General features: G+C 68.9%; 56 protein-coding genes and 1 tRNA gene (2 of these 57 cut by a window edge). 32 read left to right on the plus strand and 25 right to left on the minus strand.

Annotated features, from left to right (window positions below):
* Positions 1–388, plus strand: the 3' portion of a protein-coding gene (locus QRN67_RS25730; protein WP_106936799.1) for a hypothetical protein. The gene continues 95 nt to the left of window position 1, outside the view; only the last 388 of its 483 coding nucleotides appear in the window; its start codon lies beyond the left edge, outside the window; it ends in the stop codon at positions 386–388.
* 31 nt (positions 389–419) lie between these two features.
* On the opposite strand, the gene purH is transcribed toward QRN67_RS25730, so the two are convergent.
* Genes purH through dusB form a run of 3 tightly spaced genes read right to left on the minus strand, consistent with a single transcriptional unit; the run spans position 420 to position 3,358 of the window.
* Positions 420–2,027: a bifunctional phosphoribosylaminoimidazolecarboxamide formyltransferase/IMP cyclohydrolase gene (purH, locus tag QRN67_RS25735; protein ID WP_285414139.1), complete on the minus strand. Its 1,608-nt coding sequence runs from the start codon at positions 2,025–2,027 to the stop codon at positions 420–422.
* A gap of 15 nt (positions 2,028–2,042) precedes the next feature.
* Positions 2,043–2,279, minus strand: a complete 237-nt coding sequence (locus QRN67_RS25740) for a Fis family transcriptional regulator (protein WP_007838304.1) — start codon at positions 2,277–2,279, stop codon at positions 2,043–2,045.
* A 17-nt stretch (positions 2,280–2,296) separates the two neighbouring features.
* The gene (dusB, locus tag QRN67_RS25745; protein ID WP_081271096.1) at positions 2,297–3,358 is read right to left on the minus strand and encodes a tRNA dihydrouridine synthase DusB; all 1,062 of its coding nucleotides are present in this window, start codon (positions 3,356–3,358) and stop codon (positions 2,297–2,299) included.
* Between the two features lie 172 nt (positions 3,359–3,530).
* On the opposite strand from dusB, the gene QRN67_RS25750 reads away from it, so the two are divergent.
* Complete coding sequence (locus QRN67_RS25750) at positions 3,531–3,995, plus strand: YqaA family protein (RefSeq protein WP_081271097.1); 465 nt, start codon at positions 3,531–3,533, stop codon at positions 3,993–3,995.
* A gap of 31 nt (positions 3,996–4,026) precedes the next feature.
* On the opposite strand, the gene QRN67_RS25755 is transcribed toward QRN67_RS25750, so the two are convergent.
* The 4 genes from QRN67_RS25755 to ychF are packed head-to-tail and all read right to left on the minus strand — an operon-like array spanning position 4,027 to position 6,575.
* The gene (locus QRN67_RS25755) at positions 4,027–4,701 is read right to left on the minus strand and encodes a glutathione S-transferase (protein ID WP_285414140.1); all 675 of its coding nucleotides are present in this window, start codon (positions 4,699–4,701) and stop codon (positions 4,027–4,029) included.
* Between the two features lie 53 nt (positions 4,702–4,754).
* Complete coding sequence (locus QRN67_RS25760) at positions 4,755–4,940, minus strand: hypothetical protein (RefSeq protein ID WP_081271099.1); 186 nt, start codon at positions 4,938–4,940, stop codon at positions 4,755–4,757.
* Positions 4,937–5,458, minus strand: a complete 522-nt coding sequence (locus QRN67_RS25765) for an ATPase (protein WP_285414141.1) — start codon at positions 5,456–5,458, stop codon at positions 4,937–4,939. Before QRN67_RS25765 ends, QRN67_RS25760 begins: the two co-directional genes overlap by 4 nt.
* A 25-nt stretch (positions 5,459–5,483) precedes the next feature.
* Complete coding sequence (gene ychF, locus QRN67_RS25770) at positions 5,484–6,575, minus strand: redox-regulated ATPase YchF (RefSeq protein WP_081271101.1); 1,092 nt, start codon at positions 6,573–6,575, stop codon at positions 5,484–5,486.
* 222 nt (positions 6,576–6,797) lie between these two features.
* Between ychF and QRN67_RS25775 the strand changes: the two genes are divergently transcribed.
* From QRN67_RS25775 to rbsD, 6 genes are read left to right on the plus strand one after another with little or no spacing between them, the layout of a single operon-like run.
* A complete protein-coding gene (locus QRN67_RS25775; RefSeq protein ID WP_285414142.1) occupies positions 6,798–7,751 on the plus strand; it encodes a sugar ABC transporter substrate-binding protein in 954 nt (317 codons plus the stop codon).
* 51 nt (positions 7,752–7,802) lie between these two features.
* Positions 7,803–9,398 carry a sugar ABC transporter ATP-binding protein gene (locus tag QRN67_RS25780; protein ID WP_081271135.1) on the plus strand — a complete coding sequence of 532 codons (1,596 nt, stop codon included), beginning with the start codon at positions 7,803–7,805 and terminating at the stop codon, positions 9,396–9,398.
* Positions 9,395–10,390 carry an ABC transporter permease gene (locus QRN67_RS25785; RefSeq protein ID WP_285414143.1) on the plus strand — a complete coding sequence of 332 codons (996 nt, stop codon included), beginning with the start codon at positions 9,395–9,397 and terminating at the stop codon, positions 10,388–10,390. The genes QRN67_RS25780 and QRN67_RS25785 overlap by 4 nt, the downstream gene beginning before the upstream one ends.
* 33 nt (positions 10,391–10,423) lie before the next feature.
* A complete protein-coding gene (locus QRN67_RS25790; protein ID WP_081271104.1) occupies positions 10,424–11,515 on the plus strand; it encodes a LacI family DNA-binding transcriptional regulator in 1,092 nt (363 codons plus the stop codon).
* Positions 11,512–12,477 (plus strand): ribokinase, encoded by a 966-nt coding sequence (gene rbsK / locus QRN67_RS25795; protein ID WP_285414145.1) that lies wholly within the window; start codon positions 11,512–11,514, stop codon positions 12,475–12,477. Before QRN67_RS25790 ends, rbsK begins: the two co-directional genes overlap by 4 nt.
* Positions 12,474–12,866, plus strand: coding sequence for a D-ribose pyranase (gene rbsD / locus QRN67_RS25800; RefSeq protein WP_285414146.1), 393 nt, complete (start codon positions 12,474–12,476; stop codon positions 12,864–12,866). Before rbsK ends, rbsD begins: the two co-directional genes overlap by 4 nt.
* 25 nt (positions 12,867–12,891) lie before the next feature.
* Here rbsD and QRN67_RS25805 read toward each other — a convergent pair whose 3' ends face one another.
* A complete protein-coding gene (locus QRN67_RS25805) occupies positions 12,892–13,773 on the minus strand; it encodes an MOSC domain-containing protein (RefSeq protein WP_285414148.1) in 882 nt (293 codons plus the stop codon).
* A gap of 146 nt (positions 13,774–13,919) precedes the next feature.
* On the opposite strand from QRN67_RS25805, the gene QRN67_RS25810 reads away from it, so the two are divergent.
* Genes QRN67_RS25810 through QRN67_RS25820 form a run of 3 tightly spaced genes read left to right on the plus strand, consistent with a single transcriptional unit; the run spans position 13,920 to position 17,658 of the window.
* Entirely contained in the window at positions 13,920–15,047 is a 1,128-nt protein-coding gene (locus QRN67_RS25810) for an FAD-dependent monooxygenase (protein ID WP_285414150.1), read from the plus strand.
* A 38-nt stretch (positions 15,048–15,085) separates the two neighbouring features.
* Positions 15,086–15,808, plus strand: coding sequence for a DsbC family protein (locus tag QRN67_RS25815; protein ID WP_081271109.1), 723 nt, complete (start codon positions 15,086–15,088; stop codon positions 15,806–15,808).
* Positions 15,808–17,658, plus strand: a complete 1,851-nt coding sequence (locus QRN67_RS25820; RefSeq protein WP_285414152.1) for a M61 family metallopeptidase — start codon at positions 15,808–15,810, stop codon at positions 17,656–17,658. Before QRN67_RS25815 ends, QRN67_RS25820 begins: the two co-directional genes overlap by 1 nt.
* On the opposite strand, the gene QRN67_RS25825 is transcribed toward QRN67_RS25820, so the two are convergent.
* The gene (locus QRN67_RS25825; RefSeq protein WP_285414154.1) at positions 17,659–18,243 is read right to left on the minus strand and encodes a DUF2325 domain-containing protein; all 585 of its coding nucleotides are present in this window, start codon (positions 18,241–18,243) and stop codon (positions 17,659–17,661) included. It lies immediately after the preceding gene.
* 61 nt (positions 18,244–18,304) lie between these two features.
* Positions 18,305–18,640 carry an SMR family transporter gene (locus QRN67_RS25830; RefSeq protein WP_093130430.1) on the minus strand — a complete coding sequence of 112 codons (336 nt, stop codon included), beginning with the start codon at positions 18,638–18,640 and terminating at the stop codon, positions 18,305–18,307.
* Positions 18,641–18,737: 97 nt separating this feature from the next.
* Here QRN67_RS25830 and QRN67_RS25835 point away from each other — a divergent pair, with 97 nt between their 5' ends.
* On the plus strand, positions 18,738–19,517 hold the full coding sequence (locus tag QRN67_RS25835; protein ID WP_285414158.1) for an enoyl-CoA hydratase: 780 nt from the start codon (positions 18,738–18,740) through the stop codon (positions 19,515–19,517).
* A gap of 31 nt (positions 19,518–19,548) precedes the next feature.
* Here QRN67_RS25835 and QRN67_RS25840 read toward each other — a convergent pair whose 3' ends face one another.
* The gene (locus QRN67_RS25840) at positions 19,549–20,751 is read right to left on the minus strand and encodes a hypothetical protein (RefSeq protein WP_285414159.1); all 1,203 of its coding nucleotides are present in this window, start codon (positions 20,749–20,751) and stop codon (positions 19,549–19,551) included.
* Entirely contained in the window at positions 20,748–21,413 is a 666-nt protein-coding gene (locus tag QRN67_RS25845; RefSeq protein ID WP_081271113.1) for a sigma-70 family RNA polymerase sigma factor, read from the minus strand. The genes QRN67_RS25840 and QRN67_RS25845 overlap by 4 nt, the downstream gene beginning before the upstream one ends.
* A gap of 146 nt (positions 21,414–21,559) precedes the next feature.
* Here QRN67_RS25845 and QRN67_RS25850 point away from each other — a divergent pair.
* The 5 genes from QRN67_RS25850 (at position 21,560) to QRN67_RS25870 (ending at position 24,040) form a co-directional block, all read left to right on the plus strand.
* A tRNA-Met gene (locus QRN67_RS25850) sits at positions 21,560–21,636 on the plus strand.
* A gap of 66 nt (positions 21,637–21,702) precedes the next feature.
* Positions 21,703–22,104: a DUF2946 family protein gene (locus QRN67_RS25855; RefSeq protein ID WP_285414160.1), complete on the plus strand. Its 402-nt coding sequence runs from the start codon at positions 21,703–21,705 to the stop codon at positions 22,102–22,104.
* Between the two features lie 125 nt (positions 22,105–22,229).
* Positions 22,230–22,841, plus strand: a complete 612-nt coding sequence (locus QRN67_RS25860) for an SCO family protein (protein WP_285414162.1) — start codon at positions 22,230–22,232, stop codon at positions 22,839–22,841.
* 41 nt (positions 22,842–22,882) lie between these two features.
* Complete coding sequence (locus QRN67_RS25865) at positions 22,883–23,368, plus strand: copper chaperone PCu(A)C (protein WP_081271115.1); 486 nt, start codon at positions 22,883–22,885, stop codon at positions 23,366–23,368.
* Between the two features lie 186 nt (positions 23,369–23,554).
* Complete coding sequence (locus QRN67_RS25870; protein WP_285414163.1) at positions 23,555–24,040, plus strand: hypothetical protein; 486 nt, start codon at positions 23,555–23,557, stop codon at positions 24,038–24,040.
* A gap of 184 nt (positions 24,041–24,224) precedes the next feature.
* On the opposite strand, the gene QRN67_RS25875 is transcribed toward QRN67_RS25870, so the two are convergent.
* Complete coding sequence (locus QRN67_RS25875) at positions 24,225–25,865, minus strand: 3-(methylthio)propionyl-CoA ligase (RefSeq protein WP_106936784.1); 1,641 nt, start codon at positions 25,863–25,865, stop codon at positions 24,225–24,227.
* 123 nt (positions 25,866–25,988) lie between these two features.
* Here QRN67_RS25875 and QRN67_RS25880 point away from each other — a divergent pair, with 123 nt between their 5' ends.
* Positions 25,989–26,660, plus strand: a complete 672-nt coding sequence (locus QRN67_RS25880) for a nitroreductase (RefSeq protein WP_285414165.1) — start codon at positions 25,989–25,991, stop codon at positions 26,658–26,660.
* Positions 26,661–26,710: 50 nt separating this feature from the next.
* Positions 26,711–27,508, plus strand: coding sequence for a phosphodiesterase (locus tag QRN67_RS25885; protein ID WP_285414166.1), 798 nt, complete (start codon positions 26,711–26,713; stop codon positions 27,506–27,508).
* Between the two features lie 46 nt (positions 27,509–27,554).
* Here QRN67_RS25885 and QRN67_RS25890 read toward each other — a convergent pair whose 3' ends face one another.
* From QRN67_RS25890 to QRN67_RS25900, 3 genes are all read right to left on the minus strand, one after another.
* Positions 27,555–28,715, minus strand: a complete 1,161-nt coding sequence (locus QRN67_RS25890; RefSeq protein WP_285414167.1) for a GGDEF domain-containing protein — start codon at positions 28,713–28,715, stop codon at positions 27,555–27,557.
* 66 nt (positions 28,716–28,781) lie between these two features.
* On the minus strand, positions 28,782–29,960 hold the full coding sequence (locus QRN67_RS25895) for an acetyl-CoA C-acetyltransferase (protein ID WP_285414168.1): 1,179 nt from the start codon (positions 29,958–29,960) through the stop codon (positions 28,782–28,784).
* Positions 29,961–29,992: 32 nt separating this feature from the next.
* Positions 29,993–30,775, minus strand: coding sequence for an SDR family NAD(P)-dependent oxidoreductase (locus tag QRN67_RS25900; protein WP_285414169.1), 783 nt, complete (start codon positions 30,773–30,775; stop codon positions 29,993–29,995).
* A 138-nt stretch (positions 30,776–30,913) separates the two neighbouring features.
* On the opposite strand from QRN67_RS25900, the gene QRN67_RS25905 reads away from it, so the two are divergent.
* From QRN67_RS25905 to QRN67_RS25920, 4 genes are all read left to right on the plus strand, one after another.
* On the plus strand, positions 30,914–33,613 hold the full coding sequence (locus tag QRN67_RS25905) for a winged helix-turn-helix domain-containing protein (RefSeq protein ID WP_285414170.1): 2,700 nt from the start codon (positions 30,914–30,916) through the stop codon (positions 33,611–33,613).
* A gap of 209 nt (positions 33,614–33,822) precedes the next feature.
* Positions 33,823–34,674 (plus strand): AP2 domain-containing protein, encoded by an 852-nt coding sequence (locus tag QRN67_RS25910; RefSeq protein WP_081271140.1) that lies wholly within the window; start codon positions 33,823–33,825, stop codon positions 34,672–34,674.
* A gap of 152 nt (positions 34,675–34,826) precedes the next feature.
* Positions 34,827–35,558 carry an AP2/ERF family transcription factor gene (locus QRN67_RS25915; protein ID WP_285414172.1) on the plus strand — a complete coding sequence of 244 codons (732 nt, stop codon included), beginning with the start codon at positions 34,827–34,829 and terminating at the stop codon, positions 35,556–35,558.
* 58 nt (positions 35,559–35,616) lie between these two features.
* Positions 35,617–35,994: a hypothetical protein gene (locus QRN67_RS25920; protein ID WP_081271123.1), complete on the plus strand. Its 378-nt coding sequence runs from the start codon at positions 35,617–35,619 to the stop codon at positions 35,992–35,994.
* Between the two features lie 14 nt (positions 35,995–36,008).
* On the opposite strand, the gene QRN67_RS25925 is transcribed toward QRN67_RS25920, so the two are convergent.
* From QRN67_RS25925 to QRN67_RS25950, 6 genes are all read right to left on the minus strand, one after another.
* Positions 36,009–37,157: an acyl-CoA dehydrogenase family protein gene (locus tag QRN67_RS25925; RefSeq protein ID WP_285414175.1), complete on the minus strand. Its 1,149-nt coding sequence runs from the start codon at positions 37,155–37,157 to the stop codon at positions 36,009–36,011.
* Positions 37,158–37,184: 27 nt separating this feature from the next.
* Positions 37,185–38,744: a long-chain-fatty-acid--CoA ligase gene (locus QRN67_RS25930; RefSeq protein WP_285414177.1), complete on the minus strand. Its 1,560-nt coding sequence runs from the start codon at positions 38,742–38,744 to the stop codon at positions 37,185–37,187.
* 26 nt (positions 38,745–38,770) lie between these two features.
* On the minus strand, positions 38,771–39,883 hold the full coding sequence (locus QRN67_RS25935) for a CaiB/BaiF CoA transferase family protein (RefSeq protein WP_285414179.1): 1,113 nt from the start codon (positions 39,881–39,883) through the stop codon (positions 38,771–38,773).
* 91 nt (positions 39,884–39,974) lie between these two features.
* Complete coding sequence (locus QRN67_RS25940) at positions 39,975–41,126, minus strand: acyl-CoA dehydrogenase family protein (RefSeq protein ID WP_285414181.1); 1,152 nt, start codon at positions 41,124–41,126, stop codon at positions 39,975–39,977.
* A 10-nt stretch (positions 41,127–41,136) separates the two neighbouring features.
* Complete coding sequence (locus tag QRN67_RS25945; protein WP_106936769.1) at positions 41,137–42,345, minus strand: acyl-CoA dehydrogenase family protein; 1,209 nt, start codon at positions 42,343–42,345, stop codon at positions 41,137–41,139.
* Positions 42,346–42,439: 94 nt separating this feature from the next.
* A complete protein-coding gene (locus QRN67_RS25950; protein ID WP_285414182.1) occupies positions 42,440–43,309 on the minus strand; it encodes a UDP-2,3-diacylglucosamine diphosphatase in 870 nt (289 codons plus the stop codon).
* A gap of 94 nt (positions 43,310–43,403) precedes the next feature.
* On the opposite strand from QRN67_RS25950, the gene QRN67_RS25955 reads away from it, so the two are divergent.
* The gene (locus tag QRN67_RS25955; protein WP_285414184.1) at positions 43,404–45,146 is read left to right on the plus strand and encodes a lysoplasmalogenase family protein; all 1,743 of its coding nucleotides are present in this window, start codon (positions 43,404–43,406) and stop codon (positions 45,144–45,146) included.
* A 122-nt stretch (positions 45,147–45,268) separates the two neighbouring features.
* On the opposite strand, the gene dmeF is transcribed toward QRN67_RS25955, so the two are convergent.
* Both dmeF and ruvB read right to left on the minus strand, forming a co-directional pair.
* On the minus strand, positions 45,269–46,255 hold the full coding sequence (dmeF, locus tag QRN67_RS25960) for a CDF family Co(II)/Ni(II) efflux transporter DmeF (RefSeq protein WP_285414185.1): 987 nt from the start codon (positions 46,253–46,255) through the stop codon (positions 45,269–45,271).
* A gap of 7 nt (positions 46,256–46,262) precedes the next feature.
* Positions 46,263–47,327, minus strand: coding sequence for a Holliday junction branch migration DNA helicase RuvB (gene ruvB, locus QRN67_RS25965; RefSeq protein ID WP_106936765.1), 1,065 nt, complete (start codon positions 47,325–47,327; stop codon positions 46,263–46,265).
* A gap of 84 nt (positions 47,328–47,411) precedes the next feature.
* On the opposite strand from ruvB, the gene QRN67_RS25970 reads away from it, so the two are divergent.
* The 7 genes from QRN67_RS25970 to QRN67_RS26000 are packed head-to-tail and all read left to right on the plus strand — an operon-like array spanning position 47,412 to position 53,890.
* Complete coding sequence (locus tag QRN67_RS25970; protein WP_285414186.1) at positions 47,412–48,035, plus strand: CDP-alcohol phosphatidyltransferase family protein; 624 nt, start codon at positions 47,412–47,414, stop codon at positions 48,033–48,035.
* 26 nt (positions 48,036–48,061) lie between these two features.
* Complete coding sequence (locus QRN67_RS25975) at positions 48,062–49,828, plus strand: bifunctional alpha/beta hydrolase/class I SAM-dependent methyltransferase (protein WP_285414187.1); 1,767 nt, start codon at positions 48,062–48,064, stop codon at positions 49,826–49,828.
* Complete coding sequence (locus tag QRN67_RS25980) at positions 49,825–51,171, plus strand: phosphatase PAP2/dual specificity phosphatase family protein (RefSeq protein ID WP_285414188.1); 1,347 nt, start codon at positions 49,825–49,827, stop codon at positions 51,169–51,171. Before QRN67_RS25975 ends, QRN67_RS25980 begins: the two co-directional genes overlap by 4 nt.
* Entirely contained in the window at positions 51,164–51,610 is a 447-nt protein-coding gene (locus tag QRN67_RS25985) for a hypothetical protein (RefSeq protein ID WP_285414189.1), read from the plus strand. The genes QRN67_RS25980 and QRN67_RS25985 overlap by 8 nt, the downstream gene beginning before the upstream one ends.
* A 50-nt stretch (positions 51,611–51,660) precedes the next feature.
* Entirely contained in the window at positions 51,661–52,341 is a 681-nt protein-coding gene (locus QRN67_RS25990) for a lysophospholipid acyltransferase family protein (RefSeq protein WP_106937665.1), read from the plus strand.
* Positions 52,338–53,291: a phosphatidate cytidylyltransferase gene (locus QRN67_RS25995; protein ID WP_285414190.1), complete on the plus strand. Its 954-nt coding sequence runs from the start codon at positions 52,338–52,340 to the stop codon at positions 53,289–53,291. Before QRN67_RS25990 ends, QRN67_RS25995 begins: the two co-directional genes overlap by 4 nt.
* Positions 53,288–53,890: a YdeI/OmpD-associated family protein gene (locus QRN67_RS26000; RefSeq protein ID WP_285414191.1), complete on the plus strand. Its 603-nt coding sequence runs from the start codon at positions 53,288–53,290 to the stop codon at positions 53,888–53,890. The genes QRN67_RS25995 and QRN67_RS26000 overlap by 4 nt, the downstream gene beginning before the upstream one ends.
* Positions 53,891–53,899: 9 nt before the next feature.
* Here the strand turns inward: QRN67_RS26000 and QRN67_RS26005 are convergent, their stop codons facing one another.
* Positions 53,900–54,529, minus strand: a complete 630-nt coding sequence (locus QRN67_RS26005; RefSeq protein ID WP_285414192.1) for a Crp/Fnr family transcriptional regulator — start codon at positions 54,527–54,529, stop codon at positions 53,900–53,902.
* 273 nt (positions 54,530–54,802) lie between these two features.
* Here QRN67_RS26005 and QRN67_RS26010 point away from each other — a divergent pair, with 273 nt between their 5' ends.
* A protein-coding gene (locus QRN67_RS26010; protein ID WP_285414194.1) for a porin crosses the window boundary here: on the plus strand, positions 54,803–54,827 show its start. The gene runs 1,040 nt beyond the window's last position; the window shows 25 of its 1,065 coding nt (coding positions 1–25); the start codon lies at positions 54,803–54,805; its stop codon lies off the right edge, out of view.

The following is a 54,827-nucleotide window of genomic DNA, read 5'->3' on the forward strand; positions in this document are numbered from 1 at the left end:
GATCAACCCGGGCTTCTACTCGGCGCACTTCGACGGCGGCAAGGGCTTGGAAAACGTCAACCAGGGCCTGGGCTTCGAGTACCCGCTGAACGACACGTACCGTGTCACGGCGGGCACCTTCCGCAACAGCGACCGCCGGCAGTCGAACTACCTCGGGCTGTATGTGCTGCCCATCGAGTTCTACGGCGTGAAGTTCGGCGCCGTGGTCGGCGGCTTCGACGGCTACCCCAACTACCGCAACGGCAACTGGTTCCCGGCCATCCTGCCGGTGGCAGCCATCGAAGGCAAGAACTGGGGCCTGAACATCGCGTACGTGCCCACCATCAAGAACCGGCTGTATGGCGCCGTCACTTTTCAATTGAAGTACCGGTTCGGCAACCACGAGTAAACCGCGGTCGCCGAACCTCGGCTTCCGCCGATCAGTGCCTGAAGTGGCGCACGCCTGACAGCACCATCACCACGCCGCGCTCGTCGGCTGCGTCGATCACTTCCTGGTCGCGCATCGAGCCGCCCGGCTGGATGACGCAGCTCGCGCCCGCGTCCACCACCACATCCAGGCCGTCGCGGAACGGGAAGAAGGCGTCGCTGGCCACTGCGGTGTCCTTCAGCGACAGGCCGGCGTGCTCGGCCTTGATGCTGGCGATGCGCGCGGAGTCGAGGCGGCTCATCTGGCCGGCGCCCACGCCCATCGTCATGCCGTTGGCGCAGAAGACGATCGCGTTGCTCTTCACGTACTTCGCGACCTTCCATGCGAACAGCAGGTCCTGCAGCTGCTGCGGCGTGGGTTGCTTCTTGCTGACCACCTTCAGGTCGTTGATCGACAGCTCGTGGTTGTCGGCGGTCTGGATCAGCAGGCCCGAGCCGACGCGCTTGACGTCCATCGCGTTGCGGCCGTTGTCCCAGTCGGTGGTTCCCCCCTTGGGCAGCGCGATTTCGAGCACGCGCACGTTGAGCTTGGCCTTGGTGGCCTGGAACACTTCGAGCGCCTCGGGGGTGTAGCCCGGCGCCATCAGCACTTCGACGAACTGCTTGGCAATTTCTTGCGCGGTGGCGCCGTCGACCGGGCGGTTGAAGGCGATGATGCCGCCGAAGGCCGAGGTGGGGTCGGTCTTGAAGGCCTTGCCGTAGGCTTCGGCCGCGTCCTTGCCCAGCGCCACGCCGCAGGGGTTGGCGTGCTTCACGATCACGCAGGCCGGCACGTCGAAACTCTTCACGCATTCCCACGCCGCATCGGCGTCGGCGATGTTGTTGTAGCTGAGTTCCTTGCCCTGCAGCTGCTTCGCCGACACCAGCGAGCCGGGCGCCGGATGCAGGTCGCGGTAGAAGGCGGCCTGCTGGTGCGGGTTCTCGCCGTAGCGCAGGTCCTGCACCTTCACGAAGCGGCCGTTGCTCTGCGCGGGGAACAGCGAGCGCTTGGGCGCGCCCTGGCCGATGCTGGCGTCGAAGTCGATGGCCGAGAGGTAGTCGCTGATGGCACCGTCGTAGTCGGCGATGCGGTTGAACGCGGCCACCGAGAACGCGAACTTGGTCTTGTCGCTGAGCTTGCCGTCGGCCTTCAGCTCGGCCAGCGCCACGGCGTATTGCGATGCGTCGGTCAGCACGCCGACGTCCTTCCAGTTCTTGGCCGCGCTGCGCACCATGGCCGGGCCGCCGATGTCGATGTTCTCGATCGCGTCCTCGAGCGTGCAGCCGGGCTTGGCCACGGTGGCTTCGAACGGATAGAGGTTGACGATCAGCAGGTCGATGGTGTCGATGCCGTGTTCCTTGATGGCCGCCACGTGCGCCGGCAGGTCGCGGCGCGCCAGCAGGCCGCCGTGGATCTTCGGGTGCAGCGTCTTCACCCGGCCGTCGAGCATTTCGGGAAAGCCGGTGTGGTCGGCGACTTCGGTCACCGGCAGGCCGGCGTCGGCCAGCAGCTTGGCGGTGCCGCCGGTGGACAGCAGCTTGATGCCCAGCGCATGCAGCGCCTGTGCGAATTCGAGGATGCCGGTCTTGTCGGATACGGAGATGAGTGCAGTCTGAGCCATGGATATGCCGTGGAGTTATTTCAAAAGTTTGTGCTCGACCAATTTCTTGCGGAGCGTGTTTCTGTTCAGGCCGAGCCATTGCGCGGCCTTCGACTGGTTGCCCTCGGCGCGCGTCATCACGACATCGAGCAGGGGTTTCTCGACCACGCGCACGAGCATTTCGTACATGCCGTCGGGTTCGGTGCCGCGCAGATCGCGAAAGTAGCTGTCCAGACTGGTGCGCACGCAGTCCTCGATGTGTTTCTTGCTCATTGCTTCTTCTCTTCTTCTCAATCGACGGCGCAAGCCGCCTCCTCTTCACCAGACAGCTCGCTGTCTGCCTCGTGCTGCACGGGCATGCGTTCCATGCGGTCCGCCAGCCCGTCGAAATAGTCGCCGACCGCGCGCAGCTGCTCGCCGCAGTCCTCGATGGTGTTCATGCGCGCGCGAAACGCCTCGCCCTCGGGCAGGGTGCGCACGTACCAGCCGATGTGCTTGCGCGCCGTGCGCACGCCGCTGTAGTCGCCGTACAGCGCATAGTGCTCCACGAGGTGGTCGAGCAGCAAGCGGCGCACTTCCGCCACCAGCGGCGGCGCGCGGTGCGTGCCGGTTTCCAGGAAGTGCGCGATCTCGCGGAAGATCCACGGCCGGCCCTGCGCGGCGCGGCCGACCATCACCGCGTCGGCGCCGGTGGCCGCGAGCACGTCGCGCGCCTTCTCGGGCGAACGGATGTCGCCGTTGGCCACCACCGGCACGCGCACCGCGGCCTTCACGGCGGCGATGGTGTCGTATTCGGCGTGGCCCTTGTAGCCCTGCTCACGCGTGCGGCCGTGCACCGTGAGCATCTGCACGCCGGCCGACTCGAAGTCGCGCGCCAGCTTCACGGCGTTGCGGTGGTCGTGGCTCCAGCCGGTGCGCATCTTCAGCGTGACCGGCACATTGAAGGGCCGCGCTGCATCGACCACCGCCTGCACGATCTCCAGCGCCAGCGGCTCGTCGCGCATCAGCGCCGAGCCCGCCCATTTGTTGCAGACCTTCTTGGCCGGGCAACCCATGTTGATGTCGATGATCTGCGCGCCGCGCTCGATGTTGTAGACCGTGGCCTCGGCCATCATGTCGGCGTCGGTGCCTGCGATCTGCACCGCAATGGGGCCCGGCTCGCCGTCGTGGTTGGCGCGCCGTGATGTCTTGAGCGTGCCCCACAGCTCCTTGCGCGAGGTGACCATCTCGCTGACCGCGTAGCCCGCGCCCAGCGCGCGGCACAACATGCGGAAGGGCCGGTCCGTCACGCCGGCCATGGGCGCAACGAACAGGCGGTTTTCCAGCGTGTGGTTGCCGATCTGCAAGGTCATTTGGGAGGAAGCGGTGCGCGTTCGGCTGCTGAAAAATGAGGCACGATTGTAGCCACGTGGCATTTCAGCGACTGAAACGATTTGCGCCTGGGTACCCGTGAAAACACGGGTGCGTGCCGGGGCCTTATCCCACGCGGGCGCGACGTGAGCGCTGCCTATACTGCGCGACCTTATGCAAGCCTGGCTCGACTCCCTCTTGGCGCTGATGGCGCTGCCGCAGTACGGTCTCTCGACACTGTTCGTCGCAGCGTTCGTCTCGGCGACCCTTCTGCCGGTGGGCTCCGAGCCCGTGCTCTTCGGCCTGCTCAAGCTCAACCCGGACATGTTCTGGCCGGCCATCGCGGTCGCGACGGTGGGCAACACGCTGGGGGGCGCGGTCGACTGGTGGATGGGCTACGGCGCGCACAAGGTGGCCGACAAATACTCGCACTCGAAACACCATGTGCGGGTTTTGGGCTGGCTGGAGAAGCTCGGCCCCAAGGCCTGCCTGCTGAGCTGGCTGCCGCTGGTGGGCGACCCGCTGTGCGCGGTGGCGGGCTGGCTCAAGCTGCCGTTCTGGCCCTGCTTGGCCTACATGGCCATCGGCAAGTTCCTGCGCTACGTCACCATGACGGTGGCGCTGCTGCAGATCTTCTGATCGGCTTCGCGCCACCCTGCCCCGCCCGGTTTCAGCTCAGCAGGCCGTAGGGGCCGCCGCGCTCGAGCGCTCTCTTGTACGCCGGGCGCGCGTGGATGCGCTCCAGGTAGGCCATGAGCTTCGGCCGCTTCGCGTCGAGTCCGCCGCGCGCCTGCGCTGCCTCCACCGGGAAGCTCATCTGGATGTCGGCACCGGTGAAAGCGTCGCCGGCGAACCACTCGCTCCTGCCGAGCTCGGCCTCCATGAAATTCAGGTGGCTCACGATGTTCGGATTGATGAACGCCGACTTCGTCTTGCTCGCGATGGCCTTGGCGATCGGCTTCGCGAAGAACGGCATCTTCGTGGTCTCGATGCGGTCGAACACCAGCTTGAGCAACAGGGGCGACATCGCCGAGCCTTCGGCGAAATGCAGCCAATAGCGATAGCGCACCGCATCCGGCGTGCCCGGCGCGGGCGCGAGGCGGCCGTTGCCGAAACGCTCGATGAGCGTCTCCACGATCGCCCCCGACTCCGCGAGCGTGAGCCCGTCATCCGTCGTAACCACCGGTGACTTGCCCAGCGGGTGCACGGCCCGCAGCGAAGCGGGCGCCAACATGGTCTGCGGATCACGCTGGTAGTGAACGATCTCGTAGGGCAGCTCGAGCTCTTCGAGCAGCCAGAGCACGCGCTGCGAGCGCGAGTTGTTGAGGTGGTGGACGGTGAGCATTGGGGCGGGGCTTGTGGAGATATTCAGGGCGCGCGAAGTCTACCGAACAACGCCTATTTCACGCCCGCCTTGCGCAATTCCTCTGCAGTGATGCGGACCGGCTTCTGATCGCGCTGCACAACGATGGCGGTGTCCGTGCGAACGGCCGCCTCCCGCGCCGCCCGGGCCGCCCGCCGAATCGCTATCAGTGAAGCGGCCAGATCCTTGTCCTTGGCCTGCATGAGCTGTTCACGGGTCATGGTGCTTCTCCCCATTCGATGAGATCCGGCTCTTCGCCAGCGTTGTCGTAGAGCGCCCAGGCATCCACCGCAGCGCGGTACCGGTCGTCGAAATTCCGGCGCCCTGCCTCGAAACGGCGGCGAATCACATCTTCAGGAATGTGATGGCCTCCCTGCCGCACGCGTTCCGCCACCCGAGCAATCGCAAACTCCGCCGTCGGAAGCGCCAGAAAGAACAGGCTCACGTGATAGCCCAACTTCCTCCAGGCGCCAATATGGCGCAGATAACCCAGCCCCGACAACGTGGTCTCGAACGCAAAGCTCTCCCGGCGACGCACGCACTGGGCAATCTCCTCGAGCATCAGGCGCCCGGCCTTGATGGCCTCCGCCTCGGGCGCAAAGGGCGACAGCCCGGCCGCGATCAGGTCAGCATTGATGAAACGGGAAATCCGAGCTTCCTGCGGAAGGAAAGCGCGGGCGAAGGTTGTCTTGCCTGCGCCGTTCGGCCCCGCGATGATGACGATCTTCGAATGGCTCATCGGCGGGACATCTGCGCCCGGGGTATCAGGAGCTGAACAGGAAATTCATCACGTCGCCATCCTTCACGACGTATTCCTTGCCTTCCGAACGCATCTTCCCCGCGTCCTTGGCGCCCTGCTCGCCCTTGAAGGCGATGTAGTCCTCGAATGCGATGGTCTGGGCGCGGATGTAGCCCTTCTCGAAGTCGCCGTGGATCACGCCGGCGGCCTGCGGGCCGGTGTCGCCGATGTGGATGGTCCAGGCGCGCACTTCCTTCACGCCGGCGGTGAAGTAGGTCTGCAGGCCCAGCAGCTTGAATGCCGCGCGGATCAGGCGGTTCAAGCCCGGCTCTTCCTGGCCGATCTCTGCGAGGAACATCTTCTTGTCTTCGTCGTCCATCTCGGCCAGGTCGGCTTCGATCTTGGCGCAGATGGCGACCACTGGCGCGCCCTGCCTGGCGGCGTATTCGCGCAGGCGGTCGAGATACGGGTTGTTCTCGAAGCCGTCTTCCGACACGTTGCCCACGAACATCGCGGGCTTGGCGGTGATGAGCGTGAAGCTCTTGACCAGCGGCAGCTCTTCCTTGGTGAACTCGAGCGCACGCACCGGCGTGTTCTCGTTCAGCGCGGCCTGGCAGCGCTCGAGCAGGCCGACCAGCTTCTGCGCGTCCTTGTCGCCGGAACGGGCGACCTTGGTGTGGCGGTGCAGCGCCTTCTCGACCGTGGCCAGGTCGGCCAGGCAGAGTTCGGTCTGGATCACTTCGATGTCGGAGATCGGGTCGACCTTGCCGGCCACGTGGATCACGTTCTCGTCGTCGAAGCAGCGCACCACGTTGACGGTGGCGTCGGTCTCGCGGATGTGCGCCAGGAACTTGTTGCCCAGGCCTTCGCCGGTGCTGGCGCCGGCCACCAGGCCGGCGATGTCCACGAACTCGACGATGGCGGGCACCACGCGCTCGGGCTTGACGATCTCGCTCAACTGCGCGAGCCGGGGGTCGGGCACTTCCACGACGCCCACGTTGGGCTCGATGGTGCAGAAGGGATAGTTCTCCGCCGCGATGCCGGCCTTGGTCAGCGCATTGAAAAGGGTGGATTTACCGACGTTGGGCAGGCCGACGATGCCGCATTGCAAACTCATGGGAGGTCCTCTTGGGTAACCGGCGATTTTAGGCGAGCATGGCTGCATGCCCGTCCGGCAGGTCTTGGAACCGCTTCTTGCAACCCTGTCATCCGCCCCCGGAAAGCTCAGGGTTAGCCCCGATGGGCAAACGTTTGCGCAAACGTTTCCCTTGGTTAATATCGGGGCCCCCGGCAAAGACCGGCGTACCGCTTTGATCAACCACCCCAGGAGACATCCACCATGAAATTCACCCGCCGTACCCTGCAAAGCGTTGCTGCATTGACGCTGCTGGGCGCCATCGCCGGAACGCCCGCCTTCGCTCAGGAAAAGCCGAAGGTCGCGCTGGTCATGAAGTCGCTGGCCAACGAGTTCTTCCGCACCATGGAAGACGGCGCCAAGGCGCACCAGAAGGCCCATGCCTCCGAATACACGCTGGTGGCCAACGGCATCAAGGACGAGACCGACACCTCCGCCCAGATCAAGATGGTCGAGCAGATGGTGGCTCAGAAGATCAACGCGCTGGTCATCGCGCCGGCCGATTCGAAGGCGCTGGTGCCGGTCATCAAGGCCGCCATCGACAAGGGCATCCTGGTGGTCAACATCGACAACCAGCTCGACGCCGCCGCGCTCAAGGAAAAGGGCATCCAGGTGCCGTTCGTCGGCCCCGACAACCGCGCCGGCGCCAAGCTGGTGGGCGACGCGCTCGCCAAGGAGCTGAAGTCGGGCGACAAGGTCGGCATCATCGAGGGCGTGTCGACCACCTTCAATGCGCAGCAGCGCACGCTGGGCTACCAGGACGCGATGAAGGCCGCCGGCGTGACGGTGGTGGGCGTGCAGTCCGGCCAGTGGGAAATCGACAAGGGCAACACGGTGGCCGCCGGCATGATGCGCGAGCACCCCGACCTGAAGGCGCTGCTCGCAGGCAACGACAGCATGGCGCTGGGCGCCGTGGCCGCCGTCAAGGCCGCCGGCAAGACCGGCAAGGTGCTGGTGGTGGGCTACGACAACATCGGCGCCATCAAGCCGATGCTGGCCGACGGCCGCGTGCTCGCCACGGCCGACCAGTTCGCCGCCAAGCAGGCCGTGTTCGGCATCGAGACCGCGCTGAAGGCCATCGCCGACAAGAAGAAGCAGGCCGACATGCCCGCCGAAGTGAAGACCGACGTGGTGCTGGTCACCAAGTCGTCCAAGTAAAAACAATCTCCCGACCGAAGAAAAGAGCCTCCGTTGACCGCACCCGCCGCAATGAACGACAACCGCGCCCAGCCCGTGCTCACGCTGAGCACCATGGGCAAGGACTATGCGGCGCCGGTGCTGGACGACGTCTCGCTCGTGCTCAACGCCGGCGAAGTGCTGGCCCTCACGGGCGAGAACGGCGCCGGCAAGAGCACGCTGTCGAAGATCGTCTGCGGCCTGGTGCAGCCCACGCGCGGCCAGATGCTGCTCGACGGCAAGCCCTTTGCGCCCGGCTCGCGCCGCGACGCCGAGCGGCTTGGCGTGCGCATGGTCATGCAGGAGCTGGGCCTCGTCACCACCCTCTCGGTGGCCGAGAACCTGCTGCTCGACCGCCTGCCCAACAAGACCGGCTGGATCCGCCGCGGCAAGCTGCACGAGCTGGCCGCGCGCCAGCTCGCCAAGATCGGCATGCAGAACATCGACCCGGCCACGCCGGTGGCGCGGCTGGGCATCGGCCAGCAGCAGATGGTGGAGATCGCGCGCAACCTGCAGGACGACACGCGCGTGCTGGTGCTCGACGAGCCCACCGCCATGCTCACACCGCGAGAAACCTCGCACCTGTTCGAGCAGATCGATCTGCTGAAGGCGCGCGGCGTGGCCATCGTCTACGTGTCGCACCGCCTCGAAGAACTGCAGCGCATCGCCGACCGCGTGGCGGTGCTGCGCGACGGCCGGCTGGTAGACGTGCGCGCCATGGCCGGCGTGCGCGAATCCGAACTGGTGCAGCGCATGGTCGGCCGCGCGGTGCACGAGCACGAAGGCCGCGAGCGCCGCACCGCCGGCCCGGTGCTGCTGAGCGCGCGCGGCATCGGCCGGGCGCAGGTCGTGCGCGACGTCGACATCGACCTGCGCGCGGGCGAAGTCATGGGCCTGGCCGGCCTCGTCGGCTCGGGCCGGACCGAACTGGTGCGGCTGCTGTTCGGCGCCGACCGCGCGGACCGCGGCGAGATCACCCTTCATGAAAACGGCCAGCCCGCGCAGCACGCGCGCAAGGGCTGGCGCTCGCCGATGCAGGCCATCCGCGCCGGCATCGGCCTCGTCACCGAAGACCGCAAGTCGCAGGGCCTGCTGCTGACGCAGTCGATCCGCGTGAACGCCACGCTCAGCGACCTCGGCGCCATTTCCCACGCCGGCTGGCTGCAGCGCGCCAAGGAGCGCGGCATTGCGCAGAAGCTGGTGGAGCTGCTGCGCATCCGTTCGCGCAGCATCGAACAACCGGTTGCCACGCTCAGCGGCGGCAACCAGCAGAAGGTGGTGTTCGCGCGCTGGCTGCACCGCGAATGCAAGGTGCTGCTGCTCGACGAGCCCACGCGCGGCGTGGACGTGGGCGCGCGCGCCGACCTGTACGCCGAGCTCGACCGCATGACCGACGCCGGCAAGGCGCTGCTGATGGTGTCGAGCGACCTGCGCGAACTGATGGCCATGTGCGACCGCATCGGCGTGATGAGCGCCGGCCGGCTGGTGGCGGTGTTCGAACGCGGCGAATGGACCGAACAATCGCTGCTGGCCGCAGCATTCAGCGACGCGGCCGGACGCGCCGCCAACAATCCGCCGACGGCATCCCCCGTTTCCGATTCGACCCCGGTCACCGCCGACACACAATGAACGCCGAAGCCTCCACGAAATCCACCCCGCCGTCCCCGCCCTCCGCACTCAAGGGCCAGCTCGGCACCTACCTGGGCCTGACGGTCGTGCTCGTGGGCATGATCGCGCTCTTCGGCTCGCTCAGCGAATACTTCCTGACGCGCGAGACCTTCGTCTCCATCGCCAACGAGATTCCCGCGCTGGCCGTGATGGCGGTCGGGATGACCTTCGTGCTGATCATCGCGGGCATCGATCTTTCCGTCGGCTCGGTGCTGGCGCTGAGCGCGGCCGTCACGGCGGCGGCCATCCTCGAATGGAAGCTGTCGGTGCCGGTGGCCGCGGCGCTCGGCCTCGCCACCGGGCTGGTCTGCGGCACGGTCACCGGCGCGGTGTCGGTCGCGTGGCGGCTGCCGAGCTTCATCGTCTCGCTGGGCATGCTCGAGGCGGTGCGCGGCGGTGCCTACCTGGTGACCGATTCGCGCACGCAGTACGTGGGCGACGCCATCTCGGGCCTGGCCGCGCCGTGGATCGGCGGCATCTCGGCCGCCTTCGTGCTGGCGGTGGTGCTGGTCGTCATCGGGCAGCTGGTGCTCACGCGCACGGTGTTCGGCCGCCACGTGGTGGGCATCGGCACGAACGAAGAAGCGATGCGCCTGGCGGGCGTCGACCCGCGCCCGATCCGCATCATCGTTTTCGCGGTCACCGGGCTGCTGGCCGGGCTCGCGGGCCTGATGCAGTCGGCCCGCCTCGAAGCCGCCGACCCGAATGCCGGCGTCGGCATCGAGCTGCAGGTGATCGCGGCGGTGGTGATCGGCGGCACCAGCCTCATGGGCGGACGCGGCTCGGTCATCAACACTTTCTTCGGCGTATTGATCATCGCGGTGCTGGAGGCCGGCCTCGCGCAGGTGGGGGCCAGCGAGCCGAGCAAGCGGATCATCACCGGCGCGGTGATCGTCGTGGCCGTCATCATCGACACGTTGCGCCAGCGCCGTGCCGAACGCCGGCTGGCCTGACGGCACCCGCCAACCAGGAAAAGGACAAGCCCCATGGCCACCATCAAGGACGTCGCGCTCAAGGCGGAGGTTTCGGTCACCACAGTGTCGCACGTGGTGAACGACACGCGCCACGTGAGCGCCAAGGTGCGCGAGCGCGTGGAGCTCGCCATCCGCGAACTGGGCTATGTGCCCAACGCGATGGCGCGCAGCCTGAAGAGCAACACCACTTCGACGCTGGGCATGCTGATTCCCAACAGCTCGAACCCCTACTTCGCCGAGATCGTGCGCATCGTGGAAGACCGCTGCTTCGGCGCCGGCTACACGCTGGTGCTGTGCAACACCGACGACGAGCCCCACCGCCAGAGCGTCTACCTGCAGGTGCTGGCCGAGCGCCGCATCGACGGGCTGATCGTGGTGTCGACCGGCGCGGGCGACGAGGAATCCCTGATGAAGCAGCTGCGCGGCCTGCGGATGCCCACGGTGCTGGTCGACCGCGAGATCGCCGACCCGGCCTGCGACCTGGTGGAGACCGCGCACATGCAGGGCGGCCTGCTCGCGGTACGGCATCTGCTGTCGCTGGGCCACAAGCGCATTGCCTGCATCGGCGGGCCGGTGGGCGTGATGCCGAGCGAGCAGCGCATCGAGGGCTGGCGCATGGCGCTGGCCGAGACCGGCGCAACGCCCGACATCGCGAATGCGCAAGCGCTGCTCTGGCGCGGCGGCTTCACCAGCCAGGGCGGCTACGAGGCCATGCACGCCATCCTGCGCACCGAACAGAAGCCCTCGGCCGTGTTCGTCTGCAACGACCTGATGGCCATCGGCGCGCTGCGCGCCGCGCACGAGAGCGGCGTGCGCGTGCCGGACGATCTTTCGATCGTCGGCTTCGACGACATCGAACTCTCGGCCTACACCAGCCCGCCGCTCACCACGGTGGCGCAGCCCAAGGAGCGCATCGGTGCGCTGGCGGTCGACATGCTGCTCGAGCGCGTCGGCGGCAAGCGCCGCGATGCGCGCAAGGTGGTGCTGCAGCCCGAGCTGCGCGTGCGCGCCTCGACTGCGCGGCACGCGAGTTTCCGCGAGCCCGCCGCCCCCGTTCCGGCCGAAACGCCTTCCACGCAAACCCGAAAGTCCCGCACCCCGTGAGCCTGAAGCCTTCCTCCAGCAGCCCAGCCCGGGCCCCGCGCATCGTGGTGCTCGGCAGCCTCAACATGGACCTGGTGCTGCGCGTGCCGCACGCGCCGGCCGCGGGCGAAACCCTGCTCGGCCATTCGATCGCCACCATCCCCGGCGGCAAGGGCGCCAACCAGGCCGTGAGCTGCGCGCGCGAGGGCGCTCAGGTGCGCATGATCGGCTGCGTCGGCGACGACGCGCACGGCTCGGCGCTGCGCGATGCGCTCCAGCGCGACGGCATCGACACCGCCGCCCTGCGCACCGTGGCCGGCGAGCCCACCGGCACGGCGCTGATCCTCGTGGAGGACAGCGGCCAGAACCGCATCGTGCTGATTCCCGGCGCCAACGCGCGCCTGGAGGTCGACGAAGCCGCGCTGGCGCAGCAGCTGCAGGGCGCGGCCTTCCTGGTGGCGCAGTTCGAGACGCCGCTGGACCAGGTGGCGCGCGGCATCGCCGTGGCGCATGGCGCGGGCTGCAAGGTGATGCTCAACCCCTCGCCGGTACAGCCGATCGCCGAGCCCCTGTGGCCGCTGATCGACACGCTGGTGGTCAACGAGATCGAGGCGCAGGCGCTGTGCGGCCAGTCCGCCGACAGCCCGCAGGAAGCGGCGCAGGCCGGCCGGGCGCTGCGCGCCAAGGGCATCGCGCGCGTGGTCGTCACGCTGGGCGCGCGCGGCGCGGTGGCCATCGATGCCGACGGTGCGCGCCACCATCCCGCGCCCAAGGTGCAGGCGGTCGACACCACGGCCGCCGGCGACACCTTCCTGGGTGCGCTCGCGGTCGCGCTGGGCGAAGGCCAGTCTTTCGACGACGCCGTTCGCCTGGGCATCCGCGCCGCCGCGCTGTGCATCCAGCAGCCCGGCGCCCAACCCTCCATTCCGCAGCGCGACGCCGTTCTGCTCAGCCCGCTGCCGCCCGACTGGATCACGCTGTGAAACGCTCTCCCCTGCTGCACGCCGAACTCTCCCATGTGATCGCCTCGCTGGGCCACGGCGACATGCTCGTGCTCGGCGACGCCGGCCTGCCGATTCCCGACGGCCCGCGCCGCATCGACCTGGCCGTGGCGCGCGGCGTGCCGCGGCTCGACGAGGTGCTGCAGGCGGTGCTGTCGGAGATGCAGGTCGAAGGCATCGTGGTGGCCGACGAAGCGCTGGACGACGCGAAGAATCCGCCGGGCTGGTATCCGCAGTCGCTGGGCATCGCGCCGCAGACGGTGCCGCATGAAGAATTCAAGCGCCGCACCGCGAAGGCCCGGGCCATGGTGCGCACGGGCGAATGCACGCCCTACGCCAACATCATCCTGATCGCTGGCGTGAAGTTCTGAAGCGGCACCGCCCGGGCGCCGCCGGTCATTCGAATTTGTAGTTCGCGCCCACCGGCTGGCCGACCTTGAGCACGTGCTCCACGCCCTGGATCACGATGCAGTTCATGCCGAAGGTGATGCCGCCGTCCACGCGCGGATCGGCGCGGTAGGTGCGCAGGGTGTTGCCGACCTCGGGGCTGCTGACGGCGGTGGCCGGGTCGATGTCCGGGATCGGGCAGCGCGTGCAGGGCTTGACGGGGCGGAGTTCGGCTTCGCCTTCGCCGGCGGCGATGTGCAGCGCGTCCACCCGGTCCTCGTCGTGCGACTCGATGCCCGCCAGCACGATGTTGGGCCGGAAGCGCTCGATGCCCACGGCATCGTGGCCCTGCGCGGCAAGGCGCTCGTTCAGCTCGGCCAGCGAGCCTTCGCTCGCCACCAGCACCGGGTAGCCGTCGGCGAACTGGTTCTCGGCCTCGATGCCGCCGGTCCACTTCAGGCTGGACAGGCGCTTGTGTTCCGGGTCGAAGCGCACGAGACGCAGGGTCTGCGGCTTGCCGGGCTCCGACAGGAAATCGCTGAACCACTGCGCGGCGATGTCGCCCATGTCGTAGGCCGCCACTTCGTCCTTCCAGACGCGCACGCGCACCGGTTTCTCGACGCGGTCGAAGGCCAGGTGCAGCGCCAGCATGCCGGGCGCGCGCAGAACCACTTCCATATGCTTCATCTGCGGCTTGATCAGCGCCATGCGCGGCAGCTGCCGCTGGGTGACGAATTCGCCCTGGGCGTCGACCACCATCCAGGCGCGGTCGAATTCCAGGCCGGTCTCGGTCAGCAGCACCTCGGGAAGCTCGACCCCGCCGCAGGACTTGACCGGATAGATGAACAGGCGCGCGATGGTGGCTTCGAGGTCGAAAGCGGGCTGGGACACGGTGGGGGTTCCTTGGAAATCGGCGGCAATTGTCCCGCAGCTTTGGAAAGTACCCTGAGCCGTTCCGGGGATACTGCGGAACCGGCTCCGTCGGGCCGCTGGTATCGCCCTCGCGAGGGGGCGGGCGTAATCCATACAATCGTTTCATGGCTCTCCCCCCAGAAGTTTGCATTCGCGGCGCCGGCATCGTCGGCCGCACGCTGGCCCTGCTGCTCGCGCGCGAGCGTGTGCGCGTCGCGCTGGTGGTGCCTCCGGCCACGCAGGGCAAGCAGGACGTCCGCGCCTATGCGCTGAACACCGCCTCCCGCACGCTGCTCGAATCGCTGCGCGCCTGGCCCGACGCCGCGCACGCCACGCCGGTGCGCGAAATGCTCGTGCACGGCGACGAAGGCGGCCGGGTGCATTTCAGCGCCACGCGCCAGAAAGTCGACGCGCTGGCCTGGATCGTCGACGTGCCCGCGCTCGAGCAGCAACTGGCAGACGCCGTGCGCTTCCAGCCCCTGATCGAAGTCGTGGCCGAGCCGGTCGCCGCACCGCTCACCGTGGTGTGCGAAGGCAAGGCCAGCGCCACGCGCGAGGCGCTCGGCGTGAGCTACGAGGTCACGCGCTATCCCCAGCATGCGATAGCGGCGCGGCTCGAGGCCGAGCAGTCGCACGACGGCATCGCGCGCCAGTGGTTCAACGACAAGGGCGAGGTGCTCGCGCTGCTGCCGCTGGGCGGCGTGCACGGCAAGACGGTCGCGCTGGTCTGGTCGGTCGACCAGTTGCGCGCACCGGCCCTGCTCGCGCAAGGCGACGAAGAATTCAATGCCGCGGTCACCGAGGCCAGCCGCGCGGCGCTCGGTGCGCTCAAGCTCACGAGCGAGCGCGGTGCCTGGCCGCTGGCCCGCGCCATCGCCGACCGCTGGACCGGCGCCATGCCCGGCCAGCCAACCCGCTCCTGGGCGCTGGCGGGCGACGCCGCCCACACGGTGCACCCGCTCGCCGGCCAGGGCCTGAACCTGGGCCTGGCCGACGCCTCTGTGCTGGCCGATGTGATCAAGAACCGCGACTACTGGCGCAGCGTGGGCGACGCGCGCCTGCTGCGCCGCTACGAACGCGCCCGCCGTGCCGACGTGCTGCAGATGAGCCTGGCGACCGACGGCCTGCAGCAACTTTTCTCGCACAACCTGGGGCCGCTGCCTGTATTGCGCAACTGGGGCATGCGCGGTTTCGACCGCACGCGCCTAGTCAAGCACTGGATCACGGCACAGGCGATGGGCCTGAAGGCCTGACGCACGCCACTTCTCGAATCGAACCAACGGATCTCCCGATGACACTCGCACGCAACCTCCTACTCGCCGCCTGCACGCTGGGCGCGGTCGTGGCCGCCACAGCCGGCGAAGCCGAGATCCGCAAGAACCTGCCGGCGCGCATTCCGCAGTTCCCCGCCATCGACGAAGTGTCGAAGTCGCCGATTCCGGGCCTCTACGAAGTGCGCGTGAACAGCTCGCAGATCTTCTACACCGACGAGCAGGGCAACTACCTGATCCAGGGCAACCTGATCGACGTGAAGTCGCGCAAGAACCTGACCGAGGAACGGGTCGAGAAGCTCAGCGCCGTCGCCTTCGACCAGCTGCCGCTGAAGGACTCGATCAAGATCGTGCGTGGCAACGGCAAGCGCAAGCTCGCCGTGTTCGAAGACCCGAACTGCGGCTACTGCAAGCGCTTCGAGAAGGACATGAAGACGGTCGACAACGTCACCGTGTACCTGTTCCTGTACCCCGTGCTCGGCCCCGATTCGAACATCAAGTCGCGCGACATCTGGTGCAGCAAGGACAAGGGCAAGGCCTGGGGCGACTGGATGGAGTCGAGCACCCGTCCCGCCACCGCGCCCAGCAGCTGCGACGTGACCGCGCTGCAGCGCAACGTCGAGTTCGGCCGCAAGTACAACATCACCGGCACGCCCACGCTGATCTTCAGCGACGGCACCCGCACGCCCGGCGCCATTCCCGCAGAGCAGGTCGAGAAGCAACTCGCCGCTTCGTCGAGCTGATGGCGACGAAGGCTCCTGCGCGGCGCAGTACCGCCGCTACCGCCGTGCCCATAGCCGGCGTGCGCTTTCGCGTGGAATGCGCGGATCTCCATGCGCGCCTGTTCGGGGTGACGCTGACCATCGACGCGCCCGCCGCGCAGCAGCGCGTGTCGCTGCCAGTGTGGATTCCGGGCAGCTACCTGGTGCGCGAATTCGCCAAGAACCTGCAGGGCCTGCGCGCCACGCAGGGGCGCCGCAAGCCGACCCTGACGCAGCTCGACAAATGCAGCTGGCTCGTCGAATGCGCGCCCGGCCAGCCGCTGGTGCTGAACTACCAGGTCTGCGCCTACGACAACTCGGTGCGCACCGCCTGGCTCGACGCCGAGCGCGGCTTCTTCAACGGCACCAGCGTGTGCCTGCGGGTCGAAGGCCAGACCGACGCGCCGCATGCGCTGGAAATCGTCGCGCCGGTGCTGCCTGAGGATGCCGCGCGCTGGTCCTGCGCCACCGCGCTGGTTCCGCTCAAGACCGACAAACATGGCTTCGGCAGCTACCGCGCCGCCGACTACGACGAGCTGGCCGACAGCCCGGTCGAGCTGGGCGCCTTCTGGAGCGCCGATTTCGAAGCCTGCGGCGTGCCGCACCGCTTCGTGGTGGCGGGCGCCGCAGCCTCGTTCGACGGCGACCGGCTCATTGCCGACACCAAGGCCATCTGCGAAGCAGAGATGCGCTTCTGGCACGGCGACAAGGCCGGCAAGCGCGGCGGCCCGAAGCTGCCGATCGACCGCTACGTGTTCATGCTCAACGCGGTGGACGACGGCTACGGCGGGCTCGAGCATCGCCACTCCACGGCGCTGATCTGCAACCGCCGCGACCTGCCGCAGCGCGGCGAGAAGAAAAAGCAGCCCGAGGGCTACACCACGCTGATGGGCCTCATCAGCCACGAGTACTTCCACACCTGGAACGTCAAGCGCATGCGGCCCGCCGAGTTCGCGCGCTACGACTACAGCCAGGAAAACTACACGCAGCTGCTGTGGTTCTTCGAGGGCTTCACCAGCTACTACGACGACCTGCTGCTGCGCCGCGCCGGCCGCATCGACGACGCGGCCTACCTGCGCCTGCTGAACAAGACGATCAACCAGGTCATGCAGACGCCGGGACGCCTCGTGCAGCCGGTGGCCGACGCGAGCTTCGACGCCTGGGTCAAGTACTACCGCCAGGACGAGCAGACGCCCAACAGCACGGTGAGCTACTACACCAAGGGCGCGCTGGTGGCGCTGTGCTTCGACCTCACGCTGCGCCATGAAGGCAAGGGCACCCTCGACGACGTGATGCGCCACCTGTGGACGCACAGCGGCGGCGGGCCGATCAGCGAAGCCGACTTCGCGGCCGCGCTGGAGGCCGTGAGCGGCCGCTCGTATGCGGCGGAACTCGCGCGCTGGGTGCATTCGACCGAGGAGCTTCCGCTTGCGCAGCTTCTGCGCGCGCACGGCGTCGCCACGCTGGAAGACCCGTCGCAGCAGGCGCAGGTGCTGGGCCTGCGCGTGGCCGAAACCAGCGGCAGCGTGCAGGTCAAGGTGGTGCTGCGCGGCGGTGCGGCCGAGAAGGCGGGCTTTTCGGCGAACGACGAGTGGATCGGCATCGAGCTGCCTGCTGTCGGCCGGAAGGGCCAGCAGCGGCCGGCGCAAGCCTGGCGCATCGCCAAGCTCGACGACCTCGCGCTGTACCTGGGCGATGCGACGAAGTTCACGGCCATCGTCGCGCGTGACCGCAAGCTGCTCAGGCTGCCGCTCGCGCTGCCGGCCAACGCGACCACCTGGCGCCTGTTCGCGCACGATGCCGCCAAGGCGGCGGGCTGGCTGGCCGGCTAGCTAGGCGTTTTCCGGCGCGGCCGGGTGCCGCACGAACATCATCGGCTGCGGCTCGCCGACCAGCACGCAGGGCTTGCCGGTCCTGCGGCAGTGGTCCTGCACGCGCCAATAGGCGCCGTGGCTCACGCAGCCGGTCTGGCAGATCACCAGGTCGGCGGCACGCAGGCTGGCTTCGAGCGCGGGATCGTCCGCGTCGGCACCGCCGTCGTGGTGCAGGTAGCGTCCTCCCGCGATTTCGACCAGCTGGCGTGCGAGCGACCGCGCCTGGTCTTCATGGCCGACGCACAGCACGGCTTTCTCGCGCAGATCGGCGGGCGCTTGCGGCCGGGACGGCCGCAGATGGCGCCGGCTGCCCGGCGACAGCAGCGCATTCAGCCGCTTGGGCAGCGCCCCGCCCGCGGCGGCACGCGCGGCCAGCTCCTCGCGCACGATGGCAACGGCCGAATCGCGCGCCACCAGTGCGCCGCGCAAACGGACGATCTGCGCCTCGAGCCTTTCGACCAGCGCGGCCTGCTCGGCCAGCAGGCGCGAGCAGCGCTCCTGGGCCCGGGCATAGGCCCGCAGCAACACGGCATGTTCTTGCATCGGGAACTCCATGGCGGGCATTCTAGATGAGAGCAATTCTCAACTGAAGTCCATTTGGTGCTTAGTGCGAAACCGACTTCGAGAACACGTTCACCACCACCACGCCCGCGATGATCAGCCCGAGCCCCGCGATGGCCGGCCCGTCGAGCTTCTGGCCGAACCACAGCCAGCTCACGAGCGAGATCAGCACGATGCCCACGCCCGACCAGATCGCATAGGCGATGCCGGTCGGAATGGTGCGCAGCGTCAGCGAGAGGAAGAAGAACGCGACCACGTAGCCGGCCACCGAGGCCAGCGTGGGCCACAGCCGCGTGAAACCATCCGAGCCCTTGAGGAAACTGGTGGCGATCACTTCGGCCACGATGGCGACGAACAGGTAGGCATAGTTGGAACTCATGGCGGGCACTCTATGGGAACTCGCCATGCCCTGCCACCCGCGCCGGCCATGCTGGGTATAGTGAAGCGCGTTTTTCTTCCCCTTCCCCGGAGACACCATGAGCTACGAAAACATCGAAGTGCGGACCGAAGCAGGCAAGGTCGGCATCATCACCCTCAACCGCCCGAAGGCCCTGAATGCGCTGAACGACGCGCTGATGACCGAACTGGGCCAGGCCCTGAAGGCCTTCGATGCGGACGATGCCATCGGCTGCATCATCCTCACGGGCAGCGAGCGCGCCTTCGCGGCCGGCGCCGACATCGCGGCGATGGCGAAGTACAGCTTCATCGACACCTACAAGGGCGACTACATCACGCGCAACTGGGAAATCATCCGCTCGATCCGCAAGCCGGTGATCGGCGCAGTGGCCGGCTTCGCGCTGGGCGGAGGCTGCGAGCTGGCGATGATGTGCGACTTCATCATCGCGGCCGACAACGCGAAGTTCGGCCAGCCAGAGATCAAGATCGGCGTGATTCCCGGTGCCGGCGGCACGCAGCGCCTGCCGCGCGCGGTGGGCAAGAGCAAGGCCATGGACATGGTGCTCACGGCACGCATGATGGACGCGGCCGAAGCCGAACGCGCCGGCCTCGTGAGCCGCGTGGTGCCCTTCGAGAAGCTCGCCGACGAGGCGCTGGGCGCGGCGCTGATCATCTGCGGCTTCTCGCAGATCTCGGTGATGGCGGCCAAGGAATCGGTCAACCGCGCCTTCGAGAGCGGCCTGAGCGACGGCGTGATGTTCGAGCGCCGGCTGTTCCACGCGCTGTTCGCCACGCAGGACCAGAAGGAAGGCATGGACGCCTTCCTGAACAAGCGCCAGCCGGACTTCAAGAACGCCTGAGGGCGGATGCGCGCGGCCGGATGCGTTCCGGTCAGCGCGTGAGCAGCGCGCGCAGCGCGTCGAGCGCCTGCGCGGGCGGCGTGCCGACCAGCGCGGTGCCGCCGGGCTGCGGCGTCCAGCGCACCTGGCCGCCGGCGATCTCCAGCACGGCGACCAGCGTGCTGCCGCGATAGAGCGAAAGACGCGCCTCGACCGGCGCGGCGAGTGCTTCCCCGGGCGCCGTCGCCGAACGGGCCACGGTGCCAACGAGCGCGGGCAAGCCTTCGATGTCGCCGCGCGCGTGGCGCACTTCGGCGCCTGAGCCCGTGAAGCTGAAGGACGTCCACCTGTCCAGCGCAGTGAAGCCCGCCGGGCCTTCTGCCCGCAGGACCGACTTGGGTACTGCAGCGCGCGGAGCGGGGGCGCGCTGCAGCGCGCCGGAGGCGTCTGCACTCGCGTTGTCGCCTTGCGGCGGTGGCGGCGGCGCGATGGCCGGTGCAGGCGCTGCGGCAGGCGCCGGAGCCTCCGCCGCATAGGCACGCCGGCGTTCGTTTTCCAAGCGCTCTTCACGTTGCTCGTCGCTGCGCGAAGGAGCGGCCTGCCCAGCCACTGCGGCTGAAGGCGATGCAGGCGCCGGCGCGACTGGCGCTGGCGCTGGGGCAGCCTGCAATGGCGGCGCGGGGCGGCGAACGGCATCCGCGCCGGCATCGCGCCGGGCCTGCGCTTGTTTCTGTTCGGCGGCGGGCGCTTTTTTGGCGGCAGCAGATGGCGGCGATGCCGGTCGAGGCGCAGGCGCGGCAGCCAGCGGCGGTTCCGCAGGAGGCGCGGCCTCGGCCGCCGGTTGAGCGGGCGCAGGCGCAGGTGGTGCCGCCGCTGGCGCTGCAGCGCCGGCAACGCGTGCCTCGCCATCCAGCTGTGCATCCGGCACCGGCTCGCGATGCCACAGCACCGTCACGAAAGTCGCCAGCAGCACCGTGGCGAACGCCGCATTCCACGGCATGCGCGAACGCGGCTCCCCGCCACCGCCGAACACGCGGCGCCACCACGGCGCGGCGCTCGCGCTGTTGGCAGCGGCGTTCTTCGCGGCCGGCACGGTGGCGGCAAGGTTGTGCGCCATCTTCAGGATGGCATCGCGCGTGCGCGGGTCGGGGGTTGCGTCGCTGTCGGGTGCATGGTCCAGCGCGCGGCGCAGGGCCGGGTCGCGCAGGTCGCGTTCATCGTCGCGGTCGAAACCGGTGGTGCCGTTGCCGCTCATGCCCGCTGCTCCAGCACCGCAAGGTAACGCGCCATGCAGCCGCGCAGCTTCTGCAGGCCGTAGCGCAGGCGGCTGCGCACGGTCTCGAAACCGATCTCCAGGCTCGCGGCCAGCGCCTCGACGGTCAGGCCGTCTTCGTGGTGCAGCAGGAACGCGGCGCGCTGGTCGCTCGGAAGCTCGTCCAGGCAGGCCAGCAGCCGGCGGCCGGCGGCGCGCCAGAAAGCGAGCTCCTCGGCGGACGGATGCGCGGCAGCGTCCATCGCGCCGCGCACGCCGCGCTCGAGCGTGGGCACGGGATCGCCGTCGTCGTCGGGATGCGCATCGAGCGCCACTTCGCGTCCGCTCACGCGCAGGCGGTCCATCGCAAGGTTGTGTGCAATGGTGAAGGCCCAGGTGCGCCAGGCGGCGCCCTGCGGCGAGAAGCTGTCGCGCGCCGAGATGATCCGCACCCAGGTGTCCTGGAACACCTCGTCGGCCTGCGCCGCGAGCCGCGCGCCCAGCAGCCGCTTGACGAAGCGGAACAGCCCGCCCTCGTGGCGCGCATAGAGCACGTCGAACGCGGCGGCGTCGCCCTGCGCGTAGGCCAGCATCAACTGGTCGTCGGGCATGGCCTGTCGCTCGGTGGCGCTGTCGGCGGAAGGGGCGCGGGGAAGCGCGGACATCGGAGGATTTTCACCCGGGCTTGTACGGGCGACGAGCGGCTTCGGGGTTAGAGCCTGCAAAAATCGACTCGGGTGGCCAGCAGGCTGTTGAACTCGGGCAAAAAGCTGGGCTATAATTTTGGGCTCGGCACCAAACAATGCCGAACGGCTCTTTAGCTCAGTCGGTTAGAGCGATGGAATCATAATCCACAGGTCCGCGGTTCGAGTCCGTGAAGAGCCACCAACAATATAAGCCTTGCAAGTCATTGACTTGCAAGGCTTTTTTCTTGGCGAAGGATAATCGGCGGCAATGCCCGCCTCCTTCCGCGCCACACCGACCCTGCCTGCCGCCCGCGCAGGCCTGCGTCGTCCCGGCGCGGGCCTGATCCGCTGGGTCTTGCTGTGGTTCGCGCTGTCGCTCGGCGCGGCCATCGCGTCGCCGGTGGTGCATCCGCAGTCCGTGGAGCTGGTGTGCTCGAGCGCCGGGTCGGTCAAGGCCATCGTGCATACCGACGACGGCGCGCAAGAGCTGGGCATGGGCCACATGGACTGCCCGCTGTGCGTGCTGGCAGGCGCACCGCCCGCGACGCCCGCGGTCGAACTTCCCGTGCTCCTGCCGCCGTGCCATGCGGTGCAGCCGGTTCCGGCCGCGCACGTCGCCGTGGGCACAGCGACACCCCCGCCCGCGCGCGGCCCTCCTTCGCTCTCCTGACGCTTCCCGTTTTCGCTCGTCCGCGCATGTGATGCCGCCGCCTGAGGGCTGGCTTCGTCGCATCGCGGTCCTCCGCACAACGCATCGATCGGCGCTCGCGTCCGGGCGCCAGAGAGCTTTTATCCATGACTCATTCCACCCTTTCACGCCGTGGCCTGCTGCTGTCCGGCGGCACCGCGCTTGCGGCCCTGGCCCTCGCCGGCTGCGACAACGGCAAAGTGCTGCCCGCCAGCTTCAACGGCGTCGACATCAGCGGCGCCACCTACGCGCAGGACTTCCGCCTGACCGACCCCGACGGCCGCGAGCGCACGCTGGCCGACTTCAAGGGCAAGGCGGTGATGATGTTCTTCGGCTTCACGCAATGCCCCGACGTATGCCCCACCGCGCTCGTGCGCGCCGCGGAGATCAGGCGGCTGCTCGGCACAGACGGCGAACGGCTGCAGGTGATCTTCGTCACCGTCGACCCCGAGCGCGACACGCCCGTGGTGCTCAAGGCCTACACCGAGGCCTTCGATCCGAGCTTCATCGGCCTGTATGGCGACGCGCAGAAGACCAGCGACACCGCGAAGGAGTTCAAGGTGTTCTACAAGAAGGTGCCCACCGGCTCCTCGTACACCATGGACCACTCGGCCTTCAGCTACGTGTTCGACCCCAGGGGAAAGATCCGCCTCGTGCTGCGCCACGAGCAGAGCGCGCAGGAATGCGCCGACGACCTGCGCAAGATCCTGCAGGCCTGACCTTTTCAACCATTCAAATCAAATCCCAGGAGATCCAGACCATGAAGAACCGCATTGCACACATCCTCGCCGTCACCAGCGCAGCGCTGCTGCTCACCGCGCATGCGGCGCACGCGCAAGTCACCGTCAAGGACGCCTGGGTGCGCGCCACCGTGCCGCAGCAGAAAGCCACCGGCGCGTTCATGCAGCTGAGCGCCGCAAAGGACACCAGGCTGGTGTCGGCCAGCTCGCCCGTCACGCCGGTCGTCGAAGTGCACGAGATGGCCATGCAGGACAACGTGATGCGCATGCGCCAGATCGCCGCGCTGGACCTGCCGGCCGGCAAGGCCGTCGAACTCAAGCCCGGCGGCTATCACGTGATGCTGCTCGACCTCAAGCAGCAGGTGAAAGAAGGCGACACCGTGCCGCTCACGCTGGTGTTCGAGGGCAAGGACGGCAAGCGTGAGACGGTGGAGGTGAAGGCGCCGGTGCGGGCGCTGAATGCGTCGGCGCAGCCGGCGGCGGGCCACGGCGGGCACAAGCACTGAGCGCCCCGGCGCGGGACCGGCTGAAGGAACTACCCTGTTTCGGTGATGGCGCCCGCCCCCGGGACGCACAAGAATTGTTAATAAATATTGACAAACCATCCCCTCCCCGGCCGGCGTCTTCGTGGGCCGGATGCCCGAGGGAGGTGCATACGGGGGTTTTCAGTGCCGCTCAGCTACCTGCTCCACTTGGAGAACGCTCGCCTGCCGATGCACGTGACCGGCGCGCAGGATGTGCGCCGGGTCTCCGTCCTGAAGGCGACCGGCCTCATCGAGGCCGCCATCGACCCGGCCTACGACACCGGCAAGGGCAGCTACAGGCTGGCGCAGGACGCGCTGGTGATCTGCATCACCGACGACGGACATGCCGAGATCGACCGGCTGCGCGGCGGCGAGGGCAACGGCAGCAGCGCATCGCCGAAGAAGGCATCGAACGCCAGGCTCGAGCCGCTCGACTACCTTCGCGCCATAGAAAGTTCGGCCTTCCCCCTTCGGGTGCAGGACAGGGAGGCGATCGGCTGCGTGGAGGCACTGAAGCAGGCGGGCTTCGTCGATGCGGTCATCGGCCCGGCGCTCACATGGAAGGCCGCCGACGGCGAGCCGCAGGGGCTGGCGGTGATCAAGCGCATCACGCCTTTCGGCCGGGCGCATCTGGCGCGAAGCGCGACCAGGTGATTGCGCGGCATCTGGAATTCCGGCCAACCGGCGCCGCAAGCGGTCGGCGCCAACGGCTGGGCGCGCGGCTGCCTATTCAACAGGCAACGTGGCGGGAACCCACGCCGATGCTTGCTCCGCCGATCCGACTCCCCGCACAACCCACAGAGTTGTCCACAGAAAAATCGAACAAGTCATCAAACCGTCAAACAGATGTCGTCGCCGTGTAACCCTTGAACTGCTCGCGCAGCTTCGTCTTCAGCAGCTTGCCGGTGGCGGTGTGCGGCAGGCTGTCGACGAACACCACGTCGTCCGGCAGCCACCATTTCACGACGCGCTCCGCAAGGAATGTGAGCAGTTCCTCTCGTGTCACTTCCGCCCCGGCGCGCTTCACCACGATGAGCAGCGGCCGCTCCTGCCACTTCGGATGCGCGATGCCGATCACGGCCGCTTCGGCCACCGCCGGGTGCAGGCTCGCCGTGTTCTCGAGGTCGATGGAGGAAATCCATTCGCCGCCCGACTTGATCACGTCCTTCGCGCGGTCGACCAGCTGCACATAGCCGTCTTCGTCGATGTTGGCGACGTCGCCCGTGGGAAAGAAGCCTTCGGCGTCGAGCACCGGCCCGCCCTCGCTCTTGAAGTAGCCGCTCGCGATCCATGGTCCGCGCACATGCAGGTGGCCGAAGGCCTTGCCGTCGTGCGGCAGGCGCCGGCCGTCTTCGCCGACGATCTTCAGTTCCACGCCCCACACGCCGCGGCCCTGGCGCATCTTCACGCGCAGCTGCTCTTCCTTGGGCATCGACAGGTGCTTGGGCAGCAGGTTGCCGATCACGCCGATGGGGCTGGTCTCGGTCATGCCCCAGCCCTGCACGAAGTCGGCGCCGAAGTCGCGCTCGAAGCGCTCGATCATGCTGCGCGGCGTGGCGGCGCCGCCCACGCCGATGCGCTTGAGGCCGATGGCGCGGGTGTCGATTTCAGGATGCGCGTCGAAGTACTGGAACAGCATCAGCCAGATGGTGGGTACGGCCTGCGAGAAGCCGACCTTCTCGTCGCGCATCAGCTCGTACAGGCTCTGGCCGTCCATGTGCGGGCCGGGCATGACCAGCTTCGCGCCGGCCATCGCCGCTGCATACGGCATGCCCCAGGCGTTGGCATGGAACATGGGCACCGCGAGCAGCAGCGTCATCTGCGAATTGACGCCGAAGGTGTCGGGCGCGCATTCCATCAGCGAATGCAGCACGGTCGAGCGGTGCGAATACAGCACGCCCTTCGGGTTGCCGGTGGTGCCCGAGGTGTAGCAGAGCGAAGAGGCGGTGCGCTCGTCGAACTCGGGCCAGGCGTAGGCCTCGCTCTGCGCGCCGATGAGTTCGTCGTAGCACAGCAGATTCGGCACGTCGATGGCGGGCATGTGCGCGCGGTCGGTCATGGCGATGAAGGCGCGCACCGACTTCAGGCCCGGTGCGAGCTTCTCCACCAGCGGCGCGAAGGTGGTGTCGAAGAACAGCACCTTGTCTTCCGCATGGTTGACGATGTAGTCGATCTGCTCGGGAAAGAGCCGCGGGTTCACCGTGTGCAGCACCGCGCCCGAGCCCGACACGCCGAAGTACAGCGCCAGGTGGCGATACGTGTTCCAGGCCAGCGTGCCGACGCGGTCGCCGGGCTCGATGCCCAGCGTCTTCAACGCATTGGCCACCTGCTTGGAGCGGCGCTGTATCTCCGCGTAGTTTGTGCGGTGCACCGGCCCCTCCACGGTGCGCCCGACGATCTCGGCGCGCGGGTGAAAGGTGGCCGCGTGATCGATCAGCGACGAGATCAGCAGCGGGCGGTCTTGCATCAATCCGAACATGGTCTTGTCTCCTGTACGCTGGGGCGATGCTAGGCAGCCGCCGTGCCGCGCCGCATCGTCGGAACGGACGATTGAGGGCGTTCAAGGGTTGCCCCTAGCATCGATCTTCAAGAGGACCCTTGCATGAACGTTCAGGACGCCATCGCCACCCGCCGCTCGGTGCGCGATTTTCTCGACACGCCGGTGCCCGGCGAAGTCATCCGCCGCGTGCTCGCGCAGGCATTGCGCGCGCCCTCGGGCGGCAACCTGCAGCCGTGGCACCTGCACGTGGTGGGCGGCGACAGGCTGTCGGAGCTGAAAACCATCATGCGCACCCGCGTGCAGGAGGCACCCGGCGGCGAAGGCAGCGAGTACGACATCTACCCGCGCGAGCTGGTCGCGCCCTACCGCGACCGCCGCTTCGCCGTGGGCGAGGCCATGTACGCACGCCTGGGCATCCCGCGCGAGGACAAGTCCGCGCGCCGCGAATGGTTCGCGCGCAACTACCAGTTCTTCGGCGCGCCGCTCGCGCTGTTCTGCACCGTCGACCGCCGCATGGGGCCGCCGCAGTGGTCCGACCTGGGCATGCTCCTGCAGAATGTGATGCTCCTGCTGCGCGCCGAAGGGCTCGACAGCTGCCCGCAGGAATGCTGGGCCATCTACCCGCAGACCATCGGCCGGTTCATCGAACTGCCGCCCGAGCGCATGCTCTTCACCGGCATGGCCATCGGCTACGCCGACAGGAGCAGGCCGCTCGACGCACTGGTGACCGAGCGCGCGCCGCTCGATGAAGTGGCGGAGTTCACGGGCATCTGAGCCGAGGAACGGAACCTGCTTGCCGCCGGGCGTACTCCACGAAGCGCCCGATGATGCTCATTGCCCAGATCTCCGACCCGCACATCCGCCCCGCCGGCCAGCTCTACCAGGGCGTGGCCGATTCGAACCGGATGTTCGAGGAAGCCATCGACCATCTGCACGCCCTTGACCGCAGGCCCGAGCTCGTGCTGCTGACCGGCGACCTCGTCGACGAAGGCCGGCCCGACGAATACGCGCAGGCGCGCCGACTGCTGTCGAAGCTGGCCATTCCCTGCCTCGTGATTCCCGGCAACCACGACCACCGCGAGAACTTCCGCACGGCCTTCGCGGACCACGCCTACCTGCCGGCCGAAGGCCCGATGCACTACTGCATCGACGACCATGCGGTGCGCATCGTGGCGCTGGACTCCTGCGTTCCCGGCCTGCACCACGGCGATGTCGACGCAGAAGGCCTCGCATGGCTGCGGCGCACGCTGGAGGCCGACCGCGCGAAGCCGACACTGCTGATGCTGCACCACCCGCCCTTCGCCAGCGGCATTCCCTACATGGATACCTACAGCTACGCCAACCCCGCCCCGCTCGAAGCCGTGCTGCGCGATTTCGACAACATCGAGCGCGTGCTGTGCGGGCATGTGCACCGCACGATGCTGCGGCGCTGGGCGGGCACGGTCGTGTGCTCCTGCCCCAGCAGCACGACGGAAATCGCACTGCGGCTCGCGGACGGTGCGGCGCCGGCCTCTTACATAGGGCGGCCGGGCTGCATGCTGCATCTGTGGGACGAGGTGCATGGCATGGTGAGCCATGTGAGCCACGTCGGGGCGATGGAGGGGCCGTATCCGTTTGCGTGAGGTATCTGGTGAAGCGGGCATCCTGCGCCGCGCTGCCCACCGCGCCTCAGGCCGCCGCGATCACCTGGTCGCGCCCCATCGCCTTGGCCTTGTAGAGCGCCGCGTCGGCGCGCGCCAGCACTTCGTCGACGCCCCGGCCGCCGTCGTTCGCGGCCACGCCGATGCTCACCGCGATGGAGCCGACCTCGGCCATGGGGGAGTCGGCGCCGAAGGGCTCGGCGATGGCCTGCTTGAGCCGCGCGGCGATGGCCATGGCCTCGACCTGGCCGGTGCCGGGCAGCAGCACCACGAACTCCTCGCCGCCGTAGCGCCCGAGCACGCCGGCGTCGCCCACCGCCCGCTGCATGCGCCGCACGGCCTCGCGCAGCACCTTGTCGCCCATCTGGTGGCCGAAGCGGTCGTTGACGTCCTTGAAGTGGTCCAGGTCCACCATCAGCAGCGCCATGTGCCGACGGTCGGACGCGAAGGCGCCGCGGCAGGCATCGAGCAGCGCGCGGCGGTTGAGCGCGCCGGTCAGGGAGTCGCGCGTGGCCAGGTACTCGAACTCGGTGTGCACGCGGTCCGTGGCCATCAGGATGACGGAGATCGACAGCAGCAGCACCGAGAACGAATACATGCTGATGTAGAGCGACTGGATCCAGTTGCCGTCCATCAGGTTGCTGCCGGCCATGCCCAGCACCACCGACACGAAGCGCAGCGCCGCCACCGCAGCCTGCGCCAGCAGCAGGCCGATCATCAGCGGCTGGCCGAACACGCGGGGCCGGTGGCGCAGGTAGAGCAGGGCATGCGCGAAGAACAGCAAGGACACCGCGAAGGTGACGATCAGCAGGCGGGCCTCGAAGTCGGGCTTGACGGTGCTGAACCAGAACATGGACAGCCCTATCAACCCGTTCAGCAGCGTCCAGCCCCGGGTGTCGCTGCTCCCCAGCAGGAACTTCTGGCTGCCCGAGTAATACAGGATGCACGCCTGGAACAGCACGACGTTGGCGACCACGATCGTGAGGAAGTCCGGAAGGTAGTCGCGCGCCGCGAACAGCATGGTGCTGGTGAAAGCCAGCAGCGGCGCCAGCGCCCATTCGCTCAACCCGCGGATGCTGGCCGGGTAGCTGCGCCGCATGAAGAACATCACCAGGGCCATCATGACGCCCATGAGGCCGGCCAGCACGATGACGGAACGGGGGTCGAGAAGGGATGGCAATGCGCCCATGGGGCGAGATTATTGATTATGTTGACATTGCCTTCCGGGAAGCCGCCCCAAGGCCTCCGGCGCGGCTCAGAGCCGTTCGAGGATGGTCACGTTGGCCATGCCGCCGCCCTCGCACATGGTCTGCAGCCCGTAGCGCTTGCCGCGCTGGCCGAGCGCATGCACCAGCGTGGCCATCAGCTTGGTGCCGGACGCGCCGAGCGGGTGGCCCAGCGCGATGGCGCCGCCGTTCACGTTCAGCCGCGCCGGGTCGGCGTCCAGCGTCTGCAGCCAGGCCAGCGGCACCGGCGCGAAGGCCTCGTTGACCTCGTACAGGTCGATGTCGCCGATCTTCATGCCCGCCTTCGCCAGCGCCCGCCGGGTGGCGGGAATGGGCGCCTCCAGCATGATGACCGGGTCGTGCCCCATCACGCTCATGTGGTGGATGCGCGCGAGCGGCTGCATGCCCAGCATCTTGAGGCCGCGCTCGTTGACCACCATCAGACCGCTCGCGCCGTCGCAGATCTGGCTGGCGGTGGCGGCGGTGCAGCGCCCGCCCTCGGCGATCAGCTTGACGGCGGCGATGCTCTCCAGCGTGGCGTCGTGGCGGATGCCTTCGTCGACGGTGTGCAGTTCGCCGGTCTCGGTGCCGTCGGCCATGCGCACGGCCACCGGCACGATCTCGCGCTCGAAGTGGCCCGCCTTCGTCGCGGCGATGGCGTTGCGGTGGCTGCGCAGCGCGTAGGCGTCGAGCTCGGCCTTCTCTATGCCGTAGTTCCTGGCGATCATCTCGGCGCCGGTGAACTGGCTGAACTGCACGTCGGGGTAGCGCCTGGCCATCTGCGGGCTCACGTAGAAGCCCAGCCCGTTCTTCAGCGGCAGCGTGGTGGGCAGGCCCATGGGCACGCGCGTCATGCTCTCCACGCCGGCCGCGATCACGATGTCCATGCTGCCCGACATCACGGCCTGCGCCGCGAAGTGCAGCGCCTGCTGCGACGAGCCGCACTGCCGGTCGACCGAGGTGGCCGGCACCGACTCGGGCAGCTTCGACGCCAGCACAGCGTTGCGCGCGATGTTGGCCGCCTGCTCGCCGGCCTGGCCGACGCAGCCCATGATGACGTCCTCGACCAGCGCGGGGTCGGCGCCGGTGCGCTCCACCAGTGCGTCGAGCACCTGCGCGGCAAGGTCGGCCGGGTGCCACCCGGCCAGGCGGCCGTTGCGGCGGCCGCCCGCGGTGCGCGCGGCGGCGACGATGAATGCTTCGGGCATGAAAGTCTCCTGTGTTCGTGGGTGGTGCGGGCTCAGCGCGGCGCCATGCGGATGGCCCCGTCGAGCCGCACGCTTTCGCCGTTGAAGTAGCCGTTGGTAATCATCAGCTCGGCCAGCGTCGCGTATTCCGCCGGGTTGCCCAGCCGCTTGGGGAACGGCACCGACGCCGCCAGCGCGGCCTTCACGTTGTCGGGCGCGCCCTGCAGCAGCGGCGTGTCGAAGATGCCCGGCAGGATGGTGTTGACGCGGATGCCCTCGGCCATCAGGTCGCGCGCAATGGGCAGCGTCATGCCGACGATGCCGGCCTTCGACGCGGTGTAGGCCGCCTGGCCCATCTGCCCGTCCTGCGCGGCCACCGAGGCGGTGTTGACGATGGCGCCGCGCTCGCCGTCCTGCAGCATGCCGAGCGTGAGCATGCCGGCGGCCGACTTGGCGATGCAGCGGAAGGTGCCCACCAGGTTGATCTGGATGATGCGGTCGAAATTGGCGAGCGGAAAGTGCTTGATCTCGCCGCTGGCCTTGTCGCGGCTCGCGGTTTTCACCGCGTTGCCGGTGCCGGCGCAGTTGACCAGCACGCGCTCCTGCCCGTGCGCGGCGCGGGCCTTGGCGAAGGCCGCGTCCACCTGCTCTTCGGAGGTGACGTCGACCTTGCAGAAGACGCCGCCCAGTTCCCTGGCCAGGGCCTCGCCCTGTTCGGCGTTGAGGTCGAACAGCGCGACCTTCACGCCGTGGCCGGCCAGGCGGCGCGCGGTGGCGGCGCCGAGGCCGGAAGCGCCGCCGGTGACGACGGCGGCAATGCTGGAATCGAGTTGCATGAGATGCGGTCCTTGCAGGGTAAGTGGCGGTTTCCGCGGGCCAGTTTAGGAAGCAGAATCGGCGGCGGCATCGTCGGAAACGACGGAAATCCGGGCCGTTCGGGCTCCGGTGCGCCAACCGCCCTTGACCGCCTGCCGATGTCGCCTCCCACGCCCCGCATCCTCGAAACCAAGCTCAACCCGCCGGCCGCCAACGCCACGCAGGTGCCGCGCACCGCCATCCGCGAAGAGATCGCCGCGGCCGCCGTCAAGCTGGTGCTGGTGCGCGCGCCGGCCGGCTTCGGCAAGACCACGGCCATGGCGCAGATCCGCGAGCGCATGGAGGCGCAGGGCATCGCCACCGCCTGGCTCACGCTCGACCGCGCCGACAACGACGTGTCGCGCTTCCTCGATTGCCTGGCCGAAGCCGCGCAGCGCCTGGGCGTGGACGAGCCGCGCGCCAACGGGCCGTTCGACGCCGTGGCCGCGCTGGCCGCGCACGACGCGCCGTTCACGCTGTTCCTCGACGACTTCGAGGTGGTGCAGGAGCCGGCGGTGCTCGGCCTGGTGCGCGAGATCGTCGAGCACCTGCCGCGCCGCGGCCAGATCGTGATCGGCTCGCGCGGCCTGCCCGACCTGGGCCTGGGCCGGCTGCGCGCGCGCGGGCAGCTCATAGAGATCGACACCGACCGGCTGCGCTTCAGCCTGGAGGAAACCAGCGCCTTCTTCGGCCTGCGCATGGCGCATGCAAACCAGGCGATGCAGGCGCTGCCCGCCGACCTGCTCTCGCAGCTGCATCGCAAGACCGAAGGCTGGGTGGCAGCGATCTGGCTGGCTTCGATGGCGCTGGAGCGCCACGGCACCGAGACCGGTTTCGTCGAGCGCTTCTCGGGCTCCGACCGCGCCGTGGCCGACTACCTGGCCGAAGACGTGCTCGCGCACCAGCCGGCCGACATCCGCGACTTCCTGCTGCGCACCAGCATCCTGCGGCAGCTCGACGCCTCGGTGTGCCAGGCGCTGTGCCCGCGCGCCGACTGCGCGGCCATCCTGGAACGGCTGGCCGCGTCCAACCTGTTCCTCACGCCGGTGAGCGGCGACGGCGGAGATGGCGGAAACGGCGGCGCGTGGCGCTATCACAGCCTGTTCGCCGACTTCCTGCGCGCTCGGCTCGCGCACGAGCAGCCCGGCGAAACGGCGCGGCTGCATCTCGCGGCCGCCGGCTGGTACGAGTCGCACGACCGGCCGGTGCCCGCCATCGACCACGCCATCGAGGGCGGCGACCATCCGTATGCGCTGGCGCTGCTCGACAGCTACGCGGCGCAGTTCCTCGAACAGGGCCGCATGCGCATGCTGGCGCGCTGGTTCTCTGCCATTCCGGAACACCAGCTGCGCGAGCATCCGTTCCTGCAGCCGATCGCGCTGTGGGCCACCTGCTTCACGCACGGCCCGTGGGAGGCGATGCGCATGCTCGATCAGTCGGGCTGCCTCGAAAGCCCCATCCCCGAGGTGCGCGCGAGCGCCCACACGCTGGTGCCGCTGCTGCTGGCCATGCAGGACCGCCACGACGAGGCCTACGAAGCCGGCCGCCAGAGCCTGGCGCGACTGCCCACCGGCCTGCCGTTCGCCGACAGCGTGCTGCTCAACGGCATGGCCCACATCCTCGCGGTGCGCGGCGACCAGCACGAGGCGCGCCGCATGCTGGAGGCCGCGCGCGAGCGCGGCAGCAGCACCTTCAACCGCATGTACACCGAGTCGCTGGCCGGCCTGTTCGACCTGCACGAAGGGCGGCTGCGGCAGGCCACCGCGCGGCTGCGCATGGCGGTCGACTCCACCCATGCCGTGTCGTACAACCACAGCCACGGCAACGCCTGGGCCGGCGTGCTGTATGCGGGCGCGGTGTACGAGACCAACCAGCTCGTGCAGGCCGAGCACCTGCTGAACGTGTACCTGCCGCTGGCGCGCGACGTCGGCCTGCCGGACCACATGATCCTGAGCCACGTGATGCGCTCGCGGCTGGCGTTCCACGCGGGCGACATCGACGCTGCGTTCCAGGCGCTGACCGAGCTGGAATACCTCGGCCACCACCGGCAGCTGCCGCGCGTGGTGGCCGGCGCCAAGCTGGAGCGCTCGCGCATGCTGCTGCTGCAGGGCAACGGACCCGCGTCGCGCGACGAACTGGCCCGCGCCGACGACCCCGCGCTGTGGGAACGCGAGAGGCGCCAGCGCCTGCCGGCGCACGACCTCGACTACATGGCCCTGGCGCGGGCGCGCTGGGACATCGCCTTCGGCGATGCGCGCGCCGCGCTGGAGGCGCTCGACACCGAACTGCATGCCGCGCTGGCCGTGGCGCACAACCGCCGCGCGCTCAAGCTGCGGGTGCTGCGCGCGCTGGCGCTGCAGGCCGCGGGCGACGCGTCGGCCGCCGTCAAGGAATTCGAGACCGTGCTGCAGGCCGCCAGCCAGGAAGGCTTCGTGCGGCTGATCCTCGACGAAGGCCCGGCCGTCGGCGCGCTGGTGCACCGCTATGCGCAGTCGGCGCAGGAGGCGCCCGCCGCGCGCGGCGACCCGATCCTGGCGGACTACCTGCAGCGCCTGCTGCAGCTCGTCGGCCCGATGCCGGCGGCCGACGCGGATGCGCCCGCATCCGGCGCCGACGCGATGAAGGAGCCGCTCACGCGCAAGGAAATCCGGGTGCTGCAGTTGCTGGCCGAGGGGTATTCGAACAGCGCGATGGCGGAGAAGCTGTTCGTGTCGGACAGCACGGTGCGCACGCACCTGCGCAACATCAACATGAAACTCGACGCGAAGAGCCGCACGCAGGCGGTGGCGATCGCGCGGCGGCTGGGCGTGATCCGGTAGGCAGCGCCACCGGTGGTATTACAAATACTACGGATTCCGGTGATACCGCCCGCCTCTGGCCGTCCATAGCATTCCCTCAGAGAGATCAGAGCCTTCCTGCTGCCGCGGTTGCCATGGTGCGGCGCGGCGGCGGAAGCGCAGCGTCCGGCCGAATGCGGCAGGCCGCGCAGGGAGTCATCGACACACAGAGCGACAGGAGCGAAGCCACCATGCCCAAAGGAATCCCCAACCCGGCCCCCATGTATGGCATCGCCCCACGCGCCTGGGGTTTCGAGGTGTCGATCGTGCGCAACGGCAACCGCTTCTACAAGCAGTTCGGCCGCGCCAGCTACGGCAGCGAGGAGCAGGCCCTGCTGCAGGCGCAGGCCTGGCGCGACGAGATCGTGCGCAGCTTCCCCCCGGTCGCGCGGCGCACGCGGGCCGAGAAGCTGCGCGCAAACAACACCACCGGCGTGTCGGGCGTGTTCTGCCAGGTCGCGTCGGGCGGCCGGGTGCGGGCATGGGTCGCCAAGACCTATCTTGGAGAAAACGAGATCCTGCGCACCGATTTCCCGGTCGATGCCGCCGGCGGCGATGCGCAGGCGCTGGCCATACAGGAGCGCGCGCGGCAGCTGGAACACATGTCGGGCCTGGCCCGCCTGCATCCGGCCGAGGAGTCGATCCGCAAGAGCCAGGACAGGCTGCCGGCCGAACTGCTGTCGCCCAAGCGCTCCAAGTCCGAGATCCGGCGCAGCACCAATTCCAGCGGCGTGAGCGGCGTGCACTTCAAGGCGCCCAACGTCGGCCACCCGGGCTACTGGCTCGCCATCACCTACACGGCGGGCAAGGGCAGCGTGAGCAAGGCGTTCTCCATCAAGGAACACGGGCCCGAGGAAGCCAAGCGCCTGGCCATCGCGGAGCGCGAGCGCCAGCTCGAGGCCAAGCTGTCGGGCGGCCGCACCCGCGCCGCCACCGATGTGCGCACCGACACCGCCATCGCGCCCATCGCCTACCGCCAGGAAGCGCGTTCGCAAGGCACGGCGGGCGCCGGCGCGCCTGAGGCAGGGCAGGTCCGGCTGTGAGGCTTCGGCGGCGGCGGGCAGGCCGGGCGTGCGGTTTCGCCGGATCGCCATGCCGCTTCGGCCAGAATAGCGGGCAAATGCGTGCGCCGACGAGCGCCGCGCAGTTCGGGGAGCCCGCCAACAGCAGTGCGCAGAAAAGCAGCACGTCGAGAATGCCCAAAGGAATCCCCAATCCGGCCGCCATGTACGGCATCTGCATCAGACCCTGGGGATTCGAAGTCTCTATCGTGCGCAACGGCGTACGCCACTACAGGCAGTTCGGCAAGGCCAGCTACGGCGGCGAGGCGCAGGCGCTGCTTCAGGCGCAGGACTGGCGCGACGCCATCGTGCGCAGCGTGCCGCCGCCCACGCGGCGCGAGCGCGCGCAAAAGCTCAGAACGAACAACAGCACCGGCGTGCCGGGCGTGTTTCACCAGATGTCCGCCGGCGGCCAGGTGCGGGCCTGGATGGCCAAGACCTACATCGGGCAGGGCGAGATTCTTCGCACCGACTTCATCGTCGACCACCTGGGCGACGCGGCCCAGGCGCTGGCCATCCGCGAGCGCGAGCGGCAGCTTGAACGCATGCAGGGGCTGGTGCGGCTGCACCCGGCCGAGGAAGCGATTCGCATGGGCCTCGCGACCCATGCGCCAGCGCCCCGCGCGGCCAAGCGCTCGAAGTCGGAGATCACCCGGCGCAACAACACCAGCGGCGTGAGCGGCGTGCATTTCAAGACGCCCAACGCCAGCCATCCCGGCTATTGGCTGGCCATCACCTACACCACCGGCAAGGGCAGCGTGAGCAAGGCTTTTTCGGTGAAGGAACACGGCTACGACATGGCCAAGCGCCTGGCGATCGCCGAACGCGCGAATCAACTCGCCGCGAAGCTGGGCCAGGACCGCTGATGGCACAAGACAGACGCGGCTTCGCCGCTGCGGCGAAGCCCGCCACGGGCGCCCGGCCATGACGCTCAAGTCCATTCACCAGCTGCTGCGCGTGGCATCGCACCTGCTGGACCAGGCGGCCGCCGAGGTCCACGCGACAGATCTGGAGCCGGTGCAGGAAAACGTCGAGCGCATCGGCCGCGCGCTGATCGAGGTGATCGAAGTGCAGCGCCGCATCTACGAGGAACAGCCGGAGCTGGCGCCCAAGTCGCTGGCGGCCTCGCCGAAGGAAGCCGACGCCAGCCGCCTCTTCACCGAGTTCACGATGGAGGCGCTGGCGCTGGAAGAAGCCGGCAAGACCGCCGCGGCGCGCGAGAAATACACAGCGTTCATCGGCATCTCGCCCTCGCACCTGCACCGCGAGATCGCGCGGGCGGAGATCCGGCGGCTGTCCTAGCAGGCCGTGTCGGGTCACAGCGCCCGCGAGATCACCTCCTTCATGATCTCGTTGGTGCCGCCGTAGATGCGCTGCACGCGGGCATCGGCGTACATGCGCGCCACCATGTATTCGTTCATGAAGCCGTAGCCGCCGAACAGCTGCAGGCACTCGTCGACCACGCGGCCCTGCGCTTCCGAGCCCCAGAGCTTGGCCATCGACGCGGTGGCGGTGTCGAGCCTGCCGGCCACCAGGTCTTCCACGCAGCGGTCGATGAAGGCGCGGCCCACCTTGATCTGCGTCGCGATCTCGGCCAGCTTGAACTTGGTGTTCTGGAACTCGGCGATCGGCTTGCCGAAGGCCTTGCGGTCGCGCACGTAGTCGAGCGTGGCCTCGTAGGCGCCCTCCATGGTGGCGAGCGCGCTCAGGCCGATGATGGTGCGCTCATAAGGCAGGTCGCTCATCAGCTGGAAGAAGCCCTGCCCTTCCACGCCGCCCAGCAGCGCATCGGCCGGCACGCGCACGTCGTCGAAGAAAAGCTCGGAAGTGTCCTGCGCCTTCATGCCGATCTTGTCGAGCACGCGGCCCACGCGAAAGCCCTTGCAGCCTTCGGTCTCGACGATGAGGATCGAGGTGCCCTTGGCGCCCTGCGCCGGGTCGGTCTTGCACACCACCAGCACCACGCCGGCCAGGTAGCCGTTGGTGATGAAGGTCTTCGAGCCGTTGATGCGAAAGCCGCTGCCGTCCTTCTCGGCGCGCGTGCGCACGCCCTGCAGGTCGGAGCCGGCGCCGGGCTCGGTCATGGCGATGGCGCCGACCATCTCGCCGCGCGCCATGCGCGGCAGGTAGTGGCGCTTCTGCTCCTCCGTGCCGTGGTTGAGGAAGTAGTGCGCCACGATGGCATGCACCGACGTGGCCATGCCGGTGAGCGCGCGGCGCGACATCTCTTCGTAGAACACAGCCTCGTGGCGGAAGTCGCCGCCCGCGCCGCCGTACGCCTCGGGGATGTCGGCGCACAGCAGGCCGAGCGCGCCGGCCTTGCGCCAGACCTCGTGGCCGACGTGGCCGCGCTTGCGGGCTTCCTCGTCGTGCGGAAGCACTTCGGTCTCGATGAAGCGCACCACGTTGTCGCGGTACAGCTCGAGGTCTTCGTCGCTCCAGGAGCGGCGGAAATCGATGGGCATTTTCTTCTTCCTTGAGGTGTTCTTCGGTCAGCCGATGCGGCGGCTCCTGCCGGCCCAGAAGGGCTCGCGCAGCTGGAACTTCTGCAGCTTGCCCGCGGCCGACAGCGGCAGCGCGTCGCGGAACTCCACGCTGCGCGGGCACTTGTAGCCGGCGATCTGCTCGCGGCAATGCGCGATGACGGCCTCCGCCTCCAGCGCCATGCCTTCGCGCCGCACGATCACCGCGTGCACGCGCTCGCCCCACTTGTCGTCGGGCACACCGATCACGGCGGACATCAGCACCTGCGGGAGCTGGGCGATGGCGTTCTCGACCTCGGCCGAATACACGTTCTCGCCGCCGCTCACGATCATGTCCTTCATGCGGTCGACCACGAAGACGAAGCCTTCCTCGTCCATGTAGCCGCCGTCGCCGGTGTGCATCCAGCCGCCGCGCAGCGCGGCCTCGGTTTCCCTCGGCTTGTTCCAGTAGCCCTTCATGACCATCGGCCCGCGCGCGACGATCTCGCCGACCTGGCCGAAGGGCACTTCGTTGTCGTCGCCGTCGACGATGCGCAGCTCGGCAATGGAGATGGGCGTGCCGGCCGAGCGCAGCAGGCGCTCGCGATCCGGCCCCGGCGCGTGGCAATACGGCGGCAGCGCGGTAACCACCGGCGACAGCTCGGTCATGCCGTAGACCTGCGCGAATGCGGTACCCGGAAAGGCGCGCATGGCCTGGTCGAGCAGCGCCGCGTCGATGGGCGCCGCGCCGTACGACAGCAGGCGCAGGCTCGACAGGTCGAACTCCGCGAAGCGCGGATGCTCGATCACGCGCTTGATCATGGTGGGCACCAGGAACATCTCGGTGATGCGCGCCGACTGCAGCGTCTGCAGCACCGCCAGCTCGTCGAACACCGGCACCACGTGCACCGGCACCAGCCGCATCAGGCTCTGCAGCGCCACGCCGCAGCCGGCCACGTGGAACATGGGCGCCGCGACGATGGCCGCGGCGTCCTGCGTGTCGCGCGGCAGCGCGGCCACCGTGCCCAGCGCGTTGATGCACAGGCTGCCGTGCGTGAGCATCACGCCCTTGGGCTGGCCGGTGGTGCCGCCGGTGTACATGACGGCGGCCAGCTCGTCGCTGCGGTGCGGGGCATCTTCGGCGGGTTCCGTGGCGGCGAGCAGCGCCTCGTAGCCGACCATGCCTTCGGGCACCGCGCCGTCGCCGCAATAGACCACGGTGCGCAGCGAGCGGGAGAGCCGGCGCAGCTCGGCGGCCATGGGCGCGAAGACGTCGTCCACCAGCAAGATGCGGGTGTCGCAGTCGTCGAGCGAGTACGCCACTTCCTTGGGGTTCCAGCGGATGTTGACCGGGTTGATGACGCCGCCGCCCCACCAGGTGCCGAAGAAGTATTCGACGAAGCGGTGCGAGTTGAGGCTCATCATGCCGACCCGGTCGCCCGGCTGCATGCCGAGCTGCCGCAGCACCGCGCCGAGGCGCGCGACGCGGTCGGTGAACCCGGCGAAGTCGAGCCGCGTGCCGCCGCAGACCACGGCGGTGGCCTTGCCTTTTTCGCGCCGGCCCTTGTGCAGGGGTTGGGTGAGGAACATGGGGTCTGTCTCCGTTCTTTTTCTTTTCAGGAAGCGCCCGGCGGCGCGATGGCCTCCGCCGCCACGCCCCAGCGGCGCAGCACGGTCGGCCCGTCGTCGTGCGCGGCGGCCGGCGGCACCACGGGCGCGGTACGGCTGAAGCGCGGCGCGGGCGCGGGCTGCACCACGCCGCCCACGCTGGCGAAGGTGCCGCGCGCCACGTTGTGCGGATGCGCGGGCGCCTCGTCCCAGTCGAGCACGGGGGCGAAGCAGGCGTCGCTGCCCTCGAGCAGCACGCACCATTCGTCGCGCGTGCGGGTGCGGAAGATGTCCGCCATGCGCAGCTTGAGCACCGGCCAGCGGTCGGCGTCCATCTGCGCGTCGAAGGCGGGGTCGTCGGCGATGCCGCAGCGCTCGCGCATCAATGCGTAGAACTGCGGCTCGATGGCACCCACGGCCACATGCTTGCCGTCGGCACAGGCGTAGGTATCGTAGAAGTGCGCGCCGCCGTCGAGCATGTTCTCGCCGCGCTGGTTGCTCCACTGGCCGGCCGACTTGAAGCCGTACATCATGGCCGACAGCAGCGCGGCGCCGTCGGTCATGGCGGCGTCGACCACCTGGCCCTGCCCCGAGCTCTTCGCCTCGTGCAGCGCGGCCAGGATGCCGAAGGCCAGCAGCATCGCGCCGCCGCCGAAGTCGCCCACGTAGTTGAGCGGCGGCACCGGCGGCTCGCCGGCACGGCCGATGGCGTGCAGCGCGCCGCTGATCGCGATGTAGTTGATGTCGTGCCCCGCCGCGTGCGCCAGCGGGCCGTGCTGGCCCCAGCCGGTCATGCGGCCGTACACCAGGCGCGGGTTCCTCTGGTGGCAGGGCGCGGGGCCCAGGCCCAGCCGCTCCATCACGCCGGGGCGAAAGCCTTCGATGAGCACATCGGCCTTTTCGATGGCTTCAAGCACCTGTTGCGCCGCGCCTTCCGCGCGCAGGTCGACCTGCAGCGTGCTGCGCCCGCGCGCGAGGATGTCGTGCGGCGCGGTGCGCGTGCCGGGGCGCTCGATGCGCAGCACCTCCGCGCCCATGTCGGCGAACAGCATCGCGCAGAACGGCCCGGGGCCGATGCCCGCCATCTCGATCACCCGTAGTCCCTGCAATGGGCCTGCCATGGCTTGTCTCCTGTTGCGAGCGGCCATCTTGGCGCGCGGGCGGCGGCGCTGCATCGTCCAAAACGACGAATGCGGCGCCCGATGCATCAAGTCAGGCCGCGCCACCTCGCCACCGCGCCACGCGGCGCAAATGCCATGCGGGCGGGCCGAACTGGGTCTCGATGAGCGTGGCGCGCCGGAAGTAGTGGCCCACGGCCAGCTCCTCGGTCATGCCCATGCCGCCGTGCATCTGCACAGCGCCCTGCCCCACGGCCCGGCAGGCCTTCGCGACCGCCACCTTGGCGGACGACACGGCGCGTGCCCGCTCATGCGGCGCGGCGTCGTCGATCGACTCGCCCACGCTCGCGGTGAGCGCACCGGCCTGTTCCAGCGCCATGTGCATGTCGGCCAGCCGGTGCTGCAGCACCTGGAAGCTGGAGATCGGCACGCCGAACTGCTTGCGCTGGCGCACGTAGTCGAGCGTGTCGCGCATCAGCCGGCGCATGACGCCGATGGACTCGGCGCAGACGGCGAGCGTGGCCTCGTCGAGCGCCTGCTCGATCTGCGGCAGCGCCTCGCCTTCGATGCCGAGCAAGGCATCGGACGGTACGCGCACGCTGTCGAAGACGATGTCGGCGGCACGCCCGCCGTCGCGCGTGGGGTAGGCGCGCATGCGCAGGCCCGGCGCGTCCTTCGGCACCACGACCAGCGAGAGCCCGTCCGCATCGCCGGGGGCGCCCCGGCTGCGCGCACTGACGATCAGGTGGCCGGCCCACGGCGCGGCCTGCACGATTGCCTTGTGGCCGTCGAGCCGGAAGCCGTCGCCTTCGCGCACCAGGCGCACCCGTACGTCGGCCCGGTCGTGCCGGCTCTGCGGCTCGCCGTGCGCAAAGGCCAGCACGGCCTGCCCCGCGACGACGCGCGCGAGCAAGGCGTCGGCCAGCGTACCGGGGTGGCGCTGCAGCAGGCCCGCGCCGATGACCATCGTCGACAGGTACGGCTCGGCCGCGAGCGCGCCGCCCAGCGTTTCCATCAGCGCCAGGTGCGCGGCCATGCCCAAGCCCATGCCGCCGCGCGATTCGGGCAGGGCCGCGCCCAGCAGGTCGAGTTCGCGCGACAGGCCCTGCCAGAACGGCGGCGGTGCATCGCCGGTATTGGCCAGCGCATGCAGGCGCTGTTCGAAGCCGTGGTGGTTGTCGAGATAGCGCGCGAGGCTGTCGCGCAGCATCGCGAGGGTGTCTTCCTGTTCGGTGCGTGTGTTCATGGCGGCGGACTCAGCGGGCGAGCAGGTGGGCGGCGACGATGTTGCGCTGCACCTCGTTGGAGCCGGCATAGATCGAAGCGGCGCGGTCGTTGAGGTAGGCCGACATCGAGAACACGGCCTCTTCGGGAATCGGCAGCTCGCCCGCCAGACCGTCGTCCAGCGGCAGGTTGGCGGCTGCGTAGTGGCCGGCGATTTCCACGCCCAGCTCGGTCAGCCGCTGGCGCAGCTCGGAGCCGAGCACCTTGCCCATCGACGGACGGATGCCGTGCGGCTCGCCGCGTGCCTGCGCGCGCAGCGACTGCAGCTCGGTGGCTTCCAGCGCGTCGATGGCGCAGTCCATCTCGGCCAGGCGCAGGGCCATGTCGCCGGCCTCGTCGCCGTCATAACTGGTGTTTGCCGCGAACGCCGCATCGGCCGCGGTGCTCAGGCGGCGCAGGCGCGCACGCAGCATGGGCGCCCAGGCACCGCCGCGCTCGTGCTGCAGCAGATATTTGGCGATGGCCCAGCCCTGGTTCTCCTCGCCGATCAGGCCCTCGGCGGGTACGCGCACGTCGTCGAAGAACACCTGGTTGAGCTCATGGTCGCCCGAGATGCTGATGATCGGGCGGATGGTGATGCCCGGCGCGGGAATGTCGAAGCACAGGAAGCTGATGCCCTGCTGCGGCTTGCCGCCCGAGGCGGTGCGCACCAGGCAGAACATGCGGTTGGCGTACTGCGCGTGCGTGGTCCAGATCTTGGTGCCGTTGATGACGTAGTGGTCGCCCTCGCCGGACTGCCGCACCGCCTTGCATTGCAGCGAAGCCAGGTCGGAGCCCGATTGCGGCTCCGAGTAGCCCTGGCACCAGTAGTCCTCGCCCGAGCGGATGCCGGGCAGCCAGGCGCGCTTCTGCGCCTCGGTGCCGAAGGCGATGATCACCGGCGCGACCATGCCGGGGCCCATGGGCGCGCGCGGCGGCGCGTCGGCCGCCGCCAGCTCGCTCGCGAAAAGGTAGTGCTGCATCGGCGTCCAGCCGGTGCCGCCGTGCTCCACGGGCCAGTGCGGCACGCTCCAGCCGCGCTTGGCGAGGATGCGGTGCCAGCGGTTGCCGTACTCGTAGTCGGTGAAGATGCCGGAGCAGCGGCGGCCGGCCGTGCGCAGCTCGGGCGTCAGTTCGCGCGCGAGGAAGTCGCGCACTTCGTCTCGGAATGCGGTCTCCGCCGCGCTGAGGGTCCAGGCCATGGTGTCGTCCCGTTGGAATGCACCACGCAGTGTGCGCCCGGAATGCCCGGGCGGCATCGTCGGATCGGACGAAGATCGGGCGGGAGCAGCCCTCTCAGGCCGCGACGGCTTCGCGCGTCGCCGCCGCCTTCGACGGCACGGGCATGTGCCGGGCCCAGTCGATGATCTCGAGGCTGCCGTCGGCGTGCTCGGCCAGGGCAGTGAGGCTCTCGACCCAGTCGCCGTCGTTGCAGTAGAGGATGCCGTCGATGTCGCGCATCTCGGCATGGTGGATGTGGCCGCAGACCACGCCCTGGGCGCCGCGGTTGCGGGCCTCGCGGGCCACGGCATTCTCGAAGTCGCCCACGTAGCTCACGGCGCGCTTGACCTTGCCCTTGAGGTATTTGGAGAGCGACCAGTACGGCAGCCCCATGCGCGCGCGCAGCGAATTGAGGTGGCGGTTGAGCTTGAGCGTGAATTCGTAGAGCGAGTCGCCCACGTAGGCGAGCCACTTGGCGCACTGGATCACGCCGTCGAACAGGTCGCCGTGGATGATCCAGAGCTTGCGACCGTCGGCCGTTTCGTGGATCCATTCGTCGGCCACGTCGATGCCGCCGAAGTTGTGATGCAGGTACTTGCGGGCGAACTCGTCGTGGTTGCCCGGAATGAAGATCACGCGCGTGCCCTTGCGTGCCTTGCGCAGCAGCTTCTGGATCACGTCGTTGTGCGCCTGCGGCCAGTACCAGTGGCGCTTGAGCTGCCAGCCGTCGATGATGTCACCGACCAGGAACAGGGTCTCGCACTCGGTGTGCTTCAGGAAATCGAGCAGTGCGCGGGCCTGGCAGCCGGGCGTGCCCAGGTGCAGGTCGGAGATCCAGAGGGTGCGGAATTGCAGCGGTGGACGTGCGCGATCTTCGTCCTCGGGGTCGAGGGCCTGGGTGGCGGAGTCGCGCCATGCGCGAAGGAAAGCGTCGTCGCGTTGCATGGACGGGTAGGCTCCCACCGCCCCATGACCGCGCGATGGCACACCCGTGACATCCCGGTGACGCGTTGCCGCCCGGCAACGCCACAATGCCGCGATGCGCCCCGGCCAGATCATCGTTCTTGCAACGCCTGTCTTCTTTCTTCTTATCGCGATCGAATTCGCGGTGGGACGCGCGCGCGCCCGCCGTGGCACGGGACGCGACACCTACCGCCTGGCCGACGCGTTGAACAGCATCGGCCTGGGCATGCTGAGCCAGATCAGCGCGGTGCTCACCGGGCTGCTGCGCATCGGCATCTACTCGGCGGTGTATTCGGCGGTGGCGCTTTTTCCTTTGGAGGCCGCGAAGGAGTTCTGGACCACCTGGTACGGCTGGCTGCTGGCGCTGGTGTTCTACGACTTCTGCTACTACTGGCTGCACCGCATGGGCCACGAGTCGGCGGTGCTGTGGGCGGCGCACGTGGTGCACCACCAGAGCCAGCACTACAACCTGTCGACCGCCCTGCGGCAGACCTCCAGCGGCGCGCTGTTCAGCTGGATCTTCTACCTGCCGATGGCCGTGGCGGGCGTGCCGCCGCTGGTGTTCGGCGTGGTGGCGCTCATCGACCTGCTCTACCAGTTCTGGGTGCACACCGAGCAGGTGGGCAAGCTGGGCTGGTTCGACCGCTGGTTCTGCTCGCCGTCGAACCACCGGGTGCACCACGCGGTGAACGACAACTACCTCGACCGCAACTACGGCGGCATCCTGATCGTGTGGGACCGCATTTTCGGCACCTTCCGCGAGGAAGACGAGCGCTGCGTGTACGGCACGCGCGGCGAGCTGCGCAGCTGGGACCCGCTGTGGGCCAACGCCGAGGTGTACTGGGCGCTGGCCAGGGATTCATGGCATGCGAAGAGCTGGGCCGACAAGCTGCGCGTGTGGCTCAAGCCGCCGGGCTGGCGGCCGGCGGACGTGGCGGCGCGTTTTCCGAAGCCGCCCTTCGACATCGCCAAGGTGACGCGCTACGAGCCCGAGGTGAGCCTTGGCGTGCAGTGGTTCGCGGGGCTGCAGTTCCTGCTGCTGGTCGGGTGCGCGGTGGTCTTCCTGTGGTTCTCCGACGTCATGCCGCTGCCGCAGGCCGCCGTGTGGCTCGCCGCGCTGACGGCGAGCCTGTGGGCCATCGGCGGTGTGCTGCAGGGGCGGCTGAGCGTGACCGAGGTGCTGTTCATCGAAGCGGCCGCCCTGGCCACGGCGAGCGCGGCGCTGGGCATCGGCTGGCTGCATCTCGTCTTCAAGCCGCTGGCGCTGGCCATCGCGATCTTCTTCGCGGCCAGGCGTGCGATGGCGGCGGGCACTGTGACCCGGTTCGATGGGCTGCTGCTCGCCGGGCTGGCGGCTTCGCTCGCAGGCGACGTGCTGCTGATGGGCCCGGCGACACTGTTCGTGCCCGGGCTCGTGGCCTTCCTGCTGGCACACCTGGCGTACATCGCGCTGTTCAGCATGGGGGTCGGCATGTTTCCCCGGCGCGGGGTGCTGGCCGCGACACTGCTGATCGGCGCGGGCATGCATGCGTTCCTGTGGCTGGGCGGACTGCCTTCGGCCCTGCGGATTCCGGTCGCGGCCTATGTGGTGGTGATCGCCTGCATGGCGGCGCAGGCGATCGGGCGCGCGGCCGTGCTGCACGCCACGGACCCATCCGCGCGGTGGGTGGCGGTGGGGGCATGCTTCTTCATGCTGAGCGATTCGCTGCTGGCGACGAACCGGTTCGTGACGCCGCTGCCGCTGGCGTCGTTGTGGGTGCTGGGCACGTATTACGCGGCGCAGATGCTGATAGTGCGGAACGCGCGGCCGAGGGGCTGACTCTGTATTTCTCCCTCCCCCGCTGGGGGAGGGCTGGGGTGGGGGCAAGTGGCGCTCGCGATGGGCGCTGTGCCCGCCCCCATCCCGACCTTCCCCCAGAGGGGGAAGGAGCAAGGCAAAACCTAATCGGCGCAGCGCTGGATTTCCACCGTCGAGTGGCGGATCTCCTCGTGCATCGAGAAGCAGGCCCGCACCTGGTCGGCCGTCAGCGTGGGCGAGTGCGTCACCACCGTGAGCGCACAGGCGTAAGCCTCGCGGCCCACGCGCCACACGTGCAGGTCGGCCACGCGGGTTTCGGAATCGGCCAGCAGGGTCTCGACGCCTTCGCGGATTTCCTTGGTCACCGGGTGGTCCATCTCGCGGTCGAGCAGCACCTTGCCGGTTTCCTTCAGCAGCCCCTTGGCCCAGGCCGCCACCAGCACCGCGCCGACGATGCCCATCGCCGGGTCGAGCCAGGCCCAGCCGTAGAACCAGCCGCCCAGCAGCGCCGCGATGGCCAGCACCGAGGTGGCGGCGTCGGCCACGACGTGGATGTAGGCGGAGCGCAGGTTCAGGTCATGGCCGTGGCCATGGTCGTGGTCGTGGTCGTGGTGGTCGTGCGCATGCCCGTGCGCATGGCCGTGGTCTTGCCCGTGGCCGTGCCCATGATGGTGGTGCGCCCCGCCCAGCAGCCGCGCGCAGACGAGATTGACCACCAGCCCCAGCACCGCCACCGAGATGGCCTCGGGGTAGTGGATGGCCGCGGGCGACCACAGCCGCTCCAGCGAGCCCACCACCATCAGCACCGCAATGCCCAGCAGCGCCAGCGCGCTGGCAAAGCCGCCGAGCACTTCGATCTTCCAGGTGCCGAAGGCGAAGCGCGGATCGCGCGCATAGCGCCGCGAGGCGGCATAGGCGAAGGCGCTCAGGCCGATGGCCAATGCATGCGAACTCATGTGCCAGCCGTCGGCCAGCAGCGCCATCGAGTTGAACCACCACCCCGCGCCGATCTCGGCCACCATCATCACGGCGGTGATCCACATCACGAGGCGCGTGCTGCGCTCGGCGGAGGTGTTGTCCGCGCCGAACTGGTGGTCGTGCCGCCAGGCGCTCAGGTCATGGGTGTGCATGGGATGCTCAGGCTCCGAAGAGATCGGGAACGTCGCCGCGGCCCGATGGGGGTGCCACGCCAAGGTGGCGGTAGGCCGCCAGCGTGGCGATGCGACCGCGCGGCGTGCGTTGCAGGTAGCCCTGCTGGATGAGGTAGGGCTCGATCACGTCCTCGATGGTGTCGCGCTCCTCGCCGATGCTGGCCGCCACGTTGTCCAGCCCGACCGGGCCGCCGTCGAAGCGGTGGATCACGGCCTCGAGCAGCTTGCGGTCCATCAGGTCGAAGCCCTGCGGATCGACGTCGAGCATGGCCAGCGCCCTGTGCGCGATGTCTTCGGTGATGCGGCCGTTGCCCTTGACCTCGGCGTAGTCGCGCACGCGGCGCAGCAGCCGGTTGGCGATGCGGGGCGTGCCGCGCGAACGGCGGGCGATCTCGAAGCCGCCGGCGGCGTCGGTCTCCACCTTGAGCAGGCCGGCGCTGCGGTGCACGATCAGCGCCAGTTCCTCGGGCGTGTAGAACTCCAGCCGTGCCACGATGCCGAAGCGGTCGCGCAGCGGATTGGTCAGCATGCCGGCGCGGGTGGTGGCGCCCACCAGCGTGAAGGGCTGCAGGTCGAGCTTGATGCTGCGCGCCGCGGGGCCTTCGCCGATCATGATGTCGATCTGGTAGTCCTCCAGCGCGGGGTAAAGGATTTCTTCGACGACCGGGCTCAGCCGGTGGATCTCGTCGATGAAGAGCACGTCGTTGGGTTCCAGGTTGGTCAGCAGCGCCGCCAGGTCCTTGGGTTTCTCGAGCACCGGGCCGGAGGTCTGGCGCAGATTCACGCCCAGTTCGGCCGCGATGATGTGCGACAGCGTGGTCTTGCCCAGGCCGGGCGGGCCGAACAGCAGCACGTGGTCGAGCGCCTCCTTGCGTTTGCGCGCGGCGCCGATGAAGATCTCGAGCTGCTCGCGCACCTTGGCCTGGCCGACGTACTCGTCCAGCAGCTTGGGGCGCAGTGCCCGCTCTATCGCCTCTTCGTTGGGCGATGCGGGGGCCGCGGACACCACGCGTTGGGGGACGGGCGCGAAATCGTCTGTCTGGATAGTCATGAGAGAGGTTTTTCGCCTACGAGTTTAGTACCTGCACACTGGCAGAATGCTCCGGCCATACAAAGAACGAGGGGAAGCCAGCACGTGTCGATCTACGAACTGAAGCCGCGTTTCCAGGCCCTGCTGCGGCCGCTGGTGGTCCGCCTGCATGCGATGGGCGTCACCGCCAACCAGGTCACGCTGGCGGCATGCGTCGTGTCGGTGGTGCTCGGGCTCTGGCTCTTCTTCGCGGCGCCCTCGCCGGCCGCCTTCGCGCTCATTCCGCTGTGGATGTTCCTGCGCATGGCCTTCAACGCCATCGACGGCATGCTGGCGCGCGAGCACAACCAGCAGAGCAGGCTGGGCGCCTTCCTCAACGAACTGACCGACGTGGTTTCCGACGCCGCGCTCTACCTGCCCTTCGCGCTGGTGGCGCCGTTCAGCGGCTTCTGGGTCGGCACGGTGATCGTGCTGGCCGGCCTGAGCGAATTCGCCGGGGCGCTGGGCCCAACGGTGGGCGCCTCGCGCCGCTACGACGGCCCGCTGGGCAAGAGCGACCGGGCCTTCGTGTTCGGCGCCCTCGGCCTCTATGTGGCGCTGGGCTGGCCGCTGCCGGGCTGGACGGCATGGCTGATGCCGCTGCTGGCGCTGCTGGTGGCCTGGACCACCGCCAACCGCATCCGCCGCGCGCTGGCCGAGGCCGAGGCGGGCATCCCCGCCAGCCACTGACACAGAACAAGACTCACAGGGATTCAATGACCGACATCACGCAACGCGTTCCGCAAGAACACCACTTCCAGACGCACGACGGCGAATCGCTGTTCTACCGCCACTGGCCCGCCACCGGCGGCGCACGGCGCGGCGCCGTCCTGCTGTTCCACCGCGGCCATGAACACGGCGCGCGCATGGCGCACCTGGTCGACGAACTCGACCTGCCCGACTTCGACTTCTTCGCCTGGGACGCGCGCGGCCACGGCCGCTCGCCGGGCCAGCGCGGCTACAGCCCCAGCTTCGGCACCTCGGTGCGCGACGTTCAGACCTTCGTGCAGCACATCGGCACGGCGCACGGCGTGCCCGAGCACGACATCCACGTGGTCGCGCAAAGCGTGGGCGCGGTGCTGATCGCCACCTGGGCGCACGACTACGCGCCCAAGGTGCGCGGCCTCACGCTCGCCTCGCCGGCCTTCAAGGTCAAGCTCTACGTGCCTTTCGCGCGGCCCGGCCTCGCGCTGATGCACAAGCTGCGCGGGCTGTTCTTCGTCAACAGCTACGTGAAGGCCAAGTTCCTCACGCACGACCCCGAGCGCATCGCCAGCTACGAGAGTGACCCGCTCATCAGCCGCCCCATCGCGGTCAACATCCTGCTGGGCCTGTACGAGGCGGCCGACCGCGTGGTGGCCGACGCCAACGCGATCACGCTGCCGGTGCAGCTGCTCATCTCGGGCGCCGACTGGGTGGTGCACCACAAGCCGCAGCACCAGTTCTTCGAGCGGCTGGGCAGCGCCGTGAAGACCAAGACCGAGCTGCCGGGCTTCTTCCACGACACGCTGGGCGAGAAAGACCGGGCGCCGGCGGTGGCACAGATCCGCGAATTCATCCTGCAGCGCTTCGACGAGCCAGCCGTGCCGGTCGACCGCCGCGAAGCGCACCTGAGCGGCGACACCGCCGACGAGTCGCGCGCGCTGGCCGAGCCGCTGTCGCCCCTGTCGCCGCGCGGCGCCTACTGGGCCATGACCCGCGCCGGGCTGAAGCTTGGCGGGAAGATGTCCGAGGGCATCAAGCTGGGCCACGACACCGGCTTCGACTCCGGCAGCACGCTCGACTACGTGTACCGCAACCAGCCCAGGGGCGGCTCGTTCATCGGCCGGTCCATCGACAAGACCTACCTGGAATCGATCGGCTGGCGCGGCATCCGCCAGCGCAAGATCCACGTCGAGGAGCTGCTGCGCATCGCGATGGAGCGGCTGGCCGAAATGCACCGCGAGGTGCGCGTGATGGACATCGCCGCCGGCCACGGCCGCTACGTGCTCGACGCGGTGCTCGCGAGCCCGGTCAAGGCCAGCTCGATCCTGCTGCGCGACTACAGCGACATCAACGTGCGCGACGGCCGCGCGCTCATCGCCGAGAAGGGCCTGGAAGACGTTGCGCAGTTCGTGCAGGCCGACGCCTTCGACCGCATGAGCCTCGCGAGCGTGACGCCGCGGCCCACGCTGGCGGTGGTGTCGGGCCTGTACGAGCTGTTCCCCGACAACGAGATGGTGCGCCGCTCGCTCGCGGGCGTCGGCGACGCGGTGGAAGACCGCGGCTACCTGGTCTACACCGGCCAGCCCTGGCATCCGCAGCTCGAGATGATCGCGCGCGCCCTCACCAGCCACCGCCAGGGCGAGGCCTGGGTGATGCGCCGCCGCACCCAGTACGAGATGGACCAGCTGGTGGAGGAAGCGGGCTTCCGCAAGATAGACCAGCGCATCGACGAGTGGGGCATCTTCACGGTTTCGCTGGCGGTGCGCACCGAGCGATGAGCGCCCGGCTGGCACGACGGCCCTGGAAGCGCGCCGCCGCATGGCTGGTGTGCCTCGGGCCGTTGTTCTATGCAACCTACGGCTTCGCCAACTGGTGGGCGACCACGCGGGCCCACGTGCCGTCGATGGCCTTCGGTTGGGAACGTCAAGTACCTTTCTGGCCTTGGACGATCTTTCCGTACTGGACGATCAACGTCTTCTACGCGCTGTCGCTGTTCCTCGCGCGCAGCAGGCACACGCTCGACCGGCATGCGCTGCGGCTGGTGACGGCCACACTGGTTGCCTGCACCTGCTTCATCCTCTGGCCGCTGCACTTCAGCTTCGGCCAGCCGCCGGTCGACGGTGCGCCGGCCTTTCTGTTCAACGCGCTGCGCGGGTTCGACCAGCCCTTCAACCAGGCGCCGTCGCTGCACATCGCGCTGGCGGTGATCCTGTGGGACTGGTACCGGCAGTTCATCCGCCCGCTGTGGGCGCGGCTGGTGCTGCATGTGTGGGCCTTCGCCATCTGCGCGTCGGTGCTCACGACCTGGCAGCACCACTTCATCGACATCCCGACCGGTGCGCTGCTCGGGCTGTTCTGCGTGTGGCTGTGGCCGCTGGAGCGCGTGGTGTCGATGCCGCGCGCGTGGCGTGTCACCCGCGACCCGCAGCGATGGAAGCTGGCGGGTTTCTACGCCGTGGGCGCGGCGCTGTTCCTGGCAGCCGCGCTCTACGGCGGCGGCGTCGCGCTGTGGCTGGCATGGCCGGCCGCGTCGCTCGCGCTGGTAGCGCTCAACTACATCGGCTTCGGCGCGCGCGGTTTCCAGATGGACGGGCATGGCCGCATGGGCTGGGCCACGCGCTGGCTGTTCGCGCCGTACCGGCTGGGCGCGGCAGTCAATGCCTGGCTCTGGACGTGCAAGCTGCCGGCCTCGGTCGAGGTGGTGCCCGGCGTGCGGCTGGGCCGCCGGCCGACGCACGCCGAATGGCTCGCGGCCGGCCGGCCCCGGCTGATGAGCCTGTGCGCCGAGCTGCAGTTGCCGTCCGGCGTGCGGCATGCGCGCTGCGTGCCGCTGCTCGACCTGACGGTGCCGCCGCCGGTGCGGCTGCAGCGCGCGGCGGCGGTCATCGAAGGGCAGCGCCGCGCTGCCGGCGGCGCGCCGGTGTGGGTGTGCTGCGCGCTCGGCTTCTCGCGCAGCGCCGCCGCGGTGATCGCCTGGCTGGACCGCTACGGCGCAGCCGGCGGCGTCGCGCAGGCCGAAGACGCGGTGCGCCGCGCACGTCCGCAGATCGTGCTTCGGCGGGCATGGCGCGTATCGCTGGAGGCCCTGAACCCCGCCGCGGAGGGACGCACCCATGAATGACAACGACCGCGCCACCTGCGCCACGCTGGCCGGACTGCTGCGCGCCGCTGCCGTGCTGGCCCTGTGGGGCTTCGCGCTGACATGCATCGCGGCGCTGGTGCTCGCGCTGACGCTGCGCTCGCTCTCGACCACCGCCACCATGAGCCTCGGCGCCGTCGTGATCCTGGGCGCGCTGGAGCGCTACTTTTCATTCCGGCTGCGCTTCGACGAGGCGCTGTTCGACGGCCTTGCGAAGGGCCGCATCGCGTCGCTGGAGGCCCTCGACGGCGCGCTGTCGAGCCTCGGCCTGCGCGAGACACAGCAGCAACAGCCACGCACCACCCGCCCGCTCGACGACCGCGTGGCCGGCACCCGCCAGCTCATGCAGCGCCACGCCATCGTGGTGGCCTGCCAGAGCGCCATGTTCCTCCTTGCCTTGATGACACAGGACCTCTCTTGACCGAAGCAGACGACAACAACAAGAACGACAAGCCGCCGGCCGAAAGCACGGTGCTGCGGCGCGCGCTCGCCGTGGTGGTGGGGAAACTCATCATCGGCGTGGCCGGCCTGCTGACCGGTGTGCGCGCCATCTGGTCGGGCACGAGCCCCAAGGCCGAGCAGACGCTGTACTTCGCCAACCACACGAGCCACGGCGACTTCGTGCTGCTGTGGGCGACGCTGCCGCCCGACCTGCGCGCGCTCACGCGGCCGGTGGCGGGGCAGGACTACTGGGAGGCCTCCAGGCTGCGCAACTTCATCGGCCGCGACGTGTTCAACGCGCTCATGATCCGGCGCGACGGCTCGGGCCAGGGCGGCAATCCGGTCGACCAGATGAAGGAGGCGCTGGAAGGCGGCGACTCGCTCATCATGTTCCCGGAAGGCACGCGCAACACCGGCGACGACATCCTGCTGCCGCTCAAGAGCGGCCTCTTCCACCTGGCGCGCGCCTGCCCCAACGTGCGGCTGGTGCCGGTGTGGATCGAGAACTTGAAGCGCGTGCTGCCCAAGGGCGTGCTGCTGCCGATTCCGCTGGCCTGCACGGTGCGCTTCGGCACGCCCATCACGCTGGGCGAAGGCGAGGACAAGGTGTCGTTCCTGGCACGGGCGCGCGCCGCCATGCTCGACATGCGCCCCGAGTACGACCGCGTTCCCGAACAAGAAAAAACAACAACGACAACGACGACGCCATGAACATCTCCGCTTCCACCCAGACCACGCTGGAGCTGTTCGGCGGCGTCGCGGGCGTGCTCATCCTGGCCTCGGCCATCGGTGCGCTGCTCAAGTGGCGCGTGGCGCACGGCCAGCCCAACTCGGTGATCGACAACCTCAACGCGCGCGTCAACGCCTGGTGGGTGATGGTGGCGGTGATCGGCGTTGCCTTCGCCTTCGGCAAGGGCGGCGTGATCGTGCTGTTCTACCTGATCTCCTTCTATGCGCTGCGCGAGTTCATCAGCCTGGCCTACACCCGGCGCGGCGACCACGGCGCCATTGCGCTGGCCTTCTACCTCGCGCTGCCGGGGCAGTACTTCCTGATCTGGATCGACTGGTACGGGCTCTACGCCATCTACATCCCGGTCTACGCCTTCCTGCTGCTGCCCATTCTTGCGGCGGTGGGCGGCGACACGCAGCGCTTCCTGGAGCGCACCTCGAAGATCCAGTGGGGCCTGATGGTGTGCGTGTTCTGCATCAGCCACGTGCCCGCGCTGCTGACGCTGCAGATACCCGGCTTCGAGGGCCGCAACCTGCTGCTGATCGCCTTCCTCGTCATCGTGGTGCAGGGCAGCGACGTGCTGCAGTACGTGTGGGGCAAGCTCTTCGGCAAGCGCAAGGTGGCGCCCGAGCTGTCGCCTTCCAAGACCTGGGAGGGCCTGATCGGCGGCGTGGCGAGCGCCACCGCGCTGGGCGCTGCGCTCTACTGGGCCACGCCCTTCAACCCGTGGCAGGCGGCGCTGATAGCGCTGACCATCTGCCTCATGGGCTTCTTCGGCGGGCTGGTGATGTCGGCCATCAAGCGCGACCGCGGCGTGAAGGACTGGGGCTCGATGATCGAGGGGCACGGCGGCATGCTCGACCGGCTCGATTCGGTGATCTTCGCGGCGCCCATCTACTTCCACGCGTTGCGCTACTGGTGGGTGCCGTGAGCAAGGCGGCCAAAGACGCGGAGCGCGTGGCGCACGACACGCCCGTCGAGTGCGCCAACGCCGCGTCGTGGACGCGCTGGCTCGAGCGCCACCATGCCAGCGCCGCCGGCGTGTGGCTGCGCATCGCCAAGAAGGACAGCGGCATCGCCTCGATCGACCACCCCGCCGCGCTGGAAGAAGCGCTGTGCTGGGGCTGGATCGACGGCCAGCGCAAGAGCGACGACGCGCAATACTTTCTGCAGCGCTTCACGCCGCGCACCAGGCGCAGCATCTGGTCGCAGATCAACCGCGCCAAGGTGCTGAAGCTCATCGACGAAGGCCGCATGCAACCGGCCGGGCTGGCCGAGATCGAGCGCGCAAAGGCCGACGGCCGATGGGACGCGGCCTACGAGGGCGTCGCCGCGGCCACGGTGCCGCCCGACCTGCAGGCCGCGCTGGACGCCAACAAGAAGGCCGCGAAGTTCTTCGCCACGCTCGACTCCCGCAACCGCTTCGCGGTGCTGTTCCGCACCCAGGGCGCGAAGAAGCCCGAGACCCGCGCGCGCCGCATCGCGCAGTTCGTCGAGATGCTGGCCAAGGGCGTGAAGATCCACCCCTGAGCTTCTTGCTCAGGTGCCTGCGGCAATGCGCGCCAGCCGCTCGGCGTCGACGATACGGATGCGCTTGTAGCGCATGTCGATGGCGCCCTCCTCCACCAGGCGCCCCAGTTCCTTGTTGATGGTCTGGCGCGACAGCCCGAGCATGGAGGCCAGGTCGTTCTGCGACAGGCGCACCATCGGGAAAGCGTCGTCGCCTTCCGCCGCGCCCGGCCCCTGCCCGCTGTAGAAGTGGACCAGGCTCATCAGCGTGGCCGCCACGCGGCCGTGGATCGAGTTGAGCATCTGGTTCTGCAGCAGCACGATGCTCAGCCGCTGGCGCTGCAGGCCGAGCTTGGCCACGTCGCGCCACAGCACGGGCTCGGCATCGAGCACCGCGATCACAGCGTCGCTGGGCAGGTGGACGATCACCGAGTCTTCGTGCGCGTGGTAGTCGTAGGGCAGCGGCACGTCTTCCAGCAGGCGCACCAGCGGCGCCACCTGGCCGGGGCCCAGCAGCGCGTTGACGTACTTGCGGCCGTGGCTACTCATGCTGCTGATCTCGAGGCAGCCAGACACCACCACCAGCAGCTCGCGCCGGTGGCGGTCGTGCGCCAGCACCTGCGTGCGCCGGTTGTAGCGCTCCATGCGCGCCGACTTCATGAGTTCCGCGCGGCGCGCGTCGGGCCAGCGCGAGAACAGTTCGTTCCAGCGCAGCGCGCGTTCCAGTAGCGCGGCGCTCTCCTCTGCGTTGCGGGGGGTGGAAGGGGTCGATCGGGTCAGCGGGTTCTCCCTGCCGTGATGTTCATGAATCTGTCAAAGCGTTGACAGATTCGGGAGGCTGTCGTTTCTATCGTAAGCACCGGACATCGACAAGCACACAAGCGGCACCGGCATGCGGGCGCATGCGGCAAGCCTCACCGGAGACAACAACTCATGAAGAAGACAGTCGCCGCCGGCC

Origin of the sequence: Variovorax sp. efr-133-TYG-130 (assembly GCF_030208835.1) — a bacterium.
Classification (GTDB): domain Bacteria; phylum Pseudomonadota; class Gammaproteobacteria; order Burkholderiales; family Burkholderiaceae_C; genus Variovorax.

What these genes read in the sequence shown, in the direction of transcription:
- purH (WP_285414139.1), bottom strand. Translation starts at nt 2,027, where the DNA reads ATGGCTCAGACTGCACTCATCTCCGTATCCGACAAGACCGGCATCCTC.
- QRN67_RS25740 (WP_007838304.1), bottom strand. Translation starts at nt 2,279, where the DNA reads ATGAGCAAGAAACACATCGAGGACTGCGTGCGCACCAGTCTGGACAGC.
- dusB (WP_081271096.1), bottom strand. Translation starts at nt 3,358, where the DNA reads ATGACCTTGCAGATCGGCAACCACACGCTGGAAAACCGCCTGTTCGTT.
- QRN67_RS25750 (WP_081271097.1), top strand. Translation starts at nt 3,531, where the DNA reads ATGCAAGCCTGGCTCGACTCCCTCTTGGCGCTGATGGCGCTGCCGCAG.
- QRN67_RS25755 (WP_285414140.1), bottom strand. Translation starts at nt 4,701, where the DNA reads ATGCTCACCGTCCACCACCTCAACAACTCGCGCTCGCAGCGCGTGCTC.
- QRN67_RS25760 (WP_081271099.1), bottom strand. Translation starts at nt 4,940, where the DNA reads ATGACCCGTGAACAGCTCATGCAGGCCAAGGACAAGGATCTGGCCGCT.
- QRN67_RS25765 (WP_285414141.1), bottom strand. Translation starts at nt 5,458, where the DNA reads ATGAGCCATTCGAAGATCGTCATCATCGCGGGGCCGAACGGCGCAGGC.
- ychF (WP_081271101.1), bottom strand. Translation starts at nt 6,575, where the DNA reads ATGAGTTTGCAATGCGGCATCGTCGGCCTGCCCAACGTCGGTAAATCC.
- QRN67_RS25775 (WP_285414142.1), top strand. Translation starts at nt 6,798, where the DNA reads ATGAAATTCACCCGCCGTACCCTGCAAAGCGTTGCTGCATTGACGCTG.
- QRN67_RS25780 (WP_081271135.1), top strand. Translation starts at nt 7,803, where the DNA reads ATGAACGACAACCGCGCCCAGCCCGTGCTCACGCTGAGCACCATGGGC.
- QRN67_RS25785 (WP_285414143.1), top strand. Translation starts at nt 9,395, where the DNA reads ATGAACGCCGAAGCCTCCACGAAATCCACCCCGCCGTCCCCGCCCTCC.
- QRN67_RS25790 (WP_081271104.1), top strand. Translation starts at nt 10,424, where the DNA reads ATGGCCACCATCAAGGACGTCGCGCTCAAGGCGGAGGTTTCGGTCACC.
- QRN67_RS25810 (WP_285414150.1), top strand. Translation starts at nt 13,920, where the DNA reads ATGGCTCTCCCCCCAGAAGTTTGCATTCGCGGCGCCGGCATCGTCGGC.
- QRN67_RS25815 (WP_081271109.1), top strand. Translation starts at nt 15,086, where the DNA reads ATGACACTCGCACGCAACCTCCTACTCGCCGCCTGCACGCTGGGCGCG.
- QRN67_RS25820 (WP_285414152.1), top strand. Translation starts at nt 15,808, where the DNA reads ATGGCGACGAAGGCTCCTGCGCGGCGCAGTACCGCCGCTACCGCCGTG.
- QRN67_RS25825 (WP_285414154.1), bottom strand. Translation starts at nt 18,243, where the DNA reads ATGCAAGAACATGCCGTGTTGCTGCGGGCCTATGCCCGGGCCCAGGAG.
- QRN67_RS25830 (WP_093130430.1), bottom strand. Translation starts at nt 18,640, where the DNA reads ATGAGTTCCAACTATGCCTACCTGTTCGTCGCCATCGTGGCCGAAGTG.
- QRN67_RS25835 (WP_285414158.1), top strand. Translation starts at nt 18,738, where the DNA reads ATGAGCTACGAAAACATCGAAGTGCGGACCGAAGCAGGCAAGGTCGGC.
- QRN67_RS25840 (WP_285414159.1), bottom strand. Translation starts at nt 20,751, where the DNA reads ATGAGCGGCAACGGCACCACCGGTTTCGACCGCGACGATGAACGCGAC.
- QRN67_RS25845 (WP_081271113.1), bottom strand. Translation starts at nt 21,413, where the DNA reads ATGTCCGCGCTTCCCCGCGCCCCTTCCGCCGACAGCGCCACCGAGCGA.
- QRN67_RS25855 (WP_285414160.1), top strand. Translation starts at nt 21,703, where the DNA reads ATGCCCGCCTCCTTCCGCGCCACACCGACCCTGCCTGCCGCCCGCGCA.
- QRN67_RS25860 (WP_285414162.1), top strand. Translation starts at nt 22,230, where the DNA reads ATGACTCATTCCACCCTTTCACGCCGTGGCCTGCTGCTGTCCGGCGGC.
- QRN67_RS25865 (WP_081271115.1), top strand. Translation starts at nt 22,883, where the DNA reads ATGAAGAACCGCATTGCACACATCCTCGCCGTCACCAGCGCAGCGCTG.
- QRN67_RS25875 (WP_106936784.1), bottom strand. Translation starts at nt 25,865, where the DNA reads ATGTTCGGATTGATGCAAGACCGCCCGCTGCTGATCTCGTCGCTGATC.
- QRN67_RS25880 (WP_285414165.1), top strand. Translation starts at nt 25,989, where the DNA reads ATGAACGTTCAGGACGCCATCGCCACCCGCCGCTCGGTGCGCGATTTT.
- QRN67_RS25885 (WP_285414166.1), top strand. Translation starts at nt 26,711, where the DNA reads ATGATGCTCATTGCCCAGATCTCCGACCCGCACATCCGCCCCGCCGGC.
- QRN67_RS25890 (WP_285414167.1), bottom strand. Translation starts at nt 28,715, where the DNA reads ATGGGCGCATTGCCATCCCTTCTCGACCCCCGTTCCGTCATCGTGCTG.
- QRN67_RS25895 (WP_285414168.1), bottom strand. Translation starts at nt 29,960, where the DNA reads ATGCCCGAAGCATTCATCGTCGCCGCCGCGCGCACCGCGGGCGGCCGC.
- QRN67_RS25900 (WP_285414169.1), bottom strand. Translation starts at nt 30,775, where the DNA reads ATGCAACTCGATTCCAGCATTGCCGCCGTCGTCACCGGCGGCGCTTCC.
- QRN67_RS25905 (WP_285414170.1), top strand. Translation starts at nt 30,914, where the DNA reads ATGTCGCCTCCCACGCCCCGCATCCTCGAAACCAAGCTCAACCCGCCG.
- QRN67_RS25910 (WP_081271140.1), top strand. Translation starts at nt 33,823, where the DNA reads ATGCCCAAAGGAATCCCCAACCCGGCCCCCATGTATGGCATCGCCCCA.
- QRN67_RS25915 (WP_285414172.1), top strand. Translation starts at nt 34,827, where the DNA reads ATGCCCAAAGGAATCCCCAATCCGGCCGCCATGTACGGCATCTGCATC.
- QRN67_RS25920 (WP_081271123.1), top strand. Translation starts at nt 35,617, where the DNA reads ATGACGCTCAAGTCCATTCACCAGCTGCTGCGCGTGGCATCGCACCTG.
- QRN67_RS25925 (WP_285414175.1), bottom strand. Translation starts at nt 37,157, where the DNA reads ATGCCCATCGATTTCCGCCGCTCCTGGAGCGACGAAGACCTCGAGCTG.
- QRN67_RS25930 (WP_285414177.1), bottom strand. Translation starts at nt 38,744, where the DNA reads ATGTTCCTCACCCAACCCCTGCACAAGGGCCGGCGCGAAAAAGGCAAG.
- QRN67_RS25935 (WP_285414179.1), bottom strand. Translation starts at nt 39,883, where the DNA reads ATGGCAGGCCCATTGCAGGGACTACGGGTGATCGAGATGGCGGGCATC.
- QRN67_RS25940 (WP_285414181.1), bottom strand. Translation starts at nt 41,126, where the DNA reads ATGAACACACGCACCGAACAGGAAGACACCCTCGCGATGCTGCGCGAC.
- QRN67_RS25945 (WP_106936769.1), bottom strand. Translation starts at nt 42,345, where the DNA reads ATGGCCTGGACCCTCAGCGCGGCGGAGACCGCATTCCGAGACGAAGTG.
- QRN67_RS25950 (WP_285414182.1), bottom strand. Translation starts at nt 43,309, where the DNA reads ATGCAACGCGACGACGCTTTCCTTCGCGCATGGCGCGACTCCGCCACC.
- QRN67_RS25955 (WP_285414184.1), top strand. Translation starts at nt 43,404, where the DNA reads ATGCGCCCCGGCCAGATCATCGTTCTTGCAACGCCTGTCTTCTTTCTT.
- dmeF (WP_285414185.1), bottom strand. Translation starts at nt 46,255, where the DNA reads ATGCACACCCATGACCTGAGCGCCTGGCGGCACGACCACCAGTTCGGC.
- ruvB (WP_106936765.1), bottom strand. Translation starts at nt 47,327, where the DNA reads ATGACTATCCAGACAGACGATTTCGCGCCCGTCCCCCAACGCGTGGTG.
- QRN67_RS25975 (WP_285414187.1), top strand. Translation starts at nt 48,062, where the DNA reads ATGACCGACATCACGCAACGCGTTCCGCAAGAACACCACTTCCAGACG.
- QRN67_RS25980 (WP_285414188.1), top strand. Translation starts at nt 49,825, where the DNA reads ATGAGCGCCCGGCTGGCACGACGGCCCTGGAAGCGCGCCGCCGCATGG.
- QRN67_RS25985 (WP_285414189.1), top strand. Translation starts at nt 51,164, where the DNA reads ATGAATGACAACGACCGCGCCACCTGCGCCACGCTGGCCGGACTGCTG.
- QRN67_RS25995 (WP_285414190.1), top strand. Translation starts at nt 52,338, where the DNA reads ATGAACATCTCCGCTTCCACCCAGACCACGCTGGAGCTGTTCGGCGGC.
- QRN67_RS26005 (WP_285414192.1), bottom strand. Translation starts at nt 54,529, where the DNA reads ATGAAGTCGGCGCGCATGGAGCGCTACAACCGGCGCACGCAGGTGCTG.